Here is a 57,671-nt window from a genome sequence, read left to right on the forward strand (position 1 = left end):
TTGCACCGGCGATTGTCTCGAGATCAGCATGCTCCACGAGCAAGAGAATTTGCCAAACTAGAGCAAACGCATTCCAGCGCTTGTCAACCGCTACATGTGCAAAATCCATGTTGCGGAAATATGACGCAATACCTCCATTGCACAGGATTTTCCCGACAAGCGAAATCGCATCGCACGAAGCGGGTAGATGTGTTTCCCCTCAGAGAATTATCGTCACTACGCCCATCCTATTGGATTACAGGGGCAGTCAAATCAACTTTAGGGATACGCTATGAATAAATCGATTTTCGCACTAGCGATGCTGGGTGCGTTCGCAGGCGCTGCATCCGCACAAACCAACGTGACGATCTATGGCGTTGTCGATGTTGGCCTGGTCCGCACCGACAACGGTTCCACGACCACCACCAGCCTGGACAGCGGCAAGCAGAGCGGTAGCCGCCTCGGCTTCAAGGGGTCAGAAGATCTCGGCGGCGGTCTGTCCGCAATGTTTCAACTGGAAAACGGTTTCAATCTTGACACCGGCGGGCTGGCTGCGGCCAACACGCTGTTCAACCGCCAGGCCTGGGTTGGTGTAGCGAGCGGCTTCGGCACGATCAAGGCCGGCCGTCAGTTCACTCCGGTGTATGCCAACCTGGCCACGTTCGACCCGTTCGGGAACGCCCTGGCCGGCGACTCCGCGCGCATCTTCAACACTGAATATGAAGGCAGCCGTTTCGACAACAACCTGACCTACAACTACTCTGCCAGAGGCTTCCGCGGCGAGCTGCAGTATAGCTTCGGTGAAGTCGCCGGCAACACCAGTGCCCGGCGCGTCATCGGCGGCTTCGCCGGCTACAAGAACGGTCCGCTCGATGCAGTGCTGACCTATACCAAGGTCAACGATGCAACTGGCACGGACGATCGCCGCACCTGGCTCGTCGGCGGCAACTATGACCTCGGCATGGTCAAGCCTTTCATTGCCTACGCAAGCGTCAAGGGTACAGGCACGACGGACGTGCGCGACTGGCTGGTCGGCGCGACTGCACCGGTTGGCGCGGCAGGCACCGTGATGGCTTCGTTCGCGAAGAAGGACAACCGTGCTGCCGCCAACGCGGATGCCAAGCAATGGGCCCTGGGCTACTCGCATACGCTGTCCAAGCGCACCAACCTGTACACCAGCTATGGCCGTCTGGACAACGACAGCTCTTCCAGCCTGCGTGTCGCGGTGCCGGGCAATACCGCCAGCGAGTTCAATGTCGGCGTGCGTCACACGTTCTGATGGAGCATTGCAAGCGTAGGCTTGCAATGACCGAGGGGCATTCGAGCGGTGCGCTTTGCGCACCGCTTTTTTGTCCGGAGCGTTTCAGAAGCGATGGCGCATGCCGAACTGCACAGCTCTCGCGTCCTGCCCGCCTGCCGTGGTGAAGCCGCCGCTATAGCTGGCGCCGCCCAACGCGTATTGCGCATTGGCCTGATTGTTCGCCTGCGCGAAGACCAGATAGACATCGGTGCGCTTCGACAGGTGATGGTCGTAGCCGAGCGCAATCAGCGTGACGTCGCTGTCAGGGAACAATGCATTCTTTGTGTGACCGACCGCACCCATCAGGTGCCCGGCGCCCATGGTGTAACGCATGCCGAGAGAATAGCTTTTCGCGTCCAGCCGCGCGTTCGCGTTGATGGACGCGCTGATCATGGCGTCGATCGTGAAGAAGGAAGCCGGGCAGAAATCCGAGGCTGAATTTGTGCAGGCAAATCAGGCGGCGGACGCCATCGTGGCGCCGGCGGCGTCCGCTGACAAGGCATTCCAGTCGGGGACAAGCCGTTTGAGCCGGTACAGTCGCTGCCGGTAATGGCCTTCCGGTCCGTTCGCGCTGCAATCGAAACCTTCGAAGAGCCGGATCGTGTCGTCGAGCACCCGGCGTTCTTCCGGTGTCTGGACCAGAATGAGCCGGCGTTTGCCGCGCGCGTAGCTGTTACGGATGTCGACCACCATGCAGTGGCAGCGATCGGCTCTCGCCGGATCGATCAACAGCGCTTCCGGGATAGACAAGCCGAATCGCGCGGCCAACGCGACGCGCGCCATGAGGACTTGCGGGACCTTGGACGATGCATTGGCCAATTGGCGCTGTGCCGCCAATGCCCACGTCGCAGGCATCGGGCGGGATGCGATCTTTTCCAGCAGCGGCGCGGCGGAGACACAGCCTTGCGCCGCCGCTTTCTGCAACCAGTAGACTGCCTGCACATCGCTTGACGGATCGGCCTTGCGGGTGCGCCAGATCCAGCTGCCGAGCGCCTGCTGCGCTTTGCGATCGCCGGCTTCCGCCGCCATGACCAGGTAGCGGTGCGCGTCCTCCAGGCTGCGCCGCGAGAACTCGGATTTCATGTAGATCCGGGAGATGGCGTACCAGGCTTGAGCCGCGCCTTGTTCGCCGGCACGTCTCAGCCAGGCGATCGCCTCCTTGTATCTCGCCGCGCCGGGCAGCGAGGCGATGCGTTTGCCCGATATATCCATTCTTGCCAGCCACAATCCCCAATGCAGTTGCGCATCACGATCTCCTGCGTTAACGGCAAGCAGAAGGAAACGCTTCGCCTCTTGCTTGTCGCCGTCGGGACAGTGGATGAGCACCTGGGCACAACGCGCCAGGAGCCGCATTTCTTCCGTAGTGAGTATGTTGTCCTGCATGTACGATCAGGGTGAGCCTGCCTCAGCCCTGCGGGCGAGGTCGCGCGCCAGCGGCAACGACCAACGCAGGAAGGCGTGGAAATCGGAAGTGGCCCAGGCGCGTTCCGCAAGCGCATAGCGCGCGGCGACAATGCCGCCATTTGCTGCCGAGATTGCCCATTGCATGGGTGCGGCAAGCTTTTCCTCGGGTAGTTGCAGGGCTGCCGCCGTCTCCGGTGCATTATTTTCATGCTGCTGCGCCAGCATCCACTGCGCCTCTGCGATGCCGGCTTGTGCCGCGGTACGCAGGGTATGCATGGCCTTGATTCGCATGGCCGAAGTGATTGCCGAACTATTCAGCGCAATCTGTGCAAACACCAGTCCGGCCTGCATCTCGCCCGCGTCGAAAGCCTTCTCGTACCAGATTGGCAATTGCGGCAAGTTCACTGCCCGCTGCGCGATCGTAAATGGAATGTGCTTTCCGATCAATTTCCACGCTTCGTCAACGTGCTGGCGTGCCGCGCGGTCGAGCCAATGCAATGCAGTGGCGTAGTTCTGCTGCATGCCAGCGGTTCCGAATAGATAGTGCCGCCCCAGGGCCAACTGGGCGGCAGGGTCACCGGCGCGCGCTGCACCGATCACTTGCAATTGTCGTCGGTTTGCCATGATTCTCTTTTCTTGTTCACCTGTTTCGCAAGTGCCAATGACCTTTCGTCAATGCGAGTTTTGCAAGCGAGTCCGAAGGACTTCCTCAGGCCTCTCTCGACCGGGCCAGCGGGCATGAAACGGCGCAACTTTGCCAGGAGAGAAGCTTCGTCTTTGGGCGTATGGCGCATCTTCCAGACATTGCAGTTCCTTTTGATGGAGTTGAGCCGGAATAAGCAGCAGATCAGCCGCGCGACGAGCCTTGAACGGACAGCTTTCTTGTACTCGCCGCGCGAAGGGTTGAGGTGAATACCATGGCCAGGCCCCTGCCGGCCCTGGTGATCGGGGCCACCCTTCCTGCTCGTTGTGATGGATTTGCCCGATCAGGATCAGTGTATTGCGCATGGGCCGGGGCGAATTTCAACAGACTGTTAGAGTTAGTGTGCAGGCTGCACGCCGCCAATCATTGCGCTTCGCTGCCGGTAAGAATTGGCATGCACTGTTACCGTAGCGCCACCTTGGGATTGGTTGCGGATGCCGGCGTTACGTCCCAGCCGCCGCCCAGAGCGCGGAACACGCCTACGGCGGCTCTAGCCGTTGCCGAGCGGGACGCGTCAAGCTGGTCGCGTGCCGCCAAGAGCTGTTGGTCGGCAAGGAGCACGTCGGTAAGCGTGATTGTGCCTGCACGGTAGGCGCGCTCGGAAAGATCGCGTGCCTTGCTCAGCGCCTTGACTTGGTCGTCAATCTGCTTGGTATGGATTTGCGTTTGCGTAAGTCCAACGAACGCGTTCTCGATGTCCTCGACTGCTCGCAACACCGAGTTTCGATACAATGCGAGCGCTTCAGCGTTGGCGCCTTTTGCATGAGCCACTTCTGCGTCCACTTTGCCGAAATCGAACAGTCTCCAGCGCAGCACCCCTCCGCCGGCGCTCTGGAAAGCATCTGATGTGAAAAGCTTGCCGCCTATGCTGTCAAATCCAAAAAGTCCAGTGACAGACAGCTTTGGGTAATAGTCCGAAATCGCTGCGCCGATGCGCTCGTGAGACGCAGCCAGACGACGCTCGGCCGCAATTACATCCGGTCGCCGACGCAGCACCTGAACAGGTTCGGCGTCAGATGGTACGGACGGGATACCAGCAATTGGGCGAATCTCACGCAGGTCATTGGCGTACGTTCCCGGCTGGGCACCCATGAGCACGTCCAGGCGATTCAACTGCTGGTTCAGCGCGATGCGCAGCTGCGGTACGGTCGCTCGAGCCGACTTCAGGTGCGCGTCGGCTTGTGCCACTTCCAGACCTTGCGCGGCGCCGGCGTTGTAGCGTCTTTGTACCAGTTTCAGAAGCTGCTCGTCGGTCTCAATCTGCTTTTCAGCAATAGCAATGCGAGCTTGGTACCCACGAATCTGAAAGTACGCATCGGCGGCGTCGGCCGCGACCATCACACGGGTCCCGGCGTGATCAGCCTCGGCAGCTTGGGCTTCGTTGCTTGCAGCCTCCGCGCCGTGACGTAGACCTCCAAAAAGATCCAGTTCCCAGCTGGCCACAGGACCAACTGCCAGTTCGTGGAAATTTCGCTTGAATCCTGGGCTGCCGCCGGCGATAGCAGCTGTAGGGCTTTTCAGGCTCTGCCTGTAGGCAAAAGCTGAAGCATTCAAATCCACTGTCGGCAGAAGCTGAGCATCGGCACCGCCAGCCATCGCCCGTGCCTGGCTGACGCGGGCCATCGCTGCGGCTAAATCCAGATTCTCTTTGACCGCGCGCTCAATGATTACTACTAACACGGGATCGTCGAAACCTTTCCACCATCTTTCAAGTGAGGGCGCTGCCTTACTGGTCCTCTCTGATTCAAGCGTGCCATTGTTAAAAGGTGCAAGCTTCACATCCGGTGCTTTGTAGTCTGGTATCACAGCGCAGGAAGTCAGCACCGCACCGATGAGCAAGCCACTGATCGCTGACTTCGTGAGAGTTAAGGAAAAATGTTTCATGCTGCGCTCCTTGTTTTCATGAGCTGGCCACCGAAGCCGCGAATTCTGCGAACGATGGTGTAGAAAGCTGGCGTAAATAGAAGCCCAAAAATGGTCACACCGATCATGCCGAAGAAGACGGTAGTGCCCAAGGATTGGCGCATTTCGGCCCCTGCGCCGCTCGCTACTACAAGGGGAGCGACACCGGCAATGAAGGCGAGCGAGGTCATCAGAATCGGACGCAGGCGAACTTTGGCCGCCTCCACTGAGGCTTCTTCGGCGCTGATGTCGTCCTCTTCCTGGCGTTGCTTTGCAAACTCCACGATCAAGATCGCATTCTTCGCCGCCAGGCCAACGAGTACCACAAAGCCAATTTGTGCCAGTATGTCGATGGGCATTCCGCGCACGGCCAAGCCAGAAGCGGCGGCCAGCAGACACATCGGCACGATCAGGACGATTGCTAATGGGATGCGCCAGCTTTCGTATTGCGCAGCGAGCACAAGGAATACGAACAGCGCTGCAGCTGCAAAGATTGCCAGCGTGGGAACTGATTGCTGCTCCTGCTGGTGGGCCAAGTCAGTCCACTCAAACGTCATACCAGGTGGCAGCACTTCTTTCGCCAGCTCGCCCATGCGTTTCAAAGCAGTGCCGGTGGATACGCCAGGTGCAGCAGCGCCCAGGATTTCGGATGCGGGGTACAAGTTGTAGCGCGGCACTCGATAGGGGGCAGTGTCGTTCTTGAAGTTCGCCACTGTGCCTAGGGGCACCATCTCGCCTTGCGCGTTTCGCACCTTCAGGCGTGCGATGTCTTCTGGTGTCTTGCGGAACGATTCATCGCTTTGGGCAATGACCTGGTACGTGCGGCCCAGGTAGTTGAAGTCGTTGACGTATTGCGAGCCGAGATACATCTGCATTGTCGAGAACACGTCAGTTGGAGTCAGTCCGACCTTTTCAGCTTTCAGGCGATCGATGTCGGCATACACGGACGGTGAGCCAGCGTTGAAGAGTGTAAATGCGCCACCAAACGCTGGGTCCTTGTTGGCTGCTGCGACAAGACTGTTCGTGGCCTTTGCCAAGGCTTGCGGTCCCAGGCCGGCCCGGTCTTCGACCATCAGCTTGAAACCGCCTGCAGCACCCAGACCTTGTATAGGCGGTGGCTGGATGACGACAACATAGGCGTCCTTGACTACTGAAAGGCGCTCGCGCAGACGCTCAACCATCACCGCGGCATTGACGCCAGGGATGTGTTCGCCATACAGCGAAGGGAGCGAAGTAAAGACGGTGCCAACATTGGGGGCAACAGTTGACGTTGCGACGTCAAAGCCACTGGTCGCCGAGGTGTGGGCTACACCAGGTGTATTCAGCGCGATGTCATTGACCTGCCGAATTACTTCGTCCGTTCGCGACAGGCTCGAACCTGGTGGCAGCTGGACGATCACAGCGAGGTAGCCAATGTCCTGGTCAGGAATGAAGGCGGTGCCCATGCGAGACATCTGGAGACCAGCGGTGCCGATCAGGGCAAAGTAGGCTACCAGCATGACGGCAGTGGCGCGAACGAAGCGGGCAGTGATCTTGCCGTACTTGGTAGACAGCCATTCAAAGCCGTTATTGAATCGTGAGAAGAATGGCATCAGTCGGCGAGCCAGGCCATCAGGTTCTTCGTGCGTTTCGCCGACTTTATGGGCTTTGAGCAGTACAGCGCACAGGGCCGGGCTGAGCGTGAGCGACACAAAGCAAGAGATCACCGTGGAGGCGGCAATGGTGATGGCGAACTGTTTAAAGAACAGGCCTGAAATGCCAGGGATGAACGCCACCGGAACAAAGACTGCGCACAGCGTCAGGGCAATAGCTATCAGGGCCCCGGAAACTTCTTCCATCGTACGGTGCGCGGCATCGATGGGGGACATACCGACGGCCATGTTGCGCTCTACGTTTTCTACGACAACAATTGCGTCGTCGACGACGATGCCAACCGCGAGCACAAGTCCGAATAGCGAGAGATTGTTAATCGATGCACCGCACATCATGAGAACCGCAAAGGTGCCGATCAGAGAGATTGGAATGGCTACAACCGGAATGATGGTTGCGCGCCAGTTCTGCAGGAAAAGATAAACCACAACTACGACCAGGATGATCGCTTCGATGATCGTAGTAATCACCTGCTTGATCGATTCACTGACAAAGTTGGTCGGGTCGTAGATCCTCATGTAGTCCACGCCAGACGGGAAGTTCTTCTTGAGCTCTTCCATCTTATTCCACACGGCGTGCTGTACTTCCACGACGTTCGCACCAGGAGTAGCAATCACCCACCAAGGAGCGGCAGGATGCTGATCGGCGTAGGCGATTGACCCGTAGTCGGCCGAGCCGAGCTCCACGCGGCCAATATCACGGATGCGGGTAACACGGCCTTGGGCATCGGACTTGACGATGATGTCCGCAAATTGTTCAGGCGTAGTCAGGCGTCCTAGCGCCTCTACGTTAATTTGATATGCGCCGTCACTGGCAATAGGTGGTCGGTTAAGCACGCCAGCCGACACCTGCGCGTTCTGCGCGCGCAAAGAACTCAGAATTTCATTGGCGCTGATTTTGTATGCAGCGGCCTTGTCCGGATCGATCCACACGCGCATGGCGTACTGCCGTTCACCCAACACCCAGAAATCAGCTACGCCTGGCAAACGGGCGATTTCGTCGCGCACGCTCAGCATATAGTTCGATAGATATGTAGGGCTGCGTGATCCATCCGGAGAATAGACGTGAACTCCTAGCAGTAATGCTTGGATGGTCTTCTTAACCTGTACACCCTGCAGCTGAACTTCTTGGGGCAATCGTGACAAGGTATCCTGCACCCGATTACGCGTAAGCATGAGAGCGGTGTTAGGGTCCGTGCCCACCTTGAAGATCACGGTCGTGGTTAAGCGGCCGTCACCCGTGGACTGGCTCGTGATGTAGTCCATGTTCTCAACCCCGTTGACTGCCTGTTCTAACGGGGTTGCGACCGTGCGCGCCACGGTTTCTGCTGATGCGCCAGGAAAGCCTGTCGTGATCTGAATGGTCGGCGGCACAATGTCCGGATACTGCGCCACTGGCAGGAAGAGCATCGCCGCGAAGCCAAATAGAGCGATAAAAATGTTGATCACTGTCGCGAAGCGCGGGCGATCAATGAAAAAATGGGCAAGTTTCATGATCAATCTCCGCGTTAGCCGCCGTTGCCTGCGACTTTAATCGCGACGTCTTTAGGTGAAACCTTTGCCCCCGGCGTGGCTGTCGGAATGCCATCAATGATGACTTTGTCCTTCGGATCTAGACCGGATTGGATTACGCGCAAGCCATCACGCAGTTCGCCAATTTCCACCACCTTTTGTTGGACTGTGGAGTCAGTGCCTACCGTCAATACCATACGGTTTGCTTGATCGTTTAGCACGGAGGCGTCGGGCACGAGCAAGGTAGGCGCCGGTTTGGAAATAGCGAGACGTACACGCGCGAAGGTGCCGGGTGTGAGTAGACCGTCTGCATTGGAGACCGTGGCGCGTGCATGTATCGTCCCGCTTGAACGGTTCAGTGCGTTATCAATGAAGTTAAGAGTACCTTCGCGTTCGTAGGACTTCTCGTCGCTTAACGAGATCTGCACCTTGCTCGAAACGGCGCCTTTATTCTTGGTCCGCTCGCGCACGAAAGCCATGTAGTCGGCTTCGCTTATATCAAAGTCAAGATACATCGGATCCATAGATACGAGAGTGGTAAGCAGCGTTGTTGGGCCGCTGCCCGCACGATTTCCTGAAACAAGATTCCCCACCGAGACCTGGTGATTGCCGATGCGCCCCGTAAATGGGGCAGTGATGCGGGTGCGGTCTAGATCGAAGCGAGCATCGAGGATGAGTGCTTTGGCTGCATCGACCGCCGCCTGAGCCGAACGCTTTTCGGCATTTCGTTGATCAACATTTTGTTCGCTGCCAGCATCCTCGTTGCGCAGTGTCTGCGCGCGTTCCAACTCCCTGTTTGCCAAGTCCAGTCGCGCATTTGCCGTCTCGAGCTGGGCTTGGGCCTGGCTTAGTTTAATCTTGTAGGGTATCGGATCAATCACAAACAGCAGATCCCCCTTGCGGACGATATCTCCGTCTCTAAAGTGGATTTCGGTGAGCATGCCACCTACCTGCGCGCGTAGTTCCACGTGCTGAATGGCCGAGAACTGTCCCAGGAAACCGATCTGCGGAGCCATTTCTCGCTGAAGCGGAGTACTGACCGCAACCACTGGCGCTGGCGGGGTCGGGTTCGCCGTAGCAGTGGAATTCTTTGATTGCAGCATTGCACCGCCGGCTATGGCCAAAGCGACGATTGCGGCGGAGCCAGCCCAAGCGCGATTTCGCAATTTGCGGTTACGTTGAGATCCGTCCGATGCGACCTCGGGCAAGTGATTATCGTCTTTCATCATGCGTTTTCTTTTCTAAATGGAGATGGGTTTTTATTAAACGTTTTGGTGGGGCGCAGTTCATTGGGGAAGGGTGGCATCCTTCAGTGCTGGAATCTTAAAAAAGAGACTTAACTCTTCCAGCAGCAGCCTTGGGACCTCTTCGGGAATGTAATGCCCGCAAGGCAACGCATGGCCCGAGACGTTTTCTGCAATGACTTTCCACTCAAGCAAAGGATCGAAGCATTTTTCGATGACGCCATGCTTTCCCCAAAGTGCCAGCATGGGGCAAGTGATCTTCCTGCTTACGCTGCGATCAGCTCTTTCGTGAACGAGATCAATGGATGCGCTTGCACGGTAATCCTCGCAAATTCCGTGGGGCGCATCCGGATGAGATATGCAGCGCAGGTACTCCGCATAAGCTGCATTGGTAAATGGCGCCAGTCCGGCACTGCTCCCGCTGAGGGTATGGCTCAGGTGAAGTTCAGGATTTTCCTGAATCATCGTCTCCGGAAAGGGGGCCGGCCGAATTAGAAAAAACCAGTGGTAATAGGCGATGGCGAATGCCATCGTGGTCTTCTCGTACATGGCAAATGTCGGTGCAATATCAAGTGTCACCAGTTTTGTGATTCGCTCCGGATGGTCCAATGCCATGCGATAGGCGACTCTGCCGCCTCGATCGTGGCCGACCACGGCGAAACGCTCAAACCCAAGGGCTTGCATGAGTAGCACCTGATCAGTCGCCATCGTCCGTTTGGAGTAATTGCTGTGGTCCGGCAGTCCTTTTGGTTTTTCACTATCACCGTATCCACGTAAATCACTTGCTATGACGGTGAAGTGCTGTGCCAGCGCGGGAGCTACCTTATGCCAAATTACATGGGTCTGAGGATAGCCATGCAGCAGCAGAAGGGGTGGGCCTTCGCCGCCAATCACGCAACGTATCGAGATGCCGTTCACCTTGATATTTCTGGCCAAAAAGCCTTCGAACATGGAAGTCTCCTTTAATGCGGACGGTTCTAGTAGGCCCCTGGAAGGGGCCCCGTTTGTCTGGACACGAGAATTGGGCTTCGTTAAGTGGGAGTTTGCAGATGAAGGGCTACCCGCGGCGGCACCCGCCGCTCCATGCGCAGGGCAAGATCGTGCGGCGCGGTGGGCAACCCTAAGTCCGCAGCGATCCAATTAGTAACGAGCCAGGATATTTATCCGAACGAACTGGGGCGCCTCAGGAGGTCAAAACATGTCTGGAACGGCGGTACTGGGTTGGGTGCAAAGACGCCTTTTCGGATTGAGAACTTCAAGAATCCTTTTGATGATACGAGCATTGGCGCGGTGGTAATCCGCCCATTGAGGGCTCTCCGCTGCATTGTCCAATTCATTACGCATATCACGTCGAAGGGCGGCGAGCAACGCCTCTAGTTCATAGTGGACAAGGACTTCAAGACGGTTTCCCATGATATTCACTTTCCTGTTTCTTACTGCTGCGTCAAGTTCTTAAGATCGCCGTGCCAGGTGTGGCGTAAGCATTGTTTTCATAGGTAGTTGATTTTTTTCGGCAAAGCCGGAGCCTGATGTGCCTGCGCAAGCGAACCGCGAACCTGACTTGCCACAATTGCCGGCAACTTGTGCGGGTGGGGGAATGGGCCAGTAGTCACTCCTATGCAGCCACAGCTTTTGTGAGTCCAATGAACTCGTGAATTTCCACAGCAATTTCGGCGGCGTGCGTCTCAAGGGCAAAGTGGCCGGTTTCATAGAACACAACCTTTGCGCTCGGGACGTCTCGCTTGAATGCTTCCGCGCCGGCGGGCAGGAAGAAGGGATCGTTACGACCCCACACGGCGAGAACTTGTGGCTGGTATTTACGGAGGTAGGCTTGGAATTCGGGATAGAGCGAAACATTGTTTGCATAGTCCAGGAACAAATCCAGCTGGACCTCATGCGCGCCCGGTCGCGTCATATAGAAATCATCAAGGGAATAGCCGTCCGGTGACACTGTTTCAACATTGGCGACACCATGCGTGTATTGCCAGAAGGTGGTCTCGGGCTTAAGCAATTGACGCAGAGCGTCGCGATTAACCTGGTTCGGCTCCTGCCAATATTTTCGAATCGGATTCCAACCCGCGCTCAGGCCTTCCAGATAGGCATTCCCGTTTTGGGTGATGATGGCCGTGACGCGTTCGGGGTGCTTGGTGGCCAGACGCAAACCAACTGGCGAACCATAGTCAAAAACATAAATGCCAAATCGATTCAGCTTGAGTACCTCAGTAAATCGGGCAATGACGTTGGCCAGGTTCTCGAAGGTATAAGCGAACTTATCTCGCGGCAGCAGCTGGGTTTGACCAAACCCCGGCAGATCCGGCGCCACAAGGTAAAAGTGCTCCGCAAGCAGTGGGAGCAGGTCTCGGAACATATGACTGCTGCTTGGAAAGCCATGAAGCAGCAACAGGGTGGGCTTACTCGGACAACCAGCCTCGCGATAGAAAACCTCGAGGCCATCTACAGCAACCTTCTTGCTGAGCACTTGATTCATGACAGGCTCCATTTGAAGAAATAACCACAGTGGGATCGGGTTAAAGGTTACGCGTCGCGAAGTAACCTGTCAAGTGATTTGTGAGAGGTTACGCAGGCGATTTCTTGACATCAATGGCGCGCCATTGATGAGTCCATTTATGTTCGAGATCATCAACAACTCGATATCTGCTCTCGCTGTATTCTTCCTGCTCCATGGAGCACAGATATCAAGGCTTTAACCTGGACAACTTGCTAAAATAGTAACTTTAAAGGTTTCATCAAATAGGTTACTATGCAGTTGTGCAAGGTATGAAAGGACGCTGAAATGGATCGAAAACTCCCCCCGCCAATGTTCATCGCCGATGCCGTGGGACTCGATTTTTTGAATTCAATCGCTACACCTTTTGATGCGCCGGTCGAATGGTTGGGCTCGGGGCAGGACTTCTTAAATTGGTTAGGCCACGCCAAGTTGGTCCCGCAAAACGTGCTGGATGAGTTCAAGCAGAGCGCAGGTCCTGGAGAGCTTGATGCCATTGCAGCTCAAGCCAGGGGTTTAAGAGAGTGGTTCCGGGCTTTCGTCCTCAACCACAAAGGTCGGCCGCTTCCGAATTCCGTCGTATCGGAGCTCGAACCGCTCAATCGCTTGCTCGCTCGTGATGAGGGCTTTGGCCAGATCGTGAAAAGTAATGAGAGTGATGGCGTTGCCTGGATAAGGGATCGTCGGTGGCGCTCACCAGAAGCGTTGTTGCTACCTCTTGCAGAAGCCATGGCAGATGTTGTCTGTAATGAGACCTTTACCCAGGTGAAGTCGTGTGAAGGTCATAACTGCACATTGGTTTTTGTGGATAAATCCAGACGCCATGCGCGGCGTTGGTGCTGCATGGCTATTTGTGGGAACCGCGCGAAACAGGCGGCCCATAGATCGCGGAAGAGTTAGGCGGTGTCAGAAATTCTGTGTGCTGAGTAGCTATTGATCCGGCCTCAGTTTGCCGGACCTGATTTCCTATAAATCTTGCTGCAGTGAATGCCAAGTGTTGCCGGAATTTTGCGTCGGCCGTCCACGTCAAACGATATCGATGATACCTACTGGGATGTCGGCGATGGAACGAAGCGACAGCAGGCTGCTGCCGGTGGCAGCACTGAACGAACGACGGCGGCGCGCAGTGACGTTGCGCCTGAGCGGCATGAAACTGAAACAGGTATGCGCGTTGTCGGAATTGTCCAAGGGCGTTGTCATTGCGGCTGTGCAGGCTTACCAGCGCGGCGGCTGGGAGGCGGTGGCCGTGCAGGAACATCGCGGGCCGGACAAAGGCGCGGGCTGCATTCTGGATGAGCAGCAGCAACTGGCGATCCGCCAGCTGATCCATGCGCATACGCCCGACCAGCTGGATCTGCCGTATGCGCTGTGGAGCCGGCCAGCGGTGAGCGCGCTGATCGAGAAGGAATACGGCATGACACTGCCGGTGCGCACGGTGGGCAGCTACCTGCAACGCTGGGGCTTCACGGCACAACGGCCACTGGATAAAGCATATGAGCAGAATCCGGCAGCGGTGCAGGCCTGGCTCAATGAAGAATACCCCGCCATTGCACGTCGCGCGAAGATGGAAGGCGGAGAGATTCACTGGGGTGACGAGACCGGCTTGCGCAGCGACGACGTGCGAGGCCGCAGTTACGCGCCGCGTGGCGACACGCCGGTGGTGCGCCCGAATCACCGGCGCGAAAATGTTGGCCTGATCTCGGCGGTGACCAATCGCGGCACGGTGCGCTGGATGGTGTTGAGCAGGGCAATCAATGCGGCACTGCTGATCGACTTCATGCAGCGCCTGGTGCGCGATGCGCGGCGCAAGGTGTTCCTGATCCTGGACAACCTGAAGGTGCATCATGCGCCGTCGGTGGTCACCTGGCTTGACGAGCATCGGGATCGCATCGAGGTGTTTTACCTGCCGTCCTACAGTCCGGAATTGAATCCGGACGAACTGTTGAATGCAGACTTGAAAGAGGCTCTTACCAAGAGGGCGCCGGTGCGTCGCAAGGGCGACTTGAAAAATGCCGTCATCAGTCATTTGCGCAGGATTAGTAAATTGCCCGAACGCGTGAAAAAGTACTTCCAGCATGCGCTAGTAAAGTACGCCGCATCTTCTTAGGGAGTCAAACAAACCTATGCCGGATCAGTAAGCATTCGAAAGAAAGGGGAACAGCCCGACGACCGAACCGCATGCCCGAGCTTCCAGCCAAACCAGAAGCCGCAAATTTGAGCAAACGGAACGGTCAGCATCAGCAGCAGTCTATTTGTTTTTTCCTAGCTTGAACTGTTGAACAAGCTCGGAAAGCATTGTGGCTTGGTCGCGCATTGATGTAGCAGCCGCTGCAACCTCTTCGACGAGTGCCGCATTTTGCTGCGTAGCTTGCTCCATCTGGCTGATTGCCTCATTGACTTGATGTATTCCACCGCTTTGTTCATGACTGGCGGCGCTTATCTCATTCATGAGGTCAGTAACTCGCTGCACATTCAGCACAATCTTGTCCATCGTCTTGCCCGTTGCTTCCACCTGTTTTGTGCCCACTTGTACCTTTTCCGTGGATGCGTTAATCAGGTCTTTGATTTCTTTCGCTGCATCCGCGGACCGCTTGGCTAAGTTTCGGACTTCCGTGGCAACAACCGCAAAACCACGGCCCTGCTCACCTGCGCGTGCTGCTTCAACCGCTGCATTCAGCGCTAGGATATTGGTCTGAAAAGCAATACCGTCAATGACCGAGATGATGTCGCTAATCCTACTTGATGCATTAGCGATGTCAGTCATGGTATCGACCACTTGGTCCATCTCCATGCCGCCTGTGGCGGCGATGTCGGAGGCAGTCTTTGCCTGGTTGCTGGCTTCTTGTGCGTTGTTCGCATTTTTGCGGACTGTTGACGTCAGTTCTTCCATAGAGGATGCAGTCTCTTCCAAGGCGCTTGCCTGCTGCTCAGTTCGAGCCGACAAATCCATGTTGCTTGCTGCAATTTGTTGCGCTGATACAGTCACATTCTGTGTGCCTTCACGGATAGCATTTACCACCTTGGTCAAGCCCTCGCTAATGCCGTTGATAGCTGTGCCTAACTGACCGAGTTCATCTCGGCTGCGCAAATCTACACGGGCGGCCAAATCTCCGGCGTTTGTCAACGTAGTTGTCACATGACCTCAAGCTGCCTGCTTTAGCTGTTCCGCCTGACTCCGTTCCGGATTCAGCCAAACCTCATCCCGCAATTCCCAATTCCTTGTCTGCCCTGACCATCGCCTCGGATTGCTGTTTTTGGCGGCGGCATAGAGGTGCTCACGATGTCTCAGAATGGCAGTCGCTTGCCCGGCGTGACGCTGCCCCGGTGTCACGAATTTCAGGCCACTGTGCTTGTGCTCCTGGTTGTACCAGCGAACAAACTGCTGCGTCCACGCCTGCGCCTGTTCCAAACTGTCGAACGGTTTTCTCGGGTAATCGGGCCGGTATTTGCAAGTGCGGAACAGCGACTCGGCATAGGCATTGTCATTGCTCACGCGCGGTCGGCTGAACGACGCAGCCACGCCCAGATGCTCCAATGTGGCCAGCATGGTGGCGCCTTTCATCGCGCTGCCGTTATCCGAATGCAGCACCAGCGGGCGCCCGCCCAACCCTTCGGCCAGACTCGCCTTGCGCATCAGCAGCGCGGCCAGCTCGCTTGATTCCGCCACATGCACTTCATGGCCAACAATCTTGCGGCTGAACACGTCGAGCATCACGTACCAGTAAAAATACTGACCCTTTAACGCCGCCGGCAACCACGTGATGTCCCAGCTCCACACCTGGTTCGGAGCGGTCGCGCAATGACTCGTCACCACGCGCTCGGAAGGCTTCTTCGCGCGCCCTCGGTGATGCTGCTGCGATGCCTGTTTCAGCACCCGATAAAAGCTCGATTCCGACGCCAGATAGACACCACGATCAGCCAGCGTCGGCACGATCTGCGAGGGCGGCAAGCTGGCGAATTCCTCGCTGTTGGCCACCGCCAGCATCCGCTCGCGTTCAGACTCGCTGAGCTTGTGCGCAGGCGCCGGCCGGACGTTCGTCGTGCGACCATCGGCGCCAATTACCTCATCCCCTTCGCGCACCCAGCGAAAGAACGTGCGCACACTCAATTCCAGTTCGGCACAGGCACAATGCAAGCGGCAGCCAGCCTCTTGCGCTTCACGGATCAACGCAACACATAAACGGCGATCTGGGGCGCTGATCAGTCTTCCTCTTTGTCCCCCCAGATCGCCTGGGCTTTTTTTCGCAGAACCAGCAGCGCCGCCGCTTCGGCCAACGCTTTCTCCTTGCGATGCAATTCCTTCTCCAATTGCCGGATGCGCTTCTTGTCTTCCTTCGACTGCTCGCGCTGGCTGCGCGCCTGCTCGCCCGCATTCGCATTGGCGGCCCGACATGCCTCGCGCCACGCCGCAATCTGTTCCACGTACAGACCTTTGCGCCGGCAATACTCGGCCAGCTCCGCTTCATTGAGCGCGGCCGTCTCCAGCACCACCGCAAACTTGTCTTCCGAGGACCATCCCTCGGGATTCTTCCCATCTCCCGGCACCGGCATTCCCTGTTTCTTCAATTGACGCCGCCAAGTATAGAGCGTCTGTTCAGTGATACCAGTCTCCTTGGCCAGTTCCGATACCGCCTTGTTCTCCGGAGGCATCATCCGTCGCAACACCGCTTCTTTCCGTTCCGCTGAATATGCCTTCACTTCGACTCTTTAACCGCCCCCGATAAGATTTACTTCCATCAGGTGACGCGACAACTAGTCTGACACCGGGGGTCTCCGTCAGCCAACAGCTTAGCTGCATTACGGGCCTGTTCAAGTGGCACAGTCACTACGCGGCGTATCAGCATATACAGTGCCATCGCAAAGACCACAATAGCGGCCACGCCAAAGAATGCAGATAAGTTGCGCAACCGCACCACATTTTTGACAATGTCGTCCGAAAGAGTTACGCCAACAATTGTCCATTGAAAGTCCGGGTTGGTTTCGAAGACGGCGACACGCTCGTGAAACTCAGTATCCCCGATAGAACTCTCCATACTGGTGTATCGCATCATGCCTGACTTCATTTGGAGCATTTCACGAATGTACTCGTGACCATTCTCGTCTTTACTTGCCAGCAGGTTTTTTCCTTGTTGCGACGGATGCACGACTACAGCACCAAGGTCATTACCCTGTTTTGCATTAAGGACGTAGAAGAACCCATTTTCGCCGGCCTTGAGTGCCTTGATTTTTTCCTTCAAAAGCTCAACGTCTTTGGAGATGTCTACGCCAACAAATAGCGCGCCTACCACCTGGTGCGTAGCATCAAATATTGGCTGGTATTCGGTAACAAACGGTTTGCCAAACAGTGTTGCCATGCCCCGATATACTTTGCCGGCGGCGAGCAGTGCATGTGCCGGGTGCTTTTTGTCTAGCGCCGTGCCAACTGCACGTTCCCCGTTTTCCTTTTTTACGGAAGTGGCAATTCGGACAAACCCGTCGCCCTTCTTTACGAAGACAGTGGCTGTAATCCCAGTTTTTGCAGAATACTGGTCGACCTTTTCAAAGTTTAGGTTCAGTTCAGTGTCGCTGTTCTTGAGCACTGGGGTTAGGGTTCCACCAGTGTCTATTTCTTTTGATGTGTTCAACGCAAAGGCACCAGGAAATTCGGCAACAAAGGCGGTGTAGAAACGTTGAACACTTCCCAATTGGGCATGGGTGAAAACTTCGATGATATCTTCGGCCGACTTAACATCTTGCTTCATTCCGCTGATAGTCTCGTCTTCCAAAAGCTTGGTTGACGAATAGCTAGTGAATATTACAAAAGCAGCAAAAATAGAAGTGACGAGACCAAACGTGAAGTAAGTAATCTTTTTCCCTACGCTGAGTTGGAAAAGACGTGACCGGATGAGTTGCATAATCTAATAGCTAATGAATTACACGTTGTTAGTAGTTAGGCGTCGGCGCTCTATCCAAATGAGCTTCCCCCGAATTTCCGCCTTCCAACAGAAGATGGTATGAATCACTGATTGGAAGGAGAATCGACGGTGAAGTTGCCGAAGAAGTCATACACGGCCGAGTTCAAGGAGCAGGCAGTCGCCCAGGTCAATGATGGGCTGAAGAATGAACGTGTGCACGGAACGCGCTACGCTACGCGCGCTGAAGCGACATCGGACATCTTCGATTACGTCGAGATGTTCTACAATCGCAAGCCGCAGCATTTGACGCGCGAACGGTCTCTCCTGTCATTGCGCTTGACAGCATCGCCGCAAGCAGACCAGTCACCTCACCACGGCATTTCTTTCCATGCAAGCATTGGAGGTGGCGACCGCCACCGCGAGTTTTTTATCGAGCGCGCGACGCCGCTTCTGAGTTCGCCTGCCTGCGGGCCATCAGTCGATTCGGGGTCTCAGGAATATTTCGGATGATGGTTCATCCAGTCGCCCGTGCGTTCCAGCACCGGTGACAGTGTGGCCTGCCCCCAGCGGAGGGGCAAGGCGGCTGACATGCGCCTCACGCCAGTCACAGCAAAGCGCAGCAAGCGCTCGGCGCCCTGGAATCCGGCGAGCTCTGTGCCGTCCCAGATGATCTCGGCGCGTACGCTGACTTGCAGCAGATCGCCGGTCAAGAAGTCGATGAAGAGCAAGCCCGCACGGGGCTCGACGGTGATGTTGCCCAGGGTGTTGAAGAAGAGGTTGCCCGAGAAATCCGGCACGGTGAGCATTCCGAGGCCGTCCACTCGCACAAAGCCTGGCTTGCCCCCACGGTGCGATACATCGACGCCTTGCGCACGTTCAGGCCCATCTGGGACGGTGCCTGCGTGCGCACGCGCCGCAGGATGCGCCGTGGCGATGTAGAAGGTGTCAGCCTGTTGGATCAGCTCCATCGCTGCGTCGTCCAGCAGGTCCGCACAATGCAAGGCAAGCGCCGCATTGCCATCGGCACCAACGTACTCAGGTTCGCGTGCCTGGATGTATTGCGGACAGTTGCCAAAGCTCTGGATGACTTGTACCGAAAAGCCTCTCGCATCGAGCCGCCCGACCACGCCGTTCATGCGGTTTCGCCGCCGCGTATGGGGCTCGATTCCGAGCAGCCCGATGGGGGCGCCGGACACCAGTGTCTGGGCAAGCGGGTCATGGACCAGCGGCAACGCCTGTACTGCCAGCTGCTCAGGGGTCGGCGATGTGATGAACCCCGCCGGCCCGGCCAGTACCGAAGCCCAGGGCTGTCCGGCACCATCGACGGTGCCAGCTATGAGAAAGGGGAGTTGTGTGAAGAACTGGCGGTGCTGCTCCGGCATATAGCTGCGAATCACGCGCGAGCCGACCTCGGACATGCGTTCGCGAACGCCAACCCGCGTTTGTATGGCGCGTTCGCCTTCGTGGAAACCGTCGTTCAAGCTCATCGGTGCATCCATCTCAGGCCCCCTGTTCGAGGACAGACCGCTTCATGGGCACGAAGCCAGGCAGTGCCTCGATGCGCGCAAGCCAGGCGCGGATGGCCGGGAAGGGTGCAAGTGATACCGTGCCTTCAGGCGCGAGCGCGACATAGGCGTAATTGGCCAGGTCAGCCAGCGTGGCACGCTCGCCCGCGAGAAAAGGACGCGTTTTCAACTCGCCCTCCATCACCTCGAGCAGCGCCTTGGTACGCGCAATGGGTTCGGCGGCGTCGCCTGGCCGCTTGAATAGTGTAATCACTCGGGCAAGGTGGGGCCCGTAGGTCAACTGGCCGGCCGCCACCGAAAGCCAACGCTGCACGGCGGATGCCTGCACAGGATCGCGCGGCAGCCATTGGCCTGGTGCGTAACGGGCTTCCAAGTAGACCAGGATGGCATTGGAGTCAGCAAGCGTGACGTCGCCGTCTTCAATAACCGGCACTTGTCCAAAAGCGTTCTTGGCTAGAAATTCCGGAGACTTGTGCGTGCGGTTTGCTGTGTCGATGTCCACTAGCTCGTACGGAAGATTGAGCAACGACAGCAGCAACTCCACGCGGTGACAGTGTCCCGACAAAGCCATGCGATGGAGCTTGATCGGGCGGCTTGGCCGCTCAGCTGGTGCCCGGTGTGACGCGGTGGACGAGTTCATGGCAATCCTTTCGGGGCTGCGGTAAGTCAGTAGCTGGATTGTGTTTGATTCTGAATTCTTGATAAATACCGTCGATGTAATTTGACTACTCCATTTATCGGTCTAATATGTGACATGGACAAACTCAAGGCGATCCAGAATTTCGTACAGATTGCTGAGCATGGCAGTCTGACCAAGGCGGCTCGTGCACAGCAATATTCGCTGCCCGCCGTGGTTCGCGCGCTCGCCTCGCTGGAGACACACCTGGGCGTGCGCCTATTCCAGCGCACGACCAGGCGCATTGCCCTCACCGAAGAAGGCAAGCGCTACCTGGAAAGCTGCCGCCATGTACTCGCGGCGGTGGACGAAGCCGATGCCACGCTCACTGCCGGTTCCCATGAACCGGCCGGCCAGCTGACCGTGACGGCACCGGTGCTGTTCGGTCATATGCATGTGGCGCCCGCGGTCACACGCTTCCTGCATCGCTACGACAAGATGCGCTGCTCCGTGCTGCTGCACGATCGCGTGGTGAACCTGCTGGAAGAGGATATCGATGTGGCCATCCGCATCAGCCCGCTAGACGACTCGTCATTGGTGGCACTGCCGCTTGGCAGCATCCGGTCTGTGGTAGCGGCCAGCCCTGACTATCTGGGCCGTTTCGGCGTGCCGCGGCACCCGAATGAATTGCGCCAGGCCAGCTGCGTGCGCAACAACGCGGGATCGCCGAACTGGAGCTTTCGCGAAAAAGGCCGCACGTTCAATGTGCCGGTGAAAGGCAACCTGGATTTCAACCATGTGGCGCCGATCCTGGAGGCGTGCGCGGCCGGCATGGGCTTCGGCCGCTTTCTCTCTTATCAGGTTGCGCCGTTAGTGCGGGAGAAGCGGCTAGTCGTGGTGCTGGAGGACTTTGAACCACCGCCGCGGCCGGTCAGCATCGTCTACCCGCATTCCCGCCTGCTGCCTGCGCGTACTCGTGTTTTCATTGACTGGATGCGCGAGGAACTACAGGGGTTTGACGTCTGAACTTCGCCATACTTGCGGTTTGACGTTCGGTAGGATTGTCTCGATTTGCCGGTGTTCGGGAACTCGCCACACTCACTTGGTTGGGCAGACACTGCACTGCGCTCGGGTGCGGTTCCTTCGCGGGTAGCCTGAACCGTGACGATAGGGATTTCTATTCCTTTTGCGAGGCTCAAGCGTGCCCGGCGTTCTGGCCACCATCGACATGAAGAGTAACGCTTACTCAGCAACGCGCAGCCATTAGCGGTTGGCACTGCGCCCGACGTCACGCCCAGGATCTCGACGCGTAGGCGACAACGACAAGCGGTACGGCTTTGGTAACCTGCAAAAATCATTCATGTAGGTTACAATGGATCTGCTTCCAATAAATTCGATGTGGCGTTGAGGGGCCTGCAGCGACGGTTGCGCAGACCAACGCTTCGTCTCTGCGCGAGATCCAGGATTGAGGCCAAGACCATGAACATTGCTGACAAGCTGAAAGATCGCTTTCGACGTGTGCGAGCGTTGACCGATGCGTTGGCGAGCCCACTGTCTGACGCTGATGCAAGTGTTCAAGGCATGCCCGACGCGTCACCTGCCAAGTGGCATCTGGCCCACACCACGTGGTTCTTCGAAAATTTTGTCCTTCGGCGTTTTGTCGATCGCTACCGCCCCGTGGATCCCGAATACCACTTCCTCTTCAATAGCTATTACGAAGCAGAAGGTCCGCGCCTTGCGAGGCCGCTTCGGGGCGTTCTGACGCGCCCCTCGCTGGACACTATTCGTCGCTATCGGACGCACGTGACCGCTGCCGTGATGGAGGCCATCGATAGTCTGTCGCAAGAAGCATTGGAGCGCGTTGAATTGGGTTGCCAGCACGAGGAGCAGCATCAGGAGCTTCTGCAAACTGATGTGCTCTACCTCTTCTCCCTGAACCCTCTTGCGCCGGCCGTTTGGCCCGTCCGACAAGGCAGGAGGGACGTTCAATCGGCCGCCGCGTTCGAGTGGGTGTCTGGAGTCGAAGGGTTGACAGAAGTTGGTCACCGCGGAGATGGCTTTGCATTCGATTGTGAGCAGCCCCGGCATCGGACCTGGTTGGCTCCTCATGCGTTGGGCAGCCGATTGGTAACGAACGACGAGTGGATGGAGTTTGTGCTGGATGGTGGGTATGAATCGCCACAGCTTTGGCTGTCCGATGGATGGGCATGGGTCCGCCAAAACGAGATCAAGATGCCGCTGCATTGGCGTTTAGCGGAGTCAAAAGGTGACTTCATGCAATTTGGCCTGCATGGCGTGGGTCCGTTTTTGCCAGATGCGCCCGTATGTCACGTGAGCTACTACGAGGCCGATGCTTTCGCTCGTTGGGCGGGAGCACGCCTGCCCACAGAAGCCGAATGGGAGTCGGCGGCGCAACAGTTTGATCCATCGGTTGGCAATCTCTTGGACAGTGCAGGCGCGGTGACGCCACGTTCCGCCGGGGGCGAACAAGGCCTGCAGCAGCTGTTCGGAGATGTCTGGGAATGGACTTCCAGCGCCTTCTCGGCCTATCCGGGTTTCCGGCCAGCCCCGGGCGCCATCGGCGAGTACAACGGAAAGTTTATGTCTGGACAGTTCGTCCTTAAGGGTGGCAGCTGCGCGACGCCAAGGGGGCACACGCGGGCAAGCTATCGGAACTTCTTCTATCCCCATCAACGTTGGCAGTTTACTGGCGTGCGCCTCGCGAAGGATCTCTGAGATGAACGAATTTGATATGGCACTTGTGAGGCCAAGCACTGCACTCAATGTGGCATTTCGTGCAGATGTGCTGGCTGGGATGTCTTCTGTGCAGCGAGCAATCCCGGCGCGATGGTTATACGACCACCTGGGCTCTCACCTGTTTGAGCGCATCACGCAACTCCCAGAGTACTACCCGACGCGCACAGAGCGCGCCATCCTGGCCAAATACATGCCAGAAATTGCAGCGTTTGTAGGACCTGGTCGAGCTGTGGTGGAGTTCGGTTCAGGTTCGTCCCAAAAGACACAATTGCTACTATCGGCTCTTAGGCCGTCTGCGTACGTTCCTATCGATATCTCGGGCGAGTTTCTCGGCGAGGCGATCGAGGCACTGTCGCGCGTTGTCCCGTCCCTGCCAATGTATCCGGTGGTGGCTGACTTCACGAAGCCGTTCAACATGCCGGAACTGGGCGGCGTGCAACGGATTGGCTTCTTCCCAGGCTCGACCATCGGCAACATGGTTGCACCAACGGCTGTGGACTTGCTGCGCAGCATGGCTGACACCCTTGGAGCAGGAGCGCAATTGCTGATCGGAGTCGATCGCATCAAGTGCGAAGAAATGCTTGTGCGAGCCTATGATGACGCGCAAGGAGTGACTGCACAGTTCAATCTCAACATCCTGCATCGGATCAACAGGCAGCTGAAGGGGAACATTCCAGTTGACGCATTCCGGCACGAGGCACGCTGGAATGATGAAGAAGCAAGAATTGAGATGCATCTGCGTGCCGTGAGAAGCGTGGAGTTCTCGGTGGCGAATGCCGATTTTCGTATGAATGCTGGCGAGACTATCCACACAGAAAACAGCATCAAGTATGGGCCACGGGATGCCAGGCTGCTGCTGAGGGCGGGTGGATGGACGCCGATTCAGGAGTGGGTCGATGACGACAAACTGTTCGCGGTAATCCTTGCCCAAGTCACCGACATGCGGATGGCGCCGTAGCAAGAGTTTGCCCGGCTCGGGTTACAACTCACCGAAGTTTAGAACGCGCTGTGAGAGAAAGACGCTGGTATGCATGGATTTCCCATTTTTTAGCCGGCGCCGGCTGCCGTGTACGCGCTACCGGGCATGCCACTAGTGCGAGACGCGATTCCTGGGCTCGAACTCCTCGATCGACTTCGCAGAAGAGGTGAACATGAGCTCGTTGCTTCAAGGCCTTGATTACAAGTCCACATACTTTCCCGACATGATTACGCATTCGATCCCTCTAGAAGCACAAAACGTCCTCGATTACTGGCTAGGCGATGCCCTTACTCTGGGTTGGCCGAGCATTGATCGCCACGCTCATTGGTTCCGCGGCGGCGCTGCAGTCGATGCCGAGATCCAATCGCGCTTCGGCACTTTGATACGGCAGGCGCTCGACGGCGCGCTGCTCGACTGGGAACGATCTCCTCTGGGGCGTCTGGCGCTGGTGATCCTGCTGGACCAGTTCACACGCAACGCCTTCCGCGGCCGCGCGGCGGCCTTTGCCGGGGATGCGCGCGCGCAGCGCCTGGTATGCGAAGCCTTGGCCGCGGACGAGGATGACGCGCTGCCGCTAGCTGGGCGCATCTTTCTGTATATGCCGCTCGAACATGCGGAAGACCTTGCGTTGCAGAAAGAGTCATTGCGCCGCTTCAGTGTGCTCGCCGTCGAGGCTCCAACCGTGTTGGCGGAAACCTTTGTGGAGTTACTGGACTTTGCACACCAGCACCACCGCATCATCGTGCAATTCGGACGTTTTCCGCACCGCAATGCGGCGCTCGGACGCGAGAGCACATACGAGGAAACCGTATTTTTGTTCGACGGACCGCGCTTCGGGCAATAACACGCGGCGATCCGAAACAATGAGTGGTTTTGAGCGCCACCGAAGGGTAAGCCGCGGTGCGCGCTCCTTTCACCCACGCGTCAGCCGGTGTCAGGCGCTGCAGCGTACGCAACGAGTCGGGCCATCGCAGCGGAAATTCGGATAGACCCATGGGTACGCGCACTCGTTTACCGCTGACTGCGCAAACACACCGGTTCGGCGCCCCCTGGCGGGCAACTGCGACGTAGGTCTAGTCTCAGGTTGCCGCAGCCTTACGGCTGCGATAAGCGGCTTGCTTGGCTCTGTTGCCGCAAATGTTCATGCAGCACCACCGCCGCCGATGGTCGCTGGTTGTATCGAGGAAGTGCAGCGCACAATTTGGTCCTTCGCAGCGCTTGACGTCAGTGAAGTCGGCGCTAGCCACCAGTTCCGCAAGGGCCTCGGCCACTGGTAAGAGCAGCGCGTCAGGAGCGCGCCATCGACGCTGGGTGACGAGCCTTAAGGCCAGGTGGTCCTCGTCGGTCGCGCCTTTGGAGCGCGGCACGATCTGACTGAACTTCTCGTCCCGCGCAAGGATGCGATTAAGCGGGTCTAGTTCAGTCAGAGCGACGCGGGTCAGCCGCTTCCCACGGTGCCGAGTGACGAAGTCTCGAAACCACTCGCGAAGTGCACGGGCTTGCGATGCAACTGCGTCAAGCTCACCGGGATTCGCCGACGCGCGCACTTCGTCGAGTACGGCTGATTCAACCAAACCGGCAGCATCAAGCCAGGCAAGCAGCTGCGCCCCATTGGCAAGCCACTCCACCTCTTCGTCAACAGGCACGGCAAGTGTGTTCAAGAAATCCAGGCCGCGTGAGTCAGCCAAGAACAACGGTGGGGGAGGTGTCTTAATCATTGGAAAGTGCTTCTCTAAGTAATCGTTTCATGGCATGCCGCCTAGAACGCTCAAACAGTACTTCACCTGAGGGTGGGTGCGCTGCACACGCGTATTCATACGCTCCCGGACGATCATCAACGGCTGGGAGCGCGCCAAGGGCGCAGCACATCTGTCCTTACTCGCATCTTTCGCGTCATGAACCGCTTTCGCTCAAATCATTGTAACCACTAAACTGTGCGTTGACAAGTTACTTTATTGTGGTAACCTGTATTTGGCTTTGTGGCCGGTTACGTAAATCATTTCAAGGGGTAAACATGACTGCAGTGATTAACAGGCGAGTAGATGTCGATGGTTTTGAGGTCTTCTATCGTGAAGCGGGGCAAGCAGACGCACCGACAGTGCTGCTGTTGCACGGCTTTCCGAGTTCAAGTCACATGTTCAGGAACTTGATCCCTCAGCTCGCGGATAAGTACCGAGTGGTGGCGCCAGATTTGCCCGGGTTCGGGCAGTCGGCTCTGCCAAGCCGCGATCAATTCAAGTACACGTTTGAGAACCTGGCCAAGGTGATCGATCGATTCACCGAAACAATCCGATTGAATCGCTTCGCGATCTACGTCTTCGACTATGGCTCGCCGGTCGGGTTGCGCTTGGCGATCAAACATCCGGAGCGCATCACGGCGATCATTTCTCAGAATGGAAATGCTTATGTTGAGGGCTTGAGCGATGGATGGAGCCCAATTCAGAAGTACTGGCGTGAGCCGACGACTGCGAACCGTGACGGGATTCGTCAGTTGCTGACACCGGAAACGACGATGTGGCAGTACACGCACGGCGTCAAGGACGTGACGAAGGTCTCACCTGATGGCTACTCGCTGGACAACTACTACATGACTCGCAATGGCATGCATGAGATCCAGTTGGACTTGTTCCTGGACTACGCGAACAACGTGGATCTGTACCCGAAGTTCCATGAGTACTTCAAGAAGCATCAGCCGCCGTTGCTGGCCGTGTGGGGTAGCAATGACCCATTCTTCCTTCCCGCCGGAGCGGAGGCATTCAAGCGCGACAACAAGAATGCCGTGGTGAAGTTCTTCGATACGGGGCACTTCGCGCTGGAGACCCACGCGGACGAGATCGGAATAGAGATTCGTGAGTTCCTGGCAGAGGTTCTGCCCAGCCGAACATGAGGTCGCGTGAATGATCCCGGAGGTAGGTCATCTTCGGGATGCCGGTTCCCGTTGCCCGTGTGCGGGCCGACGGGAACTAACGCATGAATCATCAATTGGCTGGATGAGTGGCCCGGCTGTGGGCTGGAGCTGCATTACCGCGACGACTCAAACCTCGCTAAATAAATTGATCCAGAGATAGCGGCTGAGTGTTGCAGGTGCATGATCCGGGATTCACCGGCCGTTCTCGTCAAAATTTCAGGAGATTAATGATGGGGCTTGGATGGCAACAAGGGCCGCTTGGCGCGACGTTGGGGCAGTTCCTGACGGCGCAGCCGATGCCAGATCGACTACTGTTCGCAGAGCCATTGCGCCGGCGCATGAGGGTCAAGCTAGGAGGTCAATGGATCGCGGACAGCGAAGACATCGTTTTGTTGCATGAGCCGGGGCGATATCCGGTCGCGTACTTTCCGAATGAAAATGTTCGCGGCGGTGTCCTGAAACTTGAGGACAATCGCACTACGCATTGCGACTTGGGCGACACCGTCTGGTTCAAAGCTTGCGTACAAGATCGGTCGGTTTCACATGCAGCCTGGCAGCATGTTGCGTTACCTGGTCATGCGAGCGTGCTGCAGGATCGTGTCGCTTTCGCCTGGCAGGCAATGGATGCGTTCTACGAAGAGGACGAACGAATCGTAGGTCACGCAGCAGACCCGTATCATCGAATCGATATTCGACAGTCGTCGCGACATCTGGTGGTTCGGAGCAGGGGGGAAATTGTCGCCAATACCCATCGGCCGCGGGTTCTCTTCGAGTCTGGCTACGCGCCACGTTGGTTTGTCCCTCGCGATGACATCAATGAGTCGGTGCTCGTGCTTGCCGACAAGGAAAGTTTTTGCCCCTACAAGGGCATCGCTAGCTACTACGACATTGGAGAGAGTCGGCAGGCTGCTTGGAGCTACAGACAAGCCTGGGCAGAGGTCGCGCGCATTTCGGACTTTGTCTCCTTCGAACCGGAGAAGGTCGACGTCTTCGTTGACGGAAACCAGTTGGGACTCGAGGTTGCTCAGCCCGTTCCCCTCTACGGATCCGACCGCAGGCTTGATCTTGAGGAACTGGCTGATCGAGCAGCGAACGCGAGCCGGGCAACCTGAAGGCGCAACTACAAGGCGGAAACGCTCGCAGCAGAAACTCAGCGATGAACTCTGATTGTAATCAGATGAAATCACACCCCCGGCCATTCCCGGGACTAGTCGCGTTGCCGGGTAACTTGCTCGAGAGCCTGCTCCAGCTCTGCAATCCGATCATCGCGTTCCTTTATGGCCGCTATCACATCTGCTGCTTCGAAGCGTTGTGGAATGTGTTGGGGACAGTTTCCATCTGTTATCGCCACCGTGAACACAATCGCTGCTGAGGGTTGAGCCTTGTAGCCCACTGGCATGAGCGATCGAATCAGTTCCTGATCGTCCTCGATGACCTTTGCGGTTCCAAACACCTTGATCCGACGTTTGGTTGGGTAGTCGATGAACAGGAACTGAGCCCTTGGATTCTCCTGGAGGTTGCCCTGCGTGATGTATTGCCGGTTTCCCTCGAAGTCAGCGAAAGCGATTGTTTGTTCGTCGAGTACCCGCAGAAATCCGGGTGGCCCCCCGCGATGCTGCACATGGGGTTGCCCGTCGGCGCTCGCTGTCGCAAGCACTGCACTCGTTTGGGCTTCGATAAACCGCCGCAGGTGTTCGTCGATGAGACGGTACCAACTACCCGACGCATCCACCTCTGCGTACATCGCGCGCGAGCCACGGCGTTCCTGTATCGACCTGACTCGCTCGCTGAAGGCCAAATGGGTCGTGGGAGTGCTTGCCGTCTTCTTGTCGGCTTGGTTATTCGGCTGCGACGCAGGGGGCGCTGCGTCATTGCTGTGAGTGGTTGGTTTACTTGGCATGAATGTTTCCTTGCAAGGACGACGAAAAACTCGAACAGCCAATTTAGATAGTTTTTTATTAGAGAACTAGCCTTTCAATCTGGAAGTCAGTATCTTAAATATTGAAAATATGGACCGCATTGAAGCCATGTCCGTCTTCGTAGCTGCTGCGGAAGAAGGAAGTCTTTCAGCCGCAGGGCGGCGACTGCAAATGCCGCTTCCCTCAGTTAGCCGGAAGCTCGCCGACCTGGAAGCCCATCTTGGTGTCAGGCTCATGATCAGATCGACCCGGCAACTAACGTTGACGGATGCGGGGCGCGACTACCTGGTCGCGTCTCGCGAAATCCTGGACCGTGTGACAGAAGCCGAGCGCTCTGCCGTTGGAGGTCAAACGAGTCCGCGTGGAGAATTGGTCATTGCAGCGCCGCTGATGTTCGGGCGTTTTCATGTGCTACCTGTGGTCATGGATCTTTTGAACCAGTTCGGCAGTGTCAATGTTCGTTTGGTGCTCAGCGACACCAATGCAAATTTGCTCGAGGAGAGCATCGATGTGGCCGTGCGCATTGGGGAGCTGCCCGATAGCAGCTTGACCGCAAAACAGGTGGGCGAGGTCACAAGAGTTGTGTGCGGTAGTCCTGTCTACCTCAAAAAACATGGGATGCCGAAAGCCCCTTCCGATCTACGCAACCACGAGTGTGTGACCTTCGGGGGGCTCTCGTCTTCTCTCGCGTGGTCATTCTCCACTTCGCAGGGAACAATCCGGGTGCCGGTTCGCTCTCGGTTGATCGTAAACACGGCCGATGCGGCAGTGGCTGCGGCGACGAACGGCGTCGGTATTATCCGGGTGCTCTCTTACCAAGTCGCCCCGCAGTTCGCACGACATGAACTGATTCGGCTCCTCAAGGAGTACGAACCGAGTCCCCTTCCGGTGAACTTGCTCTATGTGCGCCAGGGAAGCCTCCCCGCAAAGACACGCCGCTTCCTGGAGCTCGCAGCTGAACGGCTCACACGGGCGCTAGCCAGAAATGGATAGCGAGGAGGGGGGGCTATAGGGGGTTTGTCGAATCGACCGGGAGGAGCCTGACATCGGTTGTGGAATGCCGCTTTGTCGGCAAGTGCAGTAAATATTGCTTCTCGGCTAGCTGTCGAGCGACGACAGGAGCGCCGTCAGTAGTCCCGGAAAGCGAGCGTCAAGGTCCGCACGTCGCAGAGACAGGAGCTTCTCGCGCCCATTTGGGCGCTGCCAGATCACACCGGCATCCCGAAGCACACGCCAGTGACGCGTCATAGTGGATTTGGTTTGCCCAAGAAGCAGTGATCCGCACGCGTGCTCCTTTCCTGAGGCGAGTATTCGGACCACACTGAGGCGCAACGGGTTTCCTAGCGCATTAAGAACGTTTTCGAGGCGGATTTGTTCTCGCTCTGGGTGCGTGTAAATCATGAAAAAGGACTTTCGGCCTGGCATGTGAATTTTCCCGAGAAGGAAAGTTAGTTCTCTAAAGCACGAAGAAAGATTATACAGTATGATTGTACGCGTACATGTAAACTATACCCACCAAGTCGCAATTGTCGAGAATGACCTTGGCAGTGCACCTGGTGAAAGGACATCAAGACCATCATGACCCGCCATACTCCCCTCGATCGCTACCGCAACATCGGCATCTCGGCCCATATCGACGCCGGCAAGACCACGACGACCGAACGTATCCTGTTCTACACCGGTGTGAACCACAAGATCGGTGAAGTGCACGACGGTGCTGCTACCATGGACTGGATGGAGCAAGAGCAAGAGCGCGGCATCACGATCACCTCGGCTGCCACCACCTGCTTCTGGAAGGGCATGGACATGTCCTACCCCGAGCACCGCTTTAACATCATCGATACCCCCGGCCACGTGGACTTCACCATCGAAGTGGAGCGTTCCATGCGGGTACTCGATGGTGCCGTGATGGTCTATGACTCTGTGGGTGGTGTGCAGCCCCAGTCGGAGACCGTCTGGCGTCAGGCCAACAAGTACAAGGTTCCGCGCCTTGCCTTCGTCAACAAGATGGATCGGGTCGGCGCAGATTTCTTCCGGGTGCGACAAATGATGTTGGATCGCCTGAAGGCTAACCCCGTGCCCGTGGTGATCCCGATCGGTGCGGAAGAAGGCTTCAGGGGTGTGGTGGACCTGCTCAAGATGAAGGCCATTATCTGGGACGAAGCTTCGCAAGGCATGAAATTCGACTACCAGAACGTTCCTGTCGACCTCATCGAATCCGCCAAGGAATGGCGTGAGAAGATGGTTGAAGCCGCTGCCGAAGGCTCCGAAGAGCTGATGAACAAGTACCTGGAGGAGGGGGACCTCTCCGAGGAAGATATCAAGCTCGGCCTGCGCACGCGCACGATCGCCACCGAAATCCAGCCTATGCTGTGCGGTTCAGCCTTCAAGAACAAGGGTGTGCAGCGCATGCTGGACGCCGTGATCGACTACCTGCCTTCGCCCGTGGACATTCCTCCCGTAAGCGGTACTGACGAAAACGAGGCGCCGACCTCGCGCATGGCCGCCGATGAAGAGAAGCTGTCAGCACTGGCGTTCAAGCTGATGACCGATCCGTACGTAGGCCAACTCACGTTCGTTCGCGTGTACTCGGGCGTGCTCAAGAAGGGTGACTCTGTCTTCAACCCCGTCAAGGGCAAGAAGGAGCGTATCGGCCGTATCGTGCAGATGCACGCTAACGAGCGTAAGGAAGTGAACGAAATCCGCGCCGGCGACATCGCAGCCTGCGTGGGCCTGAAGGAAGTGACCACCGGTGAAACCCTGTGCGATCCCGATGCCATCGTGACGCTGGAGCGCATGGTGTTTCCCGAGCCCGTGATTGCACAGGCCGTGGAGCCCAAGACCAAGGCTGACCAGGAAAAGATGGGTATCGCACTGCAGCGGCTGGCTGCCGAAGATCCGTCCTTCCGCGTGAAGACCGACGAAGAATCCGGTCAGACCATCATTTCGGGCATGGGCGAGCTCCACCTGGAAATCATCGTGGATCGCATGAAGCGTGAATTCGGCGTGGAAGCCAACGTGGGTAAGCCCCAGGTGGCCTATCGCGAAACTGTGCGCAAATCGGTGTCCGATGTCGAAGGCAAGTTCGTGCGCCAGTCCGGTGGTAAGGGCCAGTACGGCCACGTCGTGTTCTCGCTCGACCCGCAGGAAGCCGGCAAGGGCTTCGAGTTCGTCGACGCCATCAAGGGCGGTGTGATTCCTCGCGAGTACATCCCAGCGGTGGAAAAGGGCGTGATCGAGGCGCTGAACAGTGGGGTGCTGGCTGGCTACCCGGTGGTGGACGTGAAGGTCACGCTGACCTTCGGTTCGTACCACGATGTGGACTCGTCCGAACAGGCGTTCAAGATGGCTGCTATCTTCGGATTCAAGGAAGCTGTGAAGAAGGCAAACCCCGTGATCCTCGAGCCCATGATGGCCGTGGAAGTAGAAACGCCCGAAGACTACGCCGGCAACGTTATGGGTGACCTGTCCTCCCGTCGCGGCATGGTGCAGGGAATGGACGACATGCCCGGCGGCGGCAAGGCCATCAAGGCCGAAGTGCCCCTGTCCGAAATGTTCGGCTACTCGACCTCGCTGCGCTCCGCAACGCAAGGCCGCGCCACCTACACGATGGAATTCAAGCACTACGCGGAAGCCCCGCAGGGGGTGGCGAAAGAGGTCGTTACCAATCGGCAAGGTACTAGGTAGCTGCCCAGTGCGCAAATGGAACGGTAAAGCCCAGAAGGATTCCGCAGATGCACAGCAGCCCATCCACCTTGCCCGATGCCACTCCCGCCGCCAGCTCATCGGGTGGTTGGTGGGCCGTGTGCCTGTGTGCCGACTGGTGCGGAACCTGCCGCGACTACCGTGTCATCTTTGACGCTCTAGCCCAGTCCCATCCGCACGTGCGTTTCGAGTGGGTGGACATCGAGGACGAAGCCGAACTCGCGGGCGACCTCGATGTGGAAACCTTTCCGACTCTGCTGATCGCCGATGGCGCGAACGCACGCTTTCTAGGGCCATTGTTGCCCCAGGTAGCAGTACTGGCGCGGTTGCTCTCCAACCTGCAGGCGGGGAAAGATGAGCAGACAGCGGGGGACGACGCGCAAGAGGTTTTCGAGCGCGTCCGCGCGGCGCGCGCCCGCTGAGGGCGCTGGCAAGGCATCCCCGATGAGGCCAGGCGACGGCCAGCCGCTCGCCCAACCCCGTCTTATCGCCCAAGGAAATCTTGCATCTTGGTTCTCGGCAACCATCGATCAAAGCTTCACCCGTCTCGTGAAGGCCGGGAAGTTGATGCGTGTTGGCCGCGGCACCTATGTCGCGCCGGTAGTGAGCAAATCCGGCCAGCGCGCACCGGCTCCTGAACGGGTGGTTGCTTCTCTCGCTGAGAAAAAAGGAGTGGCAATTACCCTAAGCGGTGAGCCATGCGGCACGAGAGGTGCGCGGGGCGCACCCTGCAGGGAGAAGGCTGGAAAGGGCGTCAAGCTTCTTTACGAATATGAAGCGCCTGTACGTAAAGATCTTTTACGTGCAATGGTTCATCGCCGATGCGCGAGCAGCCGGTATTCCCCCGGCGAGGCGCCTGCCCACTTCTTGAACGCGCGGTGGAAGGCGCTGGCTTCGGCAAATCCCAGTTCCACCGCGATTTCCGCCACGCTCTTTGTCGTGTGGCAGAGGTAATCGATCGCCATGTCGCGCCGCAGCTGGTCCTTGATCGCCTGGAAGGATTGTCCCTCGTCCTCCAGCCGGCGGCGCAGCGTGGACGGCGCCATGTTGAGGGTCTTCGCGATGAATTCGAATTCCGGCCACTCGTCGCTGCCGGCAGCGCGCAGGCGCCGCCGGATCTGCGCGGTAAGGCTGTTGGTGTTCTTGTACTTGAGGACGATGTTGGCCGGCGCATTGCGCACGAATTCCTTCGCCGTGCGTTCGTTCTGGATCACCGGCAGGGCCAGGTAGGAACGGTCGAAGCGGATTGCGGTGCGGCTTTCATTGAAGCTCAGCTGCTCGCAATACATGAACGCGTATTCCGCGCTGCGCGAGGGCTCCGGATAGGCGAAGGCGGCCGCCAGCAGCGGGATGCGCCGGCCGATCAGCCAGCAGGCAAGGCCATGCTGCAGCATCAACAGGGTCTCGTAGCCAAACACCCGCGGCGCGGCGGCACCGGGCGTTTCGCGTATGGTCAGCAGCGCGTGGCGGCCTTCGGTCTCAATCGCGCAGTGGAAGTCATCCAGGATGAGGTTGAAGAACTTCGTCATGCGCGACAGGGCGGCGGACAAGGTGTCGCAGCTCACCAGGATGTGGCTGAGCATTGCGAAACTGCCGACCTTCATGCGCCGCGAATCCTGGCCGAACAGCTCGTCGTCCAGCACCCGCGCCACGGCCAGCCACAGCGCGCTGAAATTCTGCGCGGTGACCCTGCCCTGAGGCGCCTGCAGCACTGCGGCAGAAATGCCGGTTTCCCGCAGCAGCGGCTCGATGTCGATGCCGCGCGCCAGCACAGGCTCCAACGCCGACCGTACAAAGTAAATCGAAACACTGCCTTTTTGCATTGCGCAAGTCTACAAGCAAGAGACGGTCATGCCGCCAAAAATTGCCAAAAAGGAATCACATATGGCCAAACTTTCCATCATCTATGGAATTTTTCGGCATCGTCGTCCATGACGCCGCTTTCTATACTTTGCCCAGACTCCATTATCCGTCCACGCAAAGGCCATTCCATGACAGACCTGTCCGAATCCACGAAGCTCACCGAATACAAGCCGGCCAACAAGGTCCGTTTCGTGACCGCTGCCTCGCTATTCGACGGCCACGACGCCTCGATCAACATCATGCGCCGCATCCTGATGTCCAACGGTGCGGAAGTCATCCACCTCGGCCACAACCGCTCGGTCGATGAGATCGTCACGGCGGCGCTGCAGGAAGACGCGCAAGGCATCGCCATTTCCAGCTACCAGGGTGGCCACGTCGAGTACTTCAAGTACATGATCGACCTGCTGAAGCAGCGCGGCGGCGCGCACATCAAGGTGTTCGGCGGCGGCGGCGGCGTGATTGTGCCGTCCGAGATCGCCGACCTGCATGCGTATGGCGTGGCGCGCATCTTCAGCCCCGAAGACGGCCAGCGCCTGGGCCTGGCAGGAATGATCCTGTCCATGATCCAGATGTGCGACGTCGATCTTTCCACGTATGCGCCTACCGAGCTGGAATCCCTGACCGCCGGCGAGATCATCGAGCGCCAGCGTCCGCTCGCGCAACTCATCACCGCGCTGGAAAACGGCAAGGTATCCGCGAAACTCAAGACCGAACTGCACAAGGCTGCCGACACCATCCAGACGCCGGTCCTCGGCATCACCGGCACTGGCGGCGCCGGCAAGTCTTCGCTGACCGATGAACTGATCCGCCGCATCCGCCTCGACCAGGACGATGCGCTCAACATCGCGGTCGTCTCCATCGATCCGTCCCGCCGAAAATCCGGCGGTGCGCTGCTCGGCGACCGCATCCGCATGAATGCGATCAATCCGTGGAACTGCCAGTCGCGTGTCTTCATGCGCTCGCTCGCGACGCGTGAGGCAGGGCTGGAAATTTCAACCGCGCTGCCCGACGTGATCGCCGCCTGCAAGGTGGCCGGCTTCGACCTCGTGATCGTCGAAACTTCCGGCATCGGCCAGGGCGACGCGGCCATCGTGCCGCACGTGGATGTATCGATGTACGTGATGACGCCGGAATTCGGCGCCGCGTCGCAGCTGGAAAAGATCGACATGCTCGATTTTGCCGACTTCGTGGCGATCAACAAGTTCGACCGCAAGGGCGCGCAGGATGCGCTGCGCGATGTCGCGAAGCAATACCAGCGCAACCGTGAATTGTTCATGAAGAAGCCGGACGAAATGCCGGTGTTCGGCACGCAGGCTTCGCGCTTCAACGACGACGGCGTCACCGCGCTGTACCAGGGCTTGCTGCCGAAGCTGACTGAACTCGGTCTCAAGGCCCGACCGGGCAAGTTGGAACCGGTCAACGTCCGCTTCTCTTCCGGAAAGAACGCGATCGTGCCTCCGGCCCGCACCCGCTACCTCGCCGAAATTGCCGACACCGTGCGCGGCTACCACAAGAACACCGCGAAACAGGTCAAGCTCGCCCGCGAACGCCAGCAACTGCAGGAAGCCAGGCGCATGGCCGCCGCATGCAACAAGGCGGCCGACCTCGACGACCTGATCGTCGAACGCGACAATGCAATGGACGCGGGCGCCAAAAAACTCCTCACCTCGTGGCCCGACATGAAGGCCGCCTATGCCGGCGACGAATATGTGGTCAAGATCCGCGACAATGAAATCCGCACACGCCTGGTCCAGAAGAGCCTGTCCGGCACAAAGATCCGCAAGGTGGCATTGCCGCGCTACGAGGACGACGGCGAAATCCTGCGCTTCCTGATGGCGGAAAACGTCCCGGGTTCCTTCCCGTACACCGCCGGCGTATTCGCCTTCAAGCGCGAGAACGAAGACCCGACCCGCATGTTCGCCGGCGAAGGCGACGCCTTCCGTACCAACCGCCGCTTCAAGCTGGTGTCCGAAGGCATGGAGGCCAAGCGCCTGTCCACCGCCTTCGACTCGGTCACGCTGTACGGCGCCGACCCGGCCCCGCGTCCCGACATCTACGGCAAGATCGGCAACTCCGGCGTGTCAATCGCCACGCTGGACGACATGAAGGTGCTGTACGACGGCTTCGACCTGTGCGCGCCCAACACCTCGGTGTCGATGACCATCAACGGCCCGGCGCCGACCATCCTCGCGATGTTCATGAACACCGCGATCGACCAGCAGATGACCAAGTTCCGCGCCGACAACAAGCGCGAGCCGACGGACGACGAAGCCGCCAAGATCAAGGAATGGGTGCTGGAGAACGTGCGCGGCACCGTGCAGGCCGACATCCTCAAGGAAGACCAGGGCCAGAACACCTGCATCTTCTCGACCGAGTTCTCGCTCAAGGTGATGGGCGACATCCAGGAATACTTCGTGCACAACCGTGTGCGCAACTTCTACTCGGTATCGATCTCGGGCTACCACATCGCCGAAGCCGGCGCGAACCCGATCTCGCAACTCGCCTTCACGCTGTCGAACGGCTTCACCTTCGTCGAAGCCTACCTCGCGCGCGGCATGCACATCGACGATTTCGCGCCCAACCTGTCGTTCTTCTTCTCCAACGGCATGGACCCGGAATACACGGTGCTCGGCCGCGTCGCCCGCCGCATCTGGGCGGTCGCGATGCGCGACAAGTACGGTGCCAACGAGCGCAGCCAGAAGCTGAAGTACCACATCCAGACTTCCGGCCGCTCGCTGCACGCGCAGGAAATCGATTTCAACGACATCCGCACCACGCTGCAGGCGCTGATCGCGATCTACGACAACTGCAACTCGCTGCATACCAATGCGTACGACGAGGCGATCACCACGCCGACCGACGAATCGGTGCGCCGCGCGCTCGCGATCCAGCTCATCATCAACCGCGAGTGGGGCCTGGCAAAGAACGAGAACCCGAACCAGGGCAGCTTCATCGTCGAGGAACTGACCGACCTCGTCGAGGAAGCGGTGCTGCAGGAATTCGAACGCATCGCCGAACGCGGCGGCGTGCTGGGCGCAATGGAAACCGGCTACCAGCGCGGCAAGATCCAGGAAGAGTCGATGTACTACGAGCACCTGAAGCACGACGGCACGCTGCCCATCATCGGCGTCAACACCTTCCGCAATCCGAAGGGTGAAGCGATGCCGCAGACACTGGAACTGGCCCGCTCGACTGACGACGAAAAGCAGTCGCAGCTGAACCGTCTCGCGGACTTTCAGAACCGCAACGCGGCCCAGGCCCCGGCCATGCTGCAACGCCTGCAGCAAACCGTGATCAACAACGAGAACGTGTTCGCCGTGCTGATGGACGCGGTGCGGGTGTGCTCATTGGGCCAGATCAGCAATGCGTTGTTTGAAGTGGGCGGCCAGTACCGCCGCAACATGTAACCTGAATCAGAGACCGAACCATGAGCCAGTATCAACCCCCGCTGAAAGACCTTTCCTTCCTTCTGGGCGATGTCTTCGACTTTGACCAGCATGCGCAGCGTTGCGGTATCGACTGCGACACGGGAACCGTCCTTGCCATCGCGGAAGAAGCAGGAAAATTCGCGAGCGAAGTCATCGACCCGCTCAACCCCGGCAGCGACAGGAACGGCGCGAAATGGCAGGATTCTGTCGTGACGACGTCGCCGGGCTATCGTGAATCCTATGCGGGCTTCTGCGAAAGCGGCTGGAACGGCCTGCGCTTCCCCGAGCAGTATGGCGGACAGGGCTTGTGCGCGGTGGTCGCCACCGCCGTCGATGAAATGTGGCATGCGGCGAGCCTGAGTTTCGCGTTGTGCCCGATGCTGACCAATGGCGCGATCGAAGCGCTCCTCACGGCCGGTAACGCGGCGCTGAAGGAAACCTATCTCGCCAAACTGGTCAGCGGCGAGTGGACCGGCACGATGAACCTTACCGAGCCGCAGGCCGGTTCCGATCTCGCCGCTGTGCAGTGCAAGGCGCTGCGCCAGGAGGACGGCAGCTACCGCATCCACGGCCAGAAGATTTTCATTACCTACGGCGAGCACGACCTTGCCGAAAACATCATCCACCTCGTGCTGGCGCGCACGCCGGACGCACCCAAGGGCGTGAAGGGCATTTCGCTGTTCGTGGTGCCGAAGTTCATGGTCAATCCGGACGGTACGCCAGGCAGCCGCAACGACGTGCGCTGCGCGTCGATCGAGCACAAGCTGGGCATCCACGGCAGCCCGACCGCCGTCATGCTGTTCGGCGAAGGCGAGGGCGCGACCGGCTATCTCGTCGGTGAAGAGAGCCGCGGGCTGGAATACATGTTCATCATGATGAACGAAGCCCGCTTTTCCGTCGGCCTGCAAGGCCTGTCGGTGTCCGACCGCGCGTACCAGCATGCGCTGGCCTATGCGCTGGAGCGGGTGCAGGGACGCGCGGTCGGCGAAGCCGCGACCGGCACCATCATCCGCCACCCGGATGTGCGCCGCATGCTTCTGGGCATGAAGAGCCGGATCGACGCGATGCGCGCGCTGGCCGTGTACGTGTCCATGCAAAAGGATCTCGCGCATTCCGACACCGCGACCAGCGGCCAGGCGAAGGCAAGGATGGAACTGCTGGTGCCCGTGCTCAAGGGCTGGTTCACCGAATCCGCGCAGGATCTCACCTACGACGCGGTGCAGGTATTCGGCGGCATGGGCTTTATCGAAGAGACCGGCGCGGCCCAGTATTACCGCGATGCGCGCATCCTGACGATTTATGAAGGCACGACCGCGATCCAGGCCAACGACCTTGTCGGACGCAAGACCCAGCGTGATCGCGGCGAGGCGGCGTTCGCGCTGATTGGCGACATGATGGGCGACGTCAAGGCACTGGGCGAGAACGAACATCCCGCTGCGCGGCGCCTGTCCACCCGCCTGGCCGGCGCATGCGATGCGCTGCGCAGCGCCGTCAACTGGATCATCGAATCGCAGGAATCGGCGCCGCGCGCAGTCTATGCCGGTTCGGTTCCCTACCTCCACCTGTGGGGCACGGCGGTCGGCGGCTGGATGCATGCGCGCAGGCTGCAGGCGGCGCTGCGCAAAGGCGGCGCCGAACTCGCGGCGGTCGCGCAATCCGCAGCCTTCTTTGCCGACCATGTGCTGGTCAACGCGCCGGCACTGTCTGCCACGATCAGGGAGGGCGGCGGCAGCGCGCTCGACTTCCCCGATACCGCCTGGCTGGAGTGACGACCGTGAAACGACAGGAAATCCGCGATCTCAAGCGCGCGGTCTCGCATGAGAGCAACAAGAACGCGATGCTGGCCCTGCTGGAACGCTCGGTCCGTTTCGGACACAAACGTCTGGCGCTGATCCGCTGCATCCAGGCGGAGCGCCTCGGCATCACTCTCTCCCGGGAAATACTCAGCTATTGCCAGGATGTTGCCGACAGCCTGCCGGCTGATGCCCTGCAAAAGGTTGTCAGGCAAGCCGCGTTGATCGGCACGGTGCATTGACCGGAGAGAGGACATGGGAAACAGGCTTACCAGGATTTATACGCGCACCGGCGACGACGGCACCACCGGCCTCGGCGACGGCTCGCGCATCGACAAGGACAGCTTGCGCGTGCAGGCGATGGGCGAGGTTGACCACCTGAACGCCTTCATCGGAACGGTGCTGAGCCAGGCGGATGTTCCCGCGGCGGTCAGGGATTACCTTGCCGACATCCAGCACGACCTGTTCGACCTCGGCGCCGAGCTGTGCATCCCGGGCAGCGAGCGGATCACCCCGGAACATGTCACCCGGCTCGAAGTGCAGCTCGATGCATTGAATGCCGACCTCGGCCGGCTGGAGGATTTCATCCTTCCCGGCGGCACCCCGGCGGCGGCGCAGGCGCACCTCGCCCGGACCGCCTGCCGCAATGCAGAGCGCGCGGTGTTGGCGCTGGCGCGGGAAGGGGCGGGCGTCAACGCGCCGTTGCGCCGCTACCTCAACCGCTTGTCGGATTTTCTGTTTGTCACCGCCCGCGAACTGAACCGGTGCGCGGGGCGGAAAGACGTAGTGTGGGTTCAACGAAAGGGACAGCAATGCAGCAAGACACCATCCTGATCCGCCGCGAAGGCCGGGTCGGCATCCTCCAGCTCAACCGGCCGGCGCAGCTCAATGCGTTGAATGACGAACTCATGGATGCGCTCGGCGCAGCGCTGCTCGGCATGGATGCCGACGACGGCATCGGCTGCATCATCGTGACCGGCAGCAGCAAGGCGTTCGCGGCCGGCGCGGACATCTCCGCAATGCAGTCGAAGACCTACATGGACGCGTTCCGCCAGAACTTCATCGGCCGCAACTGGGAAACCATCCTGCGCGTGCGCAAGCCGGTCATTGCCGCGGTTGCCGGTTATGCACTGGGCGGCGGCTGCGAGCTGGCGATGATGTGCGATTTCATCATCGCCGCCGACAATGCCAGGTTCGGCCAACCAGAAATCAAGCTCGGCACCATTCCCGGCGCCGGCGGCACGCAACGTCTTCCGCGTGCCGTTTCCAAGTCGAAGGCGATGGACATGGTCCTCACCGGCCGCATGATGGATGCCGCGGAAGCGGAACGCGCAGGGCTGGTGTCGCGCATTGTGCCGCTGGAAAAGCTGGAAGAAGAAGCGCTCGCCGCCGCCACGGTCATTGCTTCCATGTCGCTGCCCAGCGTGACGGCCGCCAAGGAATGCGTGAACCGTGCCTATGAAAGCACACTCGCCGAAGGCGTGCTGTTCGAACGCAGGAACTTCCATGCGCTGTTCGCGACGAACGACCAGAAGGAAGGCATGGCCGCCTTCCTCGAGAAGCGCAAGCCGGAGTTCCGGCATGAATAGCGGAGGCTTGCTCGCATCGGCGACCCACCTGATCGCCGGGCGTCGCGCAGTACGTGCGTTTCAGCCCAGGCCGGTTTCGGAAGAGGTGATCGCCGCCGTCATTGAGCTGGCGCGCTACGCACCGTCCGGCTCCAATACTCAGCCGTGGAAGGTGTATGCAGTCACCGGCAGCAAGCAGACAGCCATCATCAATCGCCTGCGCGCCGCCTTCGACGATCCCGACGCGGCGGGGCGCCATTTGGAAGAGTACGACTACTATCCGCGCGAGTGGCATCCTCCCTATCTCGAACGGCGGCGCAAGGTGGGCTGGGACCTGTACAGCCTGCTCGGCATCAGCAAGGACGACAAGCGGCGCATGCATGCGCAGCATCGCCGCAACGTCGAGTTCTTCGACGCACCGGTCACGCTGTTCTTCACGATCGACCGCATCATGGGCAAGGGCAGCTGGTTGGACTACGGCATGTTCATCCAGAACGTGATGCTCGCTGCGCGCGCGCACGGTCTGGCGAGCTGTCCGCAGGCGGCGGTCAATCCCTTCCATGCGATCCTGCGCGAGGAACTCGGCTGGCCCGATGCCGAGATGCTCGTATGCAGCATGTCGATGGGCTATGAAGACCACGACGCGCTGATCGGCCAGCTGAAGACCGAGCGCGCCCCGGTGGAATCCATCCTTCAATTTTTTGACTGAGGCAGCAGTATGGAAATCAAGACGGTAGGCATCATCGGCGCCGGACAGATGGGCAGCGGCATTGCGCAAGTGTGCGCGACGGCCGGCATCGATGTCCTTCTCAATGATGTGAACGAAGCGGCCATTGCGCGCGGCATCGCCGGTATCGCCGGCAATCTGGAGCGCATGGTGGCGAAGCAGAAGCTGTCGGCGGACGACAGGGATGCGGCACTGGCAAGGATCCGGGGCGCCGTGCTGATCGACGACCTGGCGCCTGCCGGATTCCTGATCGAGGCGGCGACGGAAAACCTGGAGATCAAGCAGAAGATCCTGCAAGGCGTGGAACGCATTGCCGCCCGCGAGAGCATCATCGCGACCAACACGTCGTCGGTATCCATCACCAAGCTGGCGAAGTCGCTCGAGCACGCGGACCGCTTCATCGGCATGCATTTCTTCAACCCCGTGCCGGTGATGGGACTGGTGGAAGTGATCAGCGGCGTGCAGACCGGAGAACAGGCGCTTGCCGCAACGATGGCGCTGGCGAAGCGTCTCGACAAGACGCCGATCGCGGTGAAGAATGCGCCGGGCTTTGTCGTCAACCGCATCCTTGTGCCGATGATCAATGAAGCGATCTTCGTGCTGCAGGAAGGACTCGCGCGCGCGGAAGACATCGACAACGGCATGAAGCTGGGCACCAACCAGCCGATCGGCCCGCTGGCGCTCGCCGACCTGATCGGGCTCGATACCGTGCTGTCGATCATGGAAGTGTTCTATCGCGATTTCGGCGATCCGAAGTACCGGCCTGCGCAGTTGCTGAAGGAGATGGTGGATGCTGGCCGTTTGGGACGGAAGACGAAGAGGGGGTTTTACCAGTACTGAAGATGAGGCGGTAATGGTGCGCACGGCGCACCCTGCCGGCCGGCCTGATGCGGTTTGCGCTGCATCGGGCCGGTGTGCTTTTGGCGGTGCGTGAGGTGGCAAAAAATTCCGCATGGACTGGCGCTTTTCATCATTGGCGAGACCATGCCGGCGTCCCTAGAATTTGTTACCTCCGCGTTACACCGAAAGGAAAATCATGTCCATCTTCGAATATTTCATGTTTTGCTGGGAATGCAGCAAATGGTCTGCGCCGGTCCTTGTCGACACGCTTCCCGACAACCTCATCGCTGACGAGATCTGAACATGTCCCAACACGACGGACCGCGCGAAGCGATGGAATACGACGTGGTAATCGTCGGCGGCGGACCGGCAGGATTGTCCGCGGCCATCCGCCTCAAGCAGCTTGCCGCCGAAAGCAATGCCGAGGTATCGGTCTGCGTGCTTGAAAAAGGTTCGGAGGTCGGCGCCCACATTCTCTCCGGGGCGGTGATGGATCCCGTCGCCATGAACGAGCTCTTCCCCGACTGGAAAGAGCGCGGCGCGCCGATCAATACCGAAGTCACGGAAGACCGCTTCCTGTTCCTGACCGAAAAGAACGCGGTCAAGACGCCGGAGTGGGCATTGCCTGCCTGCTTCAAAAACCGCGGCAACTACGTGATCTCGCTGGCCAGCGTGGTGCGCTGGCTGGGGCAGCAGGCGGAAAGCCTGGGCGTCGATATCTTCTCCGGTTTTCCCGCCGCGGAAGTGCTTTACAACGACGATGGCGCCGTCAAGGGCGTCGCTACCGGCAACATGGGCATCGGCCGCCACGGCAACCCGACCGATCATTTTCAACCCGGCATGGAGCTGCATGCGAAGTACACCTTCTTCGCAGAAGGCGCGCGCGGTCACCTCGGGAAGCAGCTGATGGCGAAGTTCGGCCTGGACAAGGGCAGGGACCCGCAGACCTATGCGATCGGCATCAAGGAACTGTGGGAAATCGATCCGGCGATGCACAAGCCCGGGCTCGTGATCCACACCGCGGGCTGGCCGCTGGAGGCAGACACCTATGGCGGTTCCTTCCTCTACCACCTGGAAAACAACCAGGTCGCCGTCGGTTACGTGATCGGTCTCGCCTACCAGAACCCCTGGCTGTCGCCGTACGAGGAATTTCAGCGTTACAAGACGCATCCGGAAATCCGCAAATTCTTCGAAGGCGGCAAGCGCATTTCCTACGGCGCCCGTGCGTTGACGGCCGGCGGCCTGCAGTCGTTGCCCGAGTTGGTCTTCCGCGGCGGCGCGCTGATCGGCTGTGACGCCGGCTTCCTCAATGCGTCGCGCATCAAGGGCAGCCATGCGGCGATGAAGTCCGGCATGCTGGCCGCCGAAGCGGCATTCGAGGCCTTGCTGGAAGGGCGTGCGCAGGATGTGCTTACCGCCTTCCCGGAAGCCTTCCGCCAGTCATGGCTGCATGACGAACTCCACAAGGGGCGCAACTTCAAGCCAGCGATGGCGAAGGGGCTGTTCAAGGGCACGCTGATGGTCGGCATCGACCAGGTACTATTCCGCGGCAAGGCGCCGTGGACGCTGCGCCACAAGCATGCGGACCATGCATGCCTGCGTCCGGCGAGCGAATTCCAGCCTATCCGCTATCCGAAGCCGGATGGCAAGCTGACCTTCGACCGGCTGTCGTCGGTGTTCATCTCGAACGCCAACCATGCCGAGGACCAGCCCGTACACCTCACATTGAAGGATCAGGGCGTACCGGTGAAGATCAACCTCGCGAAATATGCTGGACCGGAGCAGCGGTATTGCCCGGCGGGCGTGTACGAGTTCGTGAAGGGGGATGGCGGCGAGGACAGGCTGCAGATCAATGCGCAGAACTGCGTGCACTGCAAGACCTGCGATATCAAGGATCCGACGCAGAATATCGTGTGGGTGACGCCGGAGGGGGGCGGCGGGCCGAGTTATCCGAATATGTAGGGGTGTTTTGAGGGAGCTTGCTGGCGGGCGTTGGCGCTCAATCCCGCAGCTTCATTGTCCTCATCATCCCCGCGAAGGCGGGGATCCATAGGCAGGTCGTACGTGGATACTCCCTATGGATTTCCGCTGCGCAGGAATGACGGGGAAGAGGGAGCGGGAGGTTGAGGTGCGCCTCCCGCATGCAATCACTCAGGAAGACAAATCCTCCTCCCGATACTCCCCACTCCTCCTCACATCGCCCATCTCCAGCTTGCGCAACTCCACCCTTCTGATCTTCCCCGAGATCGTCTTCGGCAACTCCGCAAACTCGATACGTCGGATGCGCTTGTATGGCGCGAGCCGTTCCTTCGCAAACCTGAAGATCGACTGCGCCAGTTCCTGCGAAGGCTCATGTCCGGCACGCAGCGTGATGAATGCTTTCGGCACGGAGAGGCGCAACGGGTCGGGACTCGGCACAATCGCCGCTTCCAGCACCGCTTCATGCTCGATCAGCACGCTCTCCAGTTCGAAAGGACTGATGCGGTAATCGGAAGACTTGAACACATCGTCGTTGCGGCCGATGTAGAACAGGTAGCCGTCCTCGTCCCGGCTCGCGGTGTCACCGGTGTGGTAGTAGCCTGCGCGCATCACTTCGGCGGTCTTCTTTTCCTCGCCTTCGTAGCAGCGCATCAGCCCGGTCGGACGCGGCGTCAGCGTGAGCGAGATTTCGCCGGTGTCCGATGGCGCGTCGTCATGGTCGAGCAGTACGACCGTATAGCCCGGCAGCGGCCGGCCCATGGAACCGGGCTTGATCAGCTGGCCCGGCGTGTTCCCGACTTGCGCGGTCGTCTCGGACTGGCCGAATCCGTCGCGGATGCGGATGCCCCAGGCCGACTCGACCTGCTCGATCACTTCCGGGTTCAGCGGCTCGCCGGCGCCGACCAGTTCGCGCAGCGGCACCTTGAACTTGCCGAGGTCTTCCTGGATCATCATGCGCCATACCGTCGGCGGCGCGCACAGCGATGTCACGCCGCAGCGGATGATCACTTCCAGACAGTTGCGCGCGTTAAAGCGCGCGTAGTTGTAGACGAATACCGTGGCGCCGGCATTCCACGGCGCGAAGAAGCAGCTCCAGGCATGCTTGGCCCAGCCGGGCGAGCTGATGTTCCAGTGGACGTCGTTCTTCTTCAGGCCGATCCAGTACATTGTCGACAGGTGGCCCACAGGGTAGCTCTGGTGGGTATGCAGAACGAGCTTGGGCTTGGAGGTCGTGCCGGAGGTGAAGTACAGCAGCAGGGGATCGTCGGCCAGCGTGGTGCCGTCCGCTTCAAAGCGCGCGTCTTCACGCGCGCTGTCCCCGTACGAATGCCAGCCTTCGGCCGCGCCGCCGACGGCGATGCGGGTATAGTCGCCGGCCAGTGTGGAAAACTTCACCGTTTCGCTCGCCTGTGCGATGACATGTTTGACGGCGCCGCGCTCCAGACGGTCCGCCAGGTCTTCCGGCGACACCAGCATGGTGGTCGGCACCATCACCACGCCCAGCTTGATGCCGGCAAGCATGGTTTCCCACAGTTCGACGCGGTTCGGCAGCATGATCAGCAGTCGTTCGCCGCGCTTGACACCGAGACGGCGCAGGTAGTTTGCGACGCGGTTGGAGCGCGCGACCATATCGGCGAAAGAAATTTTCTGTTCGCTGCCATCTTCTTCGACCACCCACAACGCAGGCGCGTGGTTGTCCTTTGCCTGGACGTCGAACACATCCAGCGCCCAGTTGAATTCGGTCAACTCCGGCTTGCGGTATTCGCGATAGGCGGTGTCGTAATCGTCGCGATATTGCTGGAGGAAATCGCGTGCCCTGAAGAAGGCTTCGCTGGCTTGACTGTTGCTCATGCTGTGTCTCCGTACTGGTAAGAATGAATGACGCGCCACTCCGGAAAAATTATAGGAGGGCGGCGCCGATCCGGCTGTCATTGCGAGGACAAAGTCCGTCGATGCACCTCAATCTTCGTCGTAAGTTTCCAGTCCCGAGCGGTCGAGGATGGCGATCTTTCCGTAATCGAGATTGATGAGTCCCAGCTTGCTGAGCTTGATCAGGACCTTGTTCGTGTAGGGACGCGACAGGCCGCAGAGCAGCGCCAGCTCGGTCTGGTTCAGCGTCACGGTATGCGGGAGGTCCTGCGGCTCATCCTGCGCCAGCATGCACAGCACCCTTGCCACCTTGGCTTCGGGGTCGACGAGGCGGTCCACCTGCAACGAAAGGATGAAGTGCCCGAGCCGGTTGTTCATCCGGTCGATAAGGAAGTGGCAGAACTGCAGGTTCGATTTGTACAGGGACAGGAAGACCGAGCGCGGGACGCAGGCGATTTTCGAGTGGCTCAGCGCGACGATATCGTACAGGCGGATGCCGCCCTTTAGCACCGACCCTTCGCCTATCCAGTCGCCGGCAGTGATAGCGACGTACGAGGTCGGCTTGCCGCTCTTGGACGTCACCGACACCTTCACGAAACCGGAAATGACGCCGTACCAGACATCGGCGGTGCCGCCGAACTGGCACACACAGCTGTCGGCGGGCACGGTGCGCATGAAGGACGATCGGAACAGCAGCGCACGTTCGTCTTTCGACAAGCCGGGAATGAACGGTTGCTGGTTCAGGAAGTTGTTGAGGACGTTCACGGCATTTCCACCTGTTGCCTATACCTCGCCGATACTAGAAAACATGGTTGCGGGGCGCAATGATATTAACTGCCACAAGTGATGCGAACTTTGACCACCTAGCCGTCGAGGCCCCTGGTTTCCAATGCCAGTCCATAGCGGCGCATCTTGCGGTACAGGGTCTGGCGCGCGATACCGATGCTGGCCGCGGCGGCGGCAATGTTTCCGTTCGTGGCACGCAATGCACCGCGGATGAGTTCCAGTTCGGTGCGCTTAATTCGCGACAAGGTTGCCGGCTCGTTTGCACTGTTTGATACCCGCTTCCTGTTGCCGGTGACTTCCTCGGGCAAATGCTCAAGCTCGATGCGCCCGCTGTCCTCGGCATACAGTGACGCGATGCGCAGTACATGCTGCAACTGGCGGATGTTGCCCGGCCACGCATATGCGAGCAAGGCCGACAGTGCGGTGTCGGACAGGGCGGGCACTTCGCGTCCGGCATTGGCCTCGCGCAAGAGGTGTCCGGCCAGTGATGCGATGTCGGTACGTTCGCGCAGCGCTGGCAGTCGGACATGGAGACCGTTGATCCGATAGAGCAGGTCTTCGCGGAATTCGCCGTTGGCCACGAGGCGGGACAGGTCGCGGTGGGTGGCGCACACCACCGCGATATCGACGGCGATCGCCTTGCTGCCACCAAGCCGGGTCAGGCTGCGCTCCTGCAGCACGCGCAGTAGGCGGCCCTGGAGTTCGTACGGCATGTCGCCGATCTCGTCGAGGAACAAGGTGCCGCCGTTGGCCTGTTCCAGCTTGCCGGCCGCGCCGCCGCGGCGGCCACCGGTGAATGCGCCTTCCACGTAACCGAAGAATTCCGACTCGATCAGCCCGGCCGCGATCGATGCGCAATTGATCGCCACGAAGGGGCCGTGCGCGCGCGGCCCGCTGTCATGCAGCAGGCGCGCGGCAACTTCCTTGCCGGTCCCGGTTTCGCCGGTCAGCAGCACCGGGATGTTGCGGGCATACGCGCGCCGGGCATGATGCAGCATCAGCTCGACGCGCTCGTCCTGGGCGATCGTTCCGGGTTGTGGCGTGGGTGTGATGCGCGCGCCGGGCACACTGCGCATGCCGCTCAGTGCGTCCTGCCGGAGTTCGCTGCCATGGCCGGCGCGCGCATGCAGCAGCAGCCCGCCCGCGCTTTGCAGCTGCACGGGCGCTTGCCGCGCGGCGCGCAAGCGGTCCATCGTCTGGTGGAAGGGCAGGTCGAACAGCGTGTCGAATGCAATAGGCGAATCCGTCGCCTGCATCAGCGCAAGCAGGTGACGCGCGGTCTGGTTCAGGCCGAGCAGACAGCCGTCTTTCGACAACGCGAGCAAGCCTTCGAGCGGCGTGCCGAGCATGTCGGAACGCGGATGGATGCGGATGAAGATCGCGTCGCGGATGTCGTAGACCAACCGATTCTCGACCGCGCGCGCAGCAAGCGTGAGCGCTTCCATCGCGATGCCGGTGTCATGGTTGCCGTTGCCGCTGGCATCGAGCGCGCCGACTAGCTCTCCGCACGGCGCGAACACCGGCACCGCTACACAGGTGAAATCCTTTGCTTCCTGCAGGTAGTGTTCGCTGCCGTTCACCACGACCGGCTTGCGCTCGGCGATTGCACATCCCGGGCCGTTGGTGCCGACCGCGACTTCACTAAGCGAGACGCCGGTGCGCAGCACCTGTTCGAGGCGCGCGGAATCACCGACGGGCTTGCCGAAGACATCGACGATCGTGCCTTCCTCATCCAGCCACGCGAGCATCCAGCCGCTGCCGCCGATGGTGCGCTGGAGTGTCGCCAGTTCGGGCGCCGCAATGGCGGCCAGCCGCTGGTTACGTTCACGCACGCGCTTCTGCTGCGCCGCGCTGACTTCATTCAGCAGCAGCGCATCGGTCGGCGAGATACCGTAGCGGCGCGAGCGGTCCCATGACTTCCTGACGATTTCGGACAGGGGCGAGCGCGGGTCTAGGCGCAACTGATCCAGGTTGAGCATCGTTGTCTCCTTTGATCGACGTCGCGACTTTTATCTAATTTGTTGTGTGCAACACGCGCGCCGGACAGTGGTGACTGACATTGTATCAGACGTGACACGACCAGACTGTCATTCAAATTACAAAGATTTCTCGTGCCCGCGCTGCCGGTGTCGCCTTCGTTGACAGCCCGGTTTCTGGCAGTGGTGCAATACGTGACACTCGTTCCGCTTTCCTGCATCGCAGCAATTTCCGCAAGTGCCTCAATTCACTGAATTTTCCGTCCTGGCATGGCTGCGTGGCACGGTCGCTGCAGGACATGGTGCGGCACATGACGATGCCTTTCAAAAAAACACCATCAAAGGAGAGTTGCATGAAGAGGAGAGCGTTGCTCAAAGGGGAAATGTCTTTCAAATGGGCAAGTTTGGCGGCCTTGCTGGCGGCGCTCGCAAGCGCGCCCGCGGCGGCAATCGACGTGGACGCCGGCGACTACACTGCGCTGCCGGCGGGCACCAACCTCGCGCTGGTCCACTACCAGCATGCGGAGCGTGACAAGCTTTACAGCAAGGGGACGAAGGTGCCCGTCAATGCGGGACTGGATTCGGATGTCGGCATCCTGCGCGGCGTGCACTTCATGGATATCGGCGGCTATATCGTCGATCCGCAATTCCTGCTGCCCTTCGGCAAGCTGAAGGCAAAGGACGGCACCAGCTTCCTAGGTGATGCCGGCGGCACGGGCGATCTCATCCTCGCGGCCACCGTATGGCTGGTCAACCAAAAGGAGTCGAACACCTATTTCGGCATCACGCCCTTCCTGACCCTGCCTACCGGCCATTACGACCGCAGCAAGCCGCTCAACCTCGGCGAGAACCGCACGAAGTTCACGCTGCAAGCCGGCTACATCACCTCGCTCGCGAGATCGCTGTCGCTCGACCTGGTCGGCGACTTCACGGTGTACGGGCGCAACCGGGAATTCGGCGCCGCCGGCGCCACGCTCGAACAGAAGACCAGCTACCAGGCACAAGCCCACCTGCGGTATCACGTCACCCCGGCCTTCGACCTGCGCGCTGGCATGTCCAAGGCCATCACCGGCGAGACGAGCGTCAACGGCGTAGACCAGGGCGACCGGGGCAGCACGACCAAGTTCAACATCGGCGCTTCGTACTTCCTGCGGCCGACGACGCAACTTCTTGCGACCTACGGACGCGATGCCTCGGTGCGTGAAGGATTCAAGGAAAACAATCGCCTGAACCTGCGCCTGCTGCAGGTGTTTTAAAGAACGGTAGGGTGGGTAGAGCGTAGCGAAACCCACCGGGCGCTCGAGATACGTCTACTGGTGGGTTTCGCTTTGCTCTACCCACCCTGTGGAACCATTCAGCAAGGAGAAGATATGAAAAAAATGATGTCCGCTGCAGCGTTGTCGCTGCAGCTCGCCGTCCCGTTCGCGCATGGCGCCAGCGGCGACGTCACGGTATACGGCCTCGATCAGGGCCAGCAGCGCCACAGCGCGCTCAAGCAGGTCAATACCGGCAATGTGAAGAACCTGGTGCCGGTATGGAACCTGAGCCTCGCCAGCAACCATACGCAGTCGCAGCAGCCGCTGGTGATCGACGGCATCATGTACCTGCCCACCGCCGACGCGACGCTGGCGGTGGATGCGCTGACCGGCCGCCAGCTCTGGAAAACATCGCTGAGCTACCCGCAGGATGTGTTCGGCGTGGTCTGCTGCGGCATCCTCAACCGCGGCCTCGCCGCGCACCAGGGCAGGCTGTATCGCGGCACGCTGGATGCGCACCTGGTGGCGCTCGACATGCAGTCCGGCAAGGAGGTGTGGCGCACGAAGCTGCAGGACTACAAGGAAGGCTATGCCATCACCGGCGCGCCGCTGGTCGCCAACGGCGTGCTCATCAGCGGCATCTCGGGCGGTGAATACGGCACGCGCGGCTTCATCGCCGGCTTCGATCCGGCGACCGGCAAGGAACTGTGGCGCCGCCACACCACGGCAGCGCCGGACGAAGCGGGCGGCGACACCTGGCCGGGCGAGACGTACAAGCGCGGCGGCGGACCGACCTGGCTGACCGGTACCTACGATCCGGCACTGGACCTCGTGTACTGGGGTGTCGGCAATGCCGGCCCGTGGAATGCCGCCTTCAGGAAGGGGGATAACCTCTATATCGGCTCGGTGATCGCGGTGCGGCCGAAGACCGGTGAGATCGCCTGGCATTACCAGTTTTCGCCGAACGACCCCTTCGACTATGACGGCACCAACGAACTGGTGATCGCCGACATGGATGTCGACGGTGCCAAGCGCAAGGTCATCATGCAGGCCAACCGCAACGGCTTCTTCTACGTGTTGGACCGCACCAGCGGCAAGCTGCTCAAGGCCAATCCCTTCGTCGACAAGATCACCTGGGCCAAGGGTATCGACATTAAGACCGGCCGGCCGATCGATACCGAGGACACGAAGAAGATCCGCGCTTCGCTGACCATGGACAAGGCCATCGATGTCTGGCCGTCGGCGCTCGGCGGCAAGAACTGGTCGCCGATGTCGTACGACCCCTCGCGGGGAGTGGTCTATGCAAACACGCTCAACATCGGCTTCCCGTACAAGACGGTAGATCCCGAATACAACAAGGGCGCGTTCTACCTCGGTATGGAATTCACCTCGCTGTCGTGGCCGGAGAACGGCAACCGCGGCTACCTGAAGGCGATCGATCCGCTCAGCGGGAAGACGCGCTGGCAGGTACCGTCGGCGATCCCGAATTTTGCGGGCGTGCTGACGACCGCCGGCGGCCTGGTGTTCACCGGCGCGATGACCGGCGAGTTCCTTGCGTACGACAGCATGACCGGCAAGAAGCTCTGGCAGTTCCAGACCGGCTCGGGAATCGTCAGCATGCCGATCACCTGGGAGCGCAACGGCAAGCAGTACGTGACGGTCACCAGCGGCATCGGCGGCGTCTATACGCTGTTCAGCGGCGACGACCGGCTGAAGAACATCCCCGCAGGCGGTTCGGTGTGGACCTTTGCCTTGATGGATAAGTAACGCTGGTCGGCTCCTTCCCCCTGCAAGGGGGAGGGAACACACAGTTTGTTTTGCTGAAGTACTTAGTACCTCTCACTCTGGAATAGCCATGATCCGTACCAGTTCTTCTTCTCTTCTCCGTCCGTACGCGGCAGTCCTGCCCGCCGTGCTGCTGGCAGCGCTCCCCGCATCCGCATCGCCTCAGGACGGCGACCCGGCGCGCGGCGCGCGCGTATACCGCCAGTTCTGCCAGCACTGCCACGGCCCGAACCTCGTCAATCCCGGTACCGTGTCCTTTGACCTGCGTCGATTGCAGCCGGACGAATATCCGCGCTTCAGCGAGTCGGTCATGAACGGCAAGGGCAACATGCCGCCATGGAAGGCAACGCTGAAGGAAGGAGACCTGGATGCGATCTGGGCTTACATCATGACCGCCCGTGGCGGTTGAACATCGCATCACAATTTTTTCAGGAGACAAGCATGGATATGCCCGATTTTCGCTCTATCGTCACATTGAAGACCGCGCGCTTCCTCGACACGCCGCGCCACAACATGCTGATTGACGGCGAGTGGACGGAAAGCCGCGACGGCAAATGGCTGGAGGTCCTCAATCCCGCCACCGAGCAGCGCGTTGCCGAAGTGCCGGCCGGCACCGCCAGCGACATCGACCGCGCGGTAAAGGCCGCGCGCCGCGCATTTGACACCGGCCCATGGGGCAAGATGCGTCCGTCGGAGCGCCAGCGCCTGCTGCTGCGCCTGGCGGACCTGATCGAAGAGAATGCGCAGACAATGGCCGAGATCGAATCGATCGACAACGGCAAGTCGGTGCAGATGGCGCTGGCGGTGGACGTCGCGCTGACTATCGATTTCCTGCGCTACATGGCCGGCTGGGCGACCAAGATCGAAGGTTCGACGATCGATGTGTCGGTGCCGTATGCGATGCAGGGCGAATTCTTCGCCTATACGCGGCGCGAACCGGTAGGCGTGGTCGCGGCCATCGTGCCATGGAACTTCCCGCTGCTGGTCGCCGCATGGAAGCTCGGACCGGCGCTGGCGACCGGCTGCACAGTGGTGCTCAAGCCGGCGGAACAGACGCCGCTGTCGGCGCTGTTCCTCGGCGAACTCATCCTCGACGCAGGCTTCCCGCAGGGCGTAGTCAACATCGTCACCGGCGACGGCCCGAATGCGGGGGCGCCGCTCACGCAGCACCCGCTGGTGCACAAGATCAGCTTCACCGGGTCGACCGAAGTCGGCAAGCTGATCGGCAAGACCGCGATGGAAAACATGACGCGCGTGACGCTCGAACTCGGCGGGAAATCACCGGTCGTGGTGCTTGACGATTGCGACCCGGCGGCTGCGGCCGCCGGCGCGGCCAACGCAATCTTTTTCAATCACGGGCAAGTCTGCTGCGCCGGTTCGCGGCTCTACGTGCAGCGCAAGATGTTCGACAGGGTGGTGGCCGACGTCGCCCAGATCGCCGCTGCGATGCCGCTCGGCCACGGACTCGATCCGAATGCACAGATGGGGCCGCTGGTATCGCGCGAGCAGATGGATCGCGTCTGCGGCTATATCGACATCGGCCGCAGCGAAGGCGCGACGCTGGTCACCGGCGGCGGCAGGGCAGGGGAGAAGGGGTACTTCGTCAAGCCGACGGTGTTCGCCGGCGACCGCCAGGACATGCGCATCGTGCAGGAAGAAATTTTCGGGCCGGTGCTGGTGGCGATGCCCTATGACGATCTCGACGAGGTGGCCGGCTGGGTTAACGACACGCCCTACGGGCTGGGCGCCAGCATCTGGTCCAACAACCTGTCGCGCGTGCAGCGCCTGATCCCGAAGATCAAGGCCGGCACGATCTGGGTGAATTGCCACAGCATGCTCGATTCGTCGGTGCCCTTCGGCGGCTTCAAGCAGTCCGGCTTCGGCCGGGAAATGGGGCGCGCATCACTCGATGCCTACCTTGAATCGAAGTCGGTGTTCATGGCTATCTGAGCCTGCACAACGCCTGTCTCCACTCCGATCCGCATCGGGTTATGGGGTGTTTTCCGGCGGCTTAGGCCGCCGGATTTTTTGCCTTCTCCGTTTTCCTTCTTCGGTTACACTCCCGCATCCCCAGACCGGCGCTGCACCGGCATCCTCGCTGGCATCGCAGCACAGCCTTTCATGGAGCCACAGCAATGACATCCCGATACACCGCGCGCGCCGTGATGATGGCCGCCATTTCTTCCGGACAGGGCAAGACCTCGGTCACTGCCGCGCTTGCGCGCAAGCTGACGCAGCAGGGACAGCGGGTGCGGGTGTTCAAGAGCGGTCCTGATTTCCTCGATCCGCTGATCCTGCAGCGCGCCAGCGGCGCTCCTGTCGAAAACCTCGACTTGTGGATGGTCGGGCTGGAACGCTGCCGTGCGCTGCTCGCGCAGGCGGCGGCGGAAGCGGATGTCATCCTTGTCGAAGGTGTGATGGGTCTGTACGATGGCACGCCGTCCTCGGCCGACCTCGCGCGTGCGTTCGGCATTCCGGTCATGGTCGTCCTTGATGCGGGCGCGATGGCGCAAACCGCGGGGGCGCTCGTGCTCGGCCTGCAGCAATACGGCCCGGTCGACGTCGCCGGTGTTATCGCCAATCGCGTCGGCACGCCTCGCCATGCACAGATGATCCGCGAGGCAATGCGCGGCATTCCGCTGCTCGGCACGCTCGCGCGCCAGGAAGAGTCGCTGCCGGAACGGCATCTCGGCCTGGTGCTGCCGGAAGAGGTGGCGGCCTTCGATGCCATCCTCGACAGGCTGGCGCAGGAACTTGCGCTCGATGAGGATGCGTGGAAGACAATGCAGCCGATCAACTTTGTCGATGCCGGCGAAGCTTTCCGCCCGGCGCGTTCGCTGCAAGGCAAGACCATCGCCGTGGCACGCGATGCCGCCTTTGCCTTCCTGTATCCGGGCAATCTCGCATGCCTGCGCGAACTCGGGGCGGAACTCCGGTTTTTCTCGCCGCTCGCGGACGAATCACTGCCAGAGGGTAGCGATGCGGTCTACCTGCCGGGCGGCTATCCCGAATTGCACGGGCAGGCATTGTCCAATGCAGCGCGCTGGCAGCAATCGATCCGCGCCGCGCACCAGGCGCACGTGCCTGTCGTCGCGGAATGCGGCGGCATGATGGCGCTCGCCGAATCGATCACCGGCAGCACGGGAGCAACGTGGCCGATGGCCGGTATCCTGCCGGGCAGGGTGATGATGCAGACCCGCCTTGCCGCCATCGGACAGCAGGCATTGCACACCGCGCAGGGAGAATTGCGGGGACACGCATTCCATTATTCGCGGCTGGAAGGCGGCGTTGCACCCGCTATGCGTACCGTCAAGCAAGTGTCCGGCGAAGCGGGAGAGCCGGTGTATCGCATCGGATCGCTGACCGCTTCATACTTCCATGCGTACTTCCCGTCGAATCCCGCCGCGATCGCCGACCTGTTTCTGGGTGTGAGCTGAAGATGACTGATAATCTGCATCGCTATCCCAACGCGGAAATCAACGGAGTGTACCGCGCGAGCGGCGCGACATCCGCCATTTCCAGGCACGCCGATTCCGTGGGGAGCAGCTTGACCGCTTCAACGCCGCCGCGCACTGGAAGCATTCCGGCACGCATGTCTCTCGTTGGAGTTCGGCCACCACGAGAGGTTCGGGACCAAAGCAGCCAGCCCGTCCACTGACAGGCGCGATCACACGACCTTCGGCGACGCGCAGGAAGCCGCGATCACCAGCTCCGTCGGCTTGGTGATCCGCCGGCATGGCGCCGCATCGCCAAGCCGGATGCGGTCCAGGATCATTTCTGCCGCAATCCGGCCATGCTCTTCGAGGTCGAAGCGCAGCATCGTCATTTGCGGATGGGCAAATTCCAGCGTCTCCGGTGTACCGATGGCGATCACGGACAGGTCGTGCGGAATCGACAGGCCAGCCTCGTATGCAGCACGCAAGGCCGCCGACAGGATGCGCGTGCCGAGGCCGATGACGGCCGTCGGCGGCTTGTCCGACGCCAGCAGCGCCTTCATGTCGTCATAGGATGAAAGCAGGCGCGGATTGATTTCCTTGACCAGACGCGGGTCGGCGGTGCGGCCGGCTGCGGCATAGGCTTCATGGTAGCCGGCGATTCGTTCCTTGCCGGGGCGGATCAGCGCACCGGGCGTGAACAACGCAATGCGCTCATGGCCGAGCGAGAACAGGTATTCGATCGCCTGGCGCACGCCCGAGCGATGGTCAACGGCAATCACGTCGCAATCGATCGAGAGGTCGCGATCCAGGATCACGAGCGGCAACTGGCATTGCGCGAAAATGTCGGTGGCGGGACCCGGCGCTTCATTGAGCGGCGTGGCGATGATGCCGTCCATGCCGCGGCTGGCAAACAGACGCATCAGCTCCTGCTCGCGCGCCACGCTGCCGCGTGTATTGCCTAACAACAGCATGTAGCCGCTTTCCTGCAGCCGCGCCTCAATTGCGGACACATAGGCGGCGTAGAGCGGGTTGGCGAGCTCGGGGATCAGGCAGCCGATGGTCTTGCTCGATCCGGTGCGCAGGTTGCGTGCGTTGGCATCCGGCCGATAACCCAGTTTTTCGACCGCGGCGCGCACTTTGGTTTCAAGTTCCGGGCTCACATAGGTGCCGCCATTCAGCACGCGGGACACGCTCCCGATCGACACGCCGGCTTCCCTGGCGACGTCGCGTACCGAGGCTTTCTTGTTCATGGATTCCTTTTCTGTCATGGCGGAGGGCTGGCTGTTTCCTGATCACAGGTGCCATTGTACCCGGCGAACACGTTTCATGAAACGTTTCATGACTTGTTTTCACATTCAGCCGCCACCTCATATCGCCATCCTCGTCTGAATCCTCTCTGAAAGAGCGCACCAGAAGGCGTGTTTGCTCAAAATCAGCTTGGTGAAAAATTGCGTTGTTTATGAAAACGTTTTTATATATACTCCGCAAAACGCAAGAACGGCGCGGCCTTCTCATGAAACACCATGAATCAATACCCGCAAGACCGCCTCAGCGAGAAGAACCAAAACCCAGGCGCCTGCACGCGCCCCACCAAAGGAGACAAGATGGCAAGAATCCCTTACCACGACATGACCGGCCTGCCGCCGGATCTGGTTGAACTGATCAGGACGCGCCCGCCGCTCAACCTCTACCGCATGCTGCCGCATGCGGTAACCGTTGCACCCGGCTTCCTGCAAATGGGGCGCGCGATCCTGACCAACTCGGCGCTTGACCCGCAACTGCGCGAGCTGGTCATCCTGCGCGTCGGTGCACTGAGCAAAGCCAGCTACGAAATCTTCCAGCACCGCCGTGTGGCGCAAT

At 59.6% G+C, this 57,671-nt stretch carries 49 protein-coding genes and 2 pseudogenes (1 of these 51 running past the window's edge); 27 read left to right on the forward strand and 24 right to left on the reverse strand.

Features of this window, described 5'->3' with window-relative positions; all coding sequences use genetic code 11:
• Positions 1-271 precede the first annotated feature (271 nt).
• Complete coding sequence (locus tag AC3WOY_RS27805) at positions 272-1,258, forward strand: porin (protein WP_492429738.1); 987 nt, start codon at positions 272-274, stop codon at positions 1,256-1,258.
• An 84-nt stretch (positions 1,259-1,342) separates the two neighbouring features.
• Here AC3WOY_RS27805 and AC3WOY_RS27810 read toward each other — a convergent pair whose 3' ends face one another.
• From AC3WOY_RS27810 to AC3WOY_RS27855, 10 genes and pseudogenes are all read right to left on the reverse strand, one after another.
• Positions 1,343-1,672: a porin gene (locus AC3WOY_RS27810; RefSeq protein ID WP_492429740.1), complete on the reverse strand. Its 330-nt coding sequence runs from the start codon at positions 1,670-1,672 to the stop codon at positions 1,343-1,345.
• Between the two features lie 60 nt (positions 1,673-1,732).
• Positions 1,733-2,662 (reverse strand): tetratricopeptide repeat protein, encoded by a 930-nt coding sequence (locus AC3WOY_RS27815; protein WP_492429741.1) that lies wholly within the window; start codon positions 2,660-2,662, stop codon positions 1,733-1,735.
• A 6-nt stretch (positions 2,663-2,668) separates the two neighbouring features.
• Positions 2,669-3,307, reverse strand: a complete 639-nt coding sequence (locus tag AC3WOY_RS27820) for an SEL1-like repeat protein (RefSeq protein WP_492429742.1) — start codon at positions 3,305-3,307, stop codon at positions 2,669-2,671.
• 65 nt (positions 3,308-3,372) lie between these two features.
• Positions 3,373-3,483 (reverse strand): annotated as a pseudogene (locus AC3WOY_RS27825) (oxidoreductase); the annotation flags it as partial.
• A gap of 305 nt (positions 3,484-3,788) precedes the next feature.
• Positions 3,789-5,270, reverse strand: coding sequence for an efflux transporter outer membrane subunit (locus tag AC3WOY_RS27830; protein WP_492429744.1), 1,482 nt, complete (start codon positions 5,268-5,270; stop codon positions 3,789-3,791).
• A complete protein-coding gene (locus AC3WOY_RS27835) occupies positions 5,267-8,431 on the reverse strand; it encodes an efflux RND transporter permease subunit (protein ID WP_492429745.1) in 3,165 nt (1,054 codons plus the stop codon). Before AC3WOY_RS27835 ends, AC3WOY_RS27830 begins: the two co-directional genes overlap by 4 nt.
• 14 nt (positions 8,432-8,445) lie before the next feature.
• Positions 8,446-9,678, reverse strand: coding sequence for an efflux RND transporter periplasmic adaptor subunit (locus tag AC3WOY_RS27840; protein ID WP_492429746.1), 1,233 nt, complete (start codon positions 9,676-9,678; stop codon positions 8,446-8,448).
• Between the two features lie 57 nt (positions 9,679-9,735).
• A complete protein-coding gene (locus AC3WOY_RS27845; protein WP_492429748.1) occupies positions 9,736-10,644 on the reverse strand; it encodes an alpha/beta hydrolase in 909 nt (302 codons plus the stop codon).
• 240 nt (positions 10,645-10,884) lie between these two features.
• Complete coding sequence (locus tag AC3WOY_RS27850; RefSeq protein ID WP_492429749.1) at positions 10,885-11,106, reverse strand: hypothetical protein; 222 nt, start codon at positions 11,104-11,106, stop codon at positions 10,885-10,887.
• A gap of 202 nt (positions 11,107-11,308) precedes the next feature.
• Positions 11,309-12,181: an alpha/beta fold hydrolase gene (locus AC3WOY_RS27855; RefSeq protein WP_492429751.1), complete on the reverse strand. Its 873-nt coding sequence runs from the start codon at positions 12,179-12,181 to the stop codon at positions 11,309-11,311.
• Positions 12,182-12,487: 306 nt separating this feature from the next.
• On the opposite strand from AC3WOY_RS27855, the gene AC3WOY_RS27860 reads away from it, so the two are divergent.
• Positions 12,488-13,099: a CGNR zinc finger domain-containing protein gene (locus AC3WOY_RS27860; RefSeq protein WP_492429752.1), complete on the forward strand. Its 612-nt coding sequence runs from the start codon at positions 12,488-12,490 to the stop codon at positions 13,097-13,099.
• A 163-nt stretch (positions 13,100-13,262) separates the two neighbouring features.
• Positions 13,263-14,306: an IS630 family transposase gene (locus AC3WOY_RS27865; protein ID WP_492429753.1), complete on the forward strand. Its 1,044-nt coding sequence runs from the start codon at positions 13,263-13,265 to the stop codon at positions 14,304-14,306.
• A 141-nt stretch (positions 14,307-14,447) separates the two neighbouring features.
• Here AC3WOY_RS27865 and AC3WOY_RS27870 read toward each other — a convergent pair whose 3' ends face one another.
• The 3 genes from AC3WOY_RS27870 to AC3WOY_RS27880 all read right to left on the reverse strand — a co-directional run bounded on the left by AC3WOY_RS27870 (position 14,448) and on the right by AC3WOY_RS27880 (position 18,093).
• Entirely contained in the window at positions 14,448-15,335 is an 888-nt protein-coding gene (locus tag AC3WOY_RS27870) for a methyl-accepting chemotaxis protein (protein WP_492429755.1), read from the reverse strand.
• Positions 15,336-15,341: 6 nt separating this feature from the next.
• Positions 15,342-16,897, reverse strand: a protein-coding gene (locus AC3WOY_RS27875; RefSeq protein ID WP_492421301.1) for an IS3 family transposase whose coding sequence is annotated in 2 segments (ribosomal slippage) — positions 15,342-16,435 and positions 16,435-16,897 — 1,557 coding nt in all. Because the reading frame shifts where the segments join, the coding sequence is not laid out codon by codon here.
• A 38-nt stretch (positions 16,898-16,935) separates the two neighbouring features.
• Entirely contained in the window at positions 16,936-18,093 is a 1,158-nt protein-coding gene (locus AC3WOY_RS27880; RefSeq protein ID WP_492429756.1) for a Cache 3/Cache 2 fusion domain-containing protein, read from the reverse strand.
• Positions 18,094-18,291: 198 nt separating this feature from the next.
• On the opposite strand from AC3WOY_RS27880, the pseudogene AC3WOY_RS27885 reads away from it, so the two are divergent.
• Positions 18,292-18,396: pseudogene (locus tag AC3WOY_RS27885) on the forward strand (IS3 family transposase); the annotation flags it as partial.
• Between the two features lie 188 nt (positions 18,397-18,584).
• Here AC3WOY_RS27885 and AC3WOY_RS27890 read toward each other — a convergent pair.
• Together AC3WOY_RS27890 and AC3WOY_RS27895 are read right to left on the reverse strand one after the other, a co-directional pair.
• Entirely contained in the window at positions 18,585-19,580 is a 996-nt protein-coding gene (locus AC3WOY_RS27890; protein WP_492429757.1) for a flavin-nucleotide-binding protein, read from the reverse strand.
• Positions 19,581-19,593: 13 nt separating this feature from the next.
• Entirely contained in the window at positions 19,594-20,259 is a 666-nt protein-coding gene (locus AC3WOY_RS27895; RefSeq protein WP_492429759.1) for a glutathione S-transferase family protein, read from the reverse strand.
• Positions 20,260-20,373: 114 nt separating this feature from the next.
• Between AC3WOY_RS27895 and AC3WOY_RS27900 the strand changes: the two genes are divergently transcribed.
• From AC3WOY_RS27900 to AC3WOY_RS27915, 4 genes are all read left to right on the forward strand, one after another.
• A complete protein-coding gene (locus AC3WOY_RS27900; protein WP_492429761.1) occupies positions 20,374-21,261 on the forward strand; it encodes a LysR family transcriptional regulator in 888 nt (295 codons plus the stop codon).
• Between the two features lie 453 nt (positions 21,262-21,714).
• Positions 21,715-22,971 carry an ergothioneine biosynthesis protein EgtB gene (gene egtB / locus AC3WOY_RS27905; protein ID WP_492429763.1) on the forward strand — a complete coding sequence of 419 codons (1,257 nt, stop codon included), beginning with the start codon at positions 21,715-21,717 and terminating at the stop codon, positions 22,969-22,971.
• A 1-nt stretch (position 22,972) separates the two neighbouring features.
• On the forward strand, positions 22,973-23,950 hold the full coding sequence (gene egtD, locus AC3WOY_RS27910; RefSeq protein ID WP_492429765.1) for an L-histidine N(alpha)-methyltransferase: 978 nt from the start codon (positions 22,973-22,975) through the stop codon (positions 23,948-23,950).
• Between the two features lie 193 nt (positions 23,951-24,143).
• Positions 24,144-24,815 (forward strand): DUF924 family protein, encoded by a 672-nt coding sequence (locus AC3WOY_RS27915; RefSeq protein ID WP_492429767.1) that lies wholly within the window; start codon positions 24,144-24,146, stop codon positions 24,813-24,815.
• Between the two features lie 235 nt (positions 24,816-25,050).
• Here the strand turns inward: AC3WOY_RS27915 and AC3WOY_RS27920 are convergent, their stop codons facing one another.
• Positions 25,051-25,632 (reverse strand): CGNR zinc finger domain-containing protein, encoded by a 582-nt coding sequence (locus AC3WOY_RS27920; protein WP_492429769.1) that lies wholly within the window; start codon positions 25,630-25,632, stop codon positions 25,051-25,053.
• 353 nt (positions 25,633-25,985) lie between these two features.
• Here AC3WOY_RS27920 and AC3WOY_RS27925 point away from each other — a divergent pair, with 353 nt between their 5' ends.
• On the forward strand, positions 25,986-26,858 hold the full coding sequence (locus tag AC3WOY_RS27925; RefSeq protein ID WP_492429770.1) for an alpha/beta fold hydrolase: 873 nt from the start codon (positions 25,986-25,988) through the stop codon (positions 26,856-26,858).
• A 248-nt stretch (positions 26,859-27,106) separates the two neighbouring features.
• Positions 27,107-27,991 carry a DUF427 domain-containing protein gene (locus AC3WOY_RS27930; protein WP_492429772.1) on the forward strand — a complete coding sequence of 295 codons (885 nt, stop codon included), beginning with the start codon at positions 27,107-27,109 and terminating at the stop codon, positions 27,989-27,991.
• Between the two features lie 95 nt (positions 27,992-28,086).
• Here the strand turns inward: AC3WOY_RS27930 and AC3WOY_RS27935 are convergent, their stop codons facing one another.
• Entirely contained in the window at positions 28,087-28,779 is a 693-nt protein-coding gene (locus AC3WOY_RS27935; RefSeq protein WP_492429774.1) for a pyridoxamine 5'-phosphate oxidase family protein, read from the reverse strand.
• Positions 28,780-28,888: 109 nt separating this feature from the next.
• Between AC3WOY_RS27935 and AC3WOY_RS27940 the strand changes: the two genes are divergently transcribed.
• Positions 28,889-29,791, forward strand: a complete 903-nt coding sequence (locus AC3WOY_RS27940; RefSeq protein WP_492429776.1) for a LysR family transcriptional regulator — start codon at positions 28,889-28,891, stop codon at positions 29,789-29,791.
• 105 nt (positions 29,792-29,896) lie between these two features.
• Here the strand turns inward: AC3WOY_RS27940 and AC3WOY_RS27945 are convergent, their stop codons facing one another.
• Positions 29,897-30,223: an ArsR/SmtB family transcription factor gene (locus AC3WOY_RS27945; protein WP_492429778.1), complete on the reverse strand. Its 327-nt coding sequence runs from the start codon at positions 30,221-30,223 to the stop codon at positions 29,897-29,899.
• A gap of 153 nt (positions 30,224-30,376) precedes the next feature.
• On the opposite strand from AC3WOY_RS27945, the gene fusA reads away from it, so the two are divergent.
• Both fusA and AC3WOY_RS27955 read left to right on the forward strand, forming a co-directional pair.
• The gene (fusA, locus tag AC3WOY_RS27950; protein WP_492429780.1) at positions 30,377-32,485 is read left to right on the forward strand and encodes an elongation factor G; all 2,109 of its coding nucleotides are present in this window, start codon (positions 30,377-30,379) and stop codon (positions 32,483-32,485) included.
• A 47-nt stretch (positions 32,486-32,532) separates the two neighbouring features.
• Complete coding sequence (locus AC3WOY_RS27955; RefSeq protein WP_492429781.1) at positions 32,533-32,925, forward strand: thioredoxin family protein; 393 nt, start codon at positions 32,533-32,535, stop codon at positions 32,923-32,925.
• Positions 32,926-33,315: 390 nt separating this feature from the next.
• On the opposite strand, the gene AC3WOY_RS27960 is transcribed toward AC3WOY_RS27955, so the two are convergent.
• Complete coding sequence (locus AC3WOY_RS27960; protein WP_492429783.1) at positions 33,316-34,326, reverse strand: AraC family transcriptional regulator; 1,011 nt, start codon at positions 34,324-34,326, stop codon at positions 33,316-33,318.
• Between the two features lie 168 nt (positions 34,327-34,494).
• On the opposite strand from AC3WOY_RS27960, the gene icmF reads away from it, so the two are divergent.
• The 8 genes from icmF to AC3WOY_RS28000 all read left to right on the forward strand — a co-directional run bounded on the left by icmF (position 34,495) and on the right by AC3WOY_RS28000 (position 44,684).
• A complete protein-coding gene (icmF, locus tag AC3WOY_RS27965; protein WP_492429785.1) occupies positions 34,495-37,773 on the forward strand; it encodes a fused isobutyryl-CoA mutase/GTPase IcmF in 3,279 nt (1,092 codons plus the stop codon).
• Positions 37,774-37,793: 20 nt separating this feature from the next.
• Entirely contained in the window at positions 37,794-39,563 is a 1,770-nt protein-coding gene (locus AC3WOY_RS27970) for an acyl-CoA dehydrogenase (RefSeq protein ID WP_492429787.1), read from the forward strand.
• A 5-nt stretch (positions 39,564-39,568) separates the two neighbouring features.
• Positions 39,569-39,829: a hypothetical protein gene (locus AC3WOY_RS27975; RefSeq protein ID WP_492429789.1), complete on the forward strand. Its 261-nt coding sequence runs from the start codon at positions 39,569-39,571 to the stop codon at positions 39,827-39,829.
• A 13-nt stretch (positions 39,830-39,842) separates the two neighbouring features.
• The gene (locus AC3WOY_RS27980) at positions 39,843-40,421 is read left to right on the forward strand and encodes a cob(I)yrinic acid a,c-diamide adenosyltransferase (RefSeq protein ID WP_492429790.1); all 579 of its coding nucleotides are present in this window, start codon (positions 39,843-39,845) and stop codon (positions 40,419-40,421) included.
• Positions 40,400-41,176 carry an enoyl-CoA hydratase gene (locus tag AC3WOY_RS27985; protein ID WP_492429792.1) on the forward strand — a complete coding sequence of 259 codons (777 nt, stop codon included), beginning with the start codon at positions 40,400-40,402 and terminating at the stop codon, positions 41,174-41,176. Before AC3WOY_RS27980 ends, AC3WOY_RS27985 begins: the two co-directional genes overlap by 22 nt.
• Entirely contained in the window at positions 41,169-41,864 is a 696-nt protein-coding gene (locus tag AC3WOY_RS27990) for a nitroreductase (protein WP_492429794.1), read from the forward strand. Before AC3WOY_RS27985 ends, AC3WOY_RS27990 begins: the two co-directional genes overlap by 8 nt.
• 9 nt (positions 41,865-41,873) lie before the next feature.
• The gene (locus AC3WOY_RS27995) at positions 41,874-42,722 is read left to right on the forward strand and encodes a 3-hydroxybutyryl-CoA dehydrogenase (RefSeq protein WP_492429795.1); all 849 of its coding nucleotides are present in this window, start codon (positions 41,874-41,876) and stop codon (positions 42,720-42,722) included.
• A 303-nt stretch (positions 42,723-43,025) separates the two neighbouring features.
• On the forward strand, positions 43,026-44,684 hold the full coding sequence (locus AC3WOY_RS28000) for an electron transfer flavoprotein-ubiquinone oxidoreductase (protein WP_492429796.1): 1,659 nt from the start codon (positions 43,026-43,028) through the stop codon (positions 44,682-44,684).
• Positions 44,685-44,873: 189 nt separating this feature from the next.
• Here AC3WOY_RS28000 and AC3WOY_RS28005 read toward each other — a convergent pair whose 3' ends face one another.
• The 3 genes from AC3WOY_RS28005 to AC3WOY_RS28015 form a co-directional block, all read right to left on the reverse strand.
• A complete protein-coding gene (locus tag AC3WOY_RS28005; protein ID WP_492429797.1) occupies positions 44,874-46,553 on the reverse strand; it encodes an AMP-binding protein in 1,680 nt (559 codons plus the stop codon).
• A gap of 108 nt (positions 46,554-46,661) precedes the next feature.
• Positions 46,662-47,336 (reverse strand): Crp/Fnr family transcriptional regulator, encoded by a 675-nt coding sequence (locus AC3WOY_RS28010; protein WP_492429799.1) that lies wholly within the window; start codon positions 47,334-47,336, stop codon positions 46,662-46,664.
• A 98-nt stretch (positions 47,337-47,434) separates the two neighbouring features.
• Positions 47,435-49,336, reverse strand: coding sequence for a sigma-54-dependent Fis family transcriptional regulator (locus tag AC3WOY_RS28015; RefSeq protein ID WP_492429800.1), 1,902 nt, complete (start codon positions 49,334-49,336; stop codon positions 47,435-47,437).
• A gap of 350 nt (positions 49,337-49,686) precedes the next feature.
• On the opposite strand from AC3WOY_RS28015, the gene AC3WOY_RS28020 reads away from it, so the two are divergent.
• From AC3WOY_RS28020 to AC3WOY_RS28040, 5 genes are all read left to right on the forward strand, one after another.
• Entirely contained in the window at positions 49,687-50,589 is a 903-nt protein-coding gene (locus AC3WOY_RS28020; protein WP_492429801.1) for a transporter, read from the forward strand.
• A 114-nt stretch (positions 50,590-50,703) separates the two neighbouring features.
• Entirely contained in the window at positions 50,704-52,356 is a 1,653-nt protein-coding gene (locus AC3WOY_RS28025; protein WP_492429802.1) for a PQQ-dependent dehydrogenase, methanol/ethanol family, read from the forward strand.
• 88 nt (positions 52,357-52,444) lie between these two features.
• Complete coding sequence (locus tag AC3WOY_RS28030) at positions 52,445-52,783, forward strand: c-type cytochrome (RefSeq protein ID WP_492429803.1); 339 nt, start codon at positions 52,445-52,447, stop codon at positions 52,781-52,783.
• 38 nt (positions 52,784-52,821) lie between these two features.
• Positions 52,822-54,324, forward strand: coding sequence for an aldehyde dehydrogenase family protein (locus AC3WOY_RS28035; protein ID WP_492429818.1), 1,503 nt, complete (start codon positions 52,822-52,824; stop codon positions 54,322-54,324).
• A 185-nt stretch (positions 54,325-54,509) separates the two neighbouring features.
• Positions 54,510-55,811 carry a cobyrinic acid a,c-diamide synthase CobB gene (locus tag AC3WOY_RS28040; protein WP_492429804.1) on the forward strand — a complete coding sequence of 434 codons (1,302 nt, stop codon included), beginning with the start codon at positions 54,510-54,512 and terminating at the stop codon, positions 55,809-55,811.
• Between the two features lie 22 nt (positions 55,812-55,833).
• On the opposite strand, the gene AC3WOY_RS28045 is transcribed toward AC3WOY_RS28040, so the two are convergent.
• Both AC3WOY_RS28045 and AC3WOY_RS28050 read right to left on the reverse strand, forming a co-directional pair.
• Positions 55,834-55,968, reverse strand: coding sequence for a hypothetical protein (locus AC3WOY_RS28045; RefSeq protein ID WP_492429805.1), 135 nt, complete (start codon positions 55,966-55,968; stop codon positions 55,834-55,836).
• 73 nt (positions 55,969-56,041) lie between these two features.
• A complete protein-coding gene (locus AC3WOY_RS28050; RefSeq protein ID WP_492429806.1) occupies positions 56,042-57,061 on the reverse strand; it encodes a LacI family DNA-binding transcriptional regulator in 1,020 nt (339 codons plus the stop codon).
• Positions 57,062-57,415: 354 nt separating this feature from the next.
• On the opposite strand from AC3WOY_RS28050, the gene AC3WOY_RS28055 reads away from it, so the two are divergent.
• Positions 57,416-57,671 carry the start of a carboxymuconolactone decarboxylase family protein gene (locus AC3WOY_RS28055; RefSeq protein WP_492429807.1) on the forward strand. The gene runs 266 nt beyond the window's last position, so 256 of the gene's 522 nt are visible here — the first part of the coding sequence; its start codon is at positions 57,416-57,418; its stop codon lies beyond the right edge, outside the window.

The sequence above is a fragment of the Noviherbaspirillum sp. FW303-A3 genome (assembly GCF_058788695.1).

Excerpts from the sequence above, each read along its gene's own strand:
- AC3WOY_RS28035 (WP_492429818.1), top strand. The coding sequence starts at position 52,822 with ATGCCCGATTTTCGCTCTATCGTCACATTGAAGACCGCGCGCTTCCTC.
- AC3WOY_RS27810 (WP_492429740.1), bottom strand. The coding sequence starts at position 1,672 with ATGATCAGCGCGTCCATCAACGCGAACGCGCGGCTGGACGCGAAAAGC.
- AC3WOY_RS27930 (WP_492429772.1), top strand. The coding sequence starts at position 27,107 with ATGATGGGGCTTGGATGGCAACAAGGGCCGCTTGGCGCGACGTTGGGG.
- AC3WOY_RS27915 (WP_492429767.1), top strand. The coding sequence starts at position 24,144 with ATGAGCTCGTTGCTTCAAGGCCTTGATTACAAGTCCACATACTTTCCC.
- AC3WOY_RS27805 (WP_492429738.1), top strand. The coding sequence starts at position 272 with ATGAATAAATCGATTTTCGCACTAGCGATGCTGGGTGCGTTCGCAGGC.
- AC3WOY_RS27890 (WP_492429757.1), bottom strand. The coding sequence starts at position 19,580 with ATGAGCTTGAACGACGGTTTCCACGAAGGCGAACGCGCCATACAAACG.
- AC3WOY_RS27925 (WP_492429770.1), top strand. The coding sequence starts at position 25,986 with ATGACTGCAGTGATTAACAGGCGAGTAGATGTCGATGGTTTTGAGGTC.
- AC3WOY_RS27990 (WP_492429794.1), top strand. The coding sequence starts at position 41,169 with ATGAATAGCGGAGGCTTGCTCGCATCGGCGACCCACCTGATCGCCGGG.
- AC3WOY_RS27960 (WP_492429783.1), bottom strand. The coding sequence starts at position 34,326 with ATGCAAAAAGGCAGTGTTTCGATTTACTTTGTACGGTCGGCGTTGGAG.
- AC3WOY_RS27815 (WP_492429741.1), bottom strand. The coding sequence starts at position 2,662 with ATGCAGGACAACATACTCACTACGGAAGAAATGCGGCTCCTGGCGCGT.
- AC3WOY_RS28030 (WP_492429803.1), top strand. The coding sequence starts at position 52,445 with ATGATCCGTACCAGTTCTTCTTCTCTTCTCCGTCCGTACGCGGCAGTC.
- icmF (WP_492429785.1), top strand. The coding sequence starts at position 34,495 with ATGACAGACCTGTCCGAATCCACGAAGCTCACCGAATACAAGCCGGCC.
- AC3WOY_RS28040 (WP_492429804.1), top strand. The coding sequence starts at position 54,510 with ATGACATCCCGATACACCGCGCGCGCCGTGATGATGGCCGCCATTTCT.
- AC3WOY_RS27820 (WP_492429742.1), bottom strand. The coding sequence starts at position 3,307 with ATGGCAAACCGACGACAATTGCAAGTGATCGGTGCAGCGCGCGCCGGT.
- AC3WOY_RS27830 (WP_492429744.1), bottom strand. The coding sequence starts at position 5,270 with ATGAAACATTTTTCCTTAACTCTCACGAAGTCAGCGATCAGTGGCTTG.
- AC3WOY_RS27945 (WP_492429778.1), bottom strand. The coding sequence starts at position 30,223 with ATGCCAGGCCGAAAGTCCTTTTTCATGATTTACACGCACCCAGAGCGA.
- AC3WOY_RS28045 (WP_492429805.1), bottom strand. The coding sequence starts at position 55,968 with ATGCGTGCCGGAATGCTTCCAGTGCGCGGCGGCGTTGAAGCGGTCAAG.
- AC3WOY_RS27850 (WP_492429749.1), bottom strand. The coding sequence starts at position 11,106 with ATGGGAAACCGTCTTGAAGTCCTTGTCCACTATGAACTAGAGGCGTTG.
- AC3WOY_RS27970 (WP_492429787.1), top strand. The coding sequence starts at position 37,794 with ATGAGCCAGTATCAACCCCCGCTGAAAGACCTTTCCTTCCTTCTGGGC.
- AC3WOY_RS27835 (WP_492429745.1), bottom strand. The coding sequence starts at position 8,431 with ATGAAACTTGCCCATTTTTTCATTGATCGCCCGCGCTTCGCGACAGTG.
- AC3WOY_RS27855 (WP_492429751.1), bottom strand. The coding sequence starts at position 12,181 with ATGAATCAAGTGCTCAGCAAGAAGGTTGCTGTAGATGGCCTCGAGGTT.
- AC3WOY_RS27845 (WP_492429748.1), bottom strand. The coding sequence starts at position 10,644 with ATGTTCGAAGGCTTTTTGGCCAGAAATATCAAGGTGAACGGCATCTCG.
- AC3WOY_RS27865 (WP_492429753.1), top strand. The coding sequence starts at position 13,263 with ATGGAACGAAGCGACAGCAGGCTGCTGCCGGTGGCAGCACTGAACGAA.
- egtB (WP_492429763.1), top strand. The coding sequence starts at position 21,715 with ATGAACATTGCTGACAAGCTGAAAGATCGCTTTCGACGTGTGCGAGCG.
- AC3WOY_RS27840 (WP_492429746.1), bottom strand. The coding sequence starts at position 9,678 with ATGATGAAAGACGATAATCACTTGCCCGAGGTCGCATCGGACGGATCT.
- AC3WOY_RS28005 (WP_492429797.1), bottom strand. The coding sequence starts at position 46,553 with ATGAGCAACAGTCAAGCCAGCGAAGCCTTCTTCAGGGCACGCGATTTC.
- AC3WOY_RS27860 (WP_492429752.1), top strand. The coding sequence starts at position 12,488 with ATGGATCGAAAACTCCCCCCGCCAATGTTCATCGCCGATGCCGTGGGA.
- AC3WOY_RS27880 (WP_492429756.1), bottom strand. The coding sequence starts at position 18,093 with ATGCAACTCATCCGGTCACGTCTTTTCCAACTCAGCGTAGGGAAAAAG.
- AC3WOY_RS27940 (WP_492429776.1), top strand. The coding sequence starts at position 28,889 with ATGGACCGCATTGAAGCCATGTCCGTCTTCGTAGCTGCTGCGGAAGAA.
- AC3WOY_RS28000 (WP_492429796.1), top strand. The coding sequence starts at position 43,026 with ATGTCCCAACACGACGGACCGCGCGAAGCGATGGAATACGACGTGGTA.
- AC3WOY_RS28025 (WP_492429802.1), top strand. The coding sequence starts at position 50,704 with ATGAAAAAAATGATGTCCGCTGCAGCGTTGTCGCTGCAGCTCGCCGTC.
- AC3WOY_RS27900 (WP_492429761.1), top strand. The coding sequence starts at position 20,374 with ATGGACAAACTCAAGGCGATCCAGAATTTCGTACAGATTGCTGAGCAT.
- AC3WOY_RS27985 (WP_492429792.1), top strand. The coding sequence starts at position 40,400 with ATGCAGCAAGACACCATCCTGATCCGCCGCGAAGGCCGGGTCGGCATC.
- AC3WOY_RS27980 (WP_492429790.1), top strand. The coding sequence starts at position 39,843 with ATGGGAAACAGGCTTACCAGGATTTATACGCGCACCGGCGACGACGGC.
- AC3WOY_RS28020 (WP_492429801.1), top strand. The coding sequence starts at position 49,687 with ATGAAGAGGAGAGCGTTGCTCAAAGGGGAAATGTCTTTCAAATGGGCA.
- AC3WOY_RS27895 (WP_492429759.1), bottom strand. The coding sequence starts at position 20,259 with ATGAACTCGTCCACCGCGTCACACCGGGCACCAGCTGAGCGGCCAAGC.
- AC3WOY_RS28015 (WP_492429800.1), bottom strand. The coding sequence starts at position 49,336 with ATGCTCAACCTGGATCAGTTGCGCCTAGACCCGCGCTCGCCCCTGTCC.
- egtD (WP_492429765.1), top strand. The coding sequence starts at position 22,973 with ATGAACGAATTTGATATGGCACTTGTGAGGCCAAGCACTGCACTCAAT.
- fusA (WP_492429780.1), top strand. The coding sequence starts at position 30,377 with ATGACCCGCCATACTCCCCTCGATCGCTACCGCAACATCGGCATCTCG.
- AC3WOY_RS27935 (WP_492429774.1), bottom strand. The coding sequence starts at position 28,779 with ATGCCAAGTAAACCAACCACTCACAGCAATGACGCAGCGCCCCCTGCG.
- AC3WOY_RS27955 (WP_492429781.1), top strand. The coding sequence starts at position 32,533 with ATGCACAGCAGCCCATCCACCTTGCCCGATGCCACTCCCGCCGCCAGC.
- AC3WOY_RS27995 (WP_492429795.1), top strand. The coding sequence starts at position 41,874 with ATGGAAATCAAGACGGTAGGCATCATCGGCGCCGGACAGATGGGCAGC.
- AC3WOY_RS28050 (WP_492429806.1), bottom strand. The coding sequence starts at position 57,061 with ATGAACAAGAAAGCCTCGGTACGCGACGTCGCCAGGGAAGCCGGCGTG.